54 protein-coding genes (1 of these 54 running past the window's edge) are annotated in these 55268 nt (G+C 68.5%); 26 read left to right on the forward strand and 28 right to left on the reverse strand.

Annotated elements, in window-relative coordinates; genetic code table 11:
- Positions 1-162 precede the first annotated feature (162 nt).
- The 9 genes from fliR to F3J10_RS03215 form a co-directional block, all read right to left on the reverse strand.
- Complete coding sequence (gene fliR / locus F3J10_RS03175) at positions 163-942, reverse strand: flagellar biosynthetic protein FliR (protein ID WP_013696109.1); 780 nt, start codon at positions 940-942, stop codon at positions 163-165.
- Between the two features lie 40 nt (positions 943-982).
- Positions 983-1255, reverse strand: coding sequence for a flagellar biosynthesis protein FliQ (fliQ, locus tag F3J10_RS03180; protein WP_013696110.1), 273 nt, complete (start codon positions 1253-1255; stop codon positions 983-985).
- 10 nt (positions 1256-1265) lie between these two features.
- Positions 1266-2105: a flagellar type III secretion system pore protein FliP gene (gene fliP, locus F3J10_RS03185; protein WP_152554299.1), complete on the reverse strand. Its 840-nt coding sequence runs from the start codon at positions 2103-2105 to the stop codon at positions 1266-1268.
- Between the two features lie 2 nt (positions 2106-2107).
- Positions 2108-2719 (reverse strand): flagellar biosynthetic protein FliO, encoded by a 612-nt coding sequence (gene fliO, locus F3J10_RS03190; RefSeq protein WP_167241013.1) that lies wholly within the window; start codon positions 2717-2719, stop codon positions 2108-2110.
- Positions 2716-3153, reverse strand: a complete 438-nt coding sequence (gene fliN / locus F3J10_RS03195) for a flagellar motor switch protein FliN (protein ID WP_025097291.1) — start codon at positions 3151-3153, stop codon at positions 2716-2718. Before fliN ends, fliO begins: the two co-directional genes overlap by 4 nt.
- A complete protein-coding gene (gene fliM / locus F3J10_RS03200; protein ID WP_025097292.1) occupies positions 3146-4144 on the reverse strand; it encodes a flagellar motor switch protein FliM in 999 nt (332 codons plus the stop codon). The genes fliN and fliM overlap by 8 nt, the downstream gene beginning before the upstream one ends.
- Positions 4145-4161: 17 nt before the next feature.
- Positions 4162-4659 carry a flagellar basal body-associated protein FliL gene (fliL, locus tag F3J10_RS03205; protein ID WP_167241015.1) on the reverse strand — a complete coding sequence of 166 codons (498 nt, stop codon included), beginning with the start codon at positions 4657-4659 and terminating at the stop codon, positions 4162-4164.
- A 324-nt stretch (positions 4660-4983) separates the two neighbouring features.
- On the reverse strand, positions 4984-5703 hold the full coding sequence (locus tag F3J10_RS03210) for an LrgB family protein (RefSeq protein ID WP_105827238.1): 720 nt from the start codon (positions 5701-5703) through the stop codon (positions 4984-4986).
- A 10-nt stretch (positions 5704-5713) separates the two neighbouring features.
- The gene (locus F3J10_RS03215) at positions 5714-6229 is read right to left on the reverse strand and encodes a CidA/LrgA family protein (protein WP_345791186.1); all 516 of its coding nucleotides are present in this window, start codon (positions 6227-6229) and stop codon (positions 5714-5716) included.
- A gap of 140 nt (positions 6230-6369) precedes the next feature.
- On the opposite strand from F3J10_RS03215, the gene F3J10_RS03220 reads away from it, so the two are divergent.
- Entirely contained in the window at positions 6370-7314 is a 945-nt protein-coding gene (locus F3J10_RS03220; RefSeq protein WP_025097296.1) for a LysR family transcriptional regulator, read from the forward strand.
- A 168-nt stretch (positions 7315-7482) separates the two neighbouring features.
- Here the strand turns inward: F3J10_RS03220 and F3J10_RS03225 are convergent, their stop codons facing one another.
- On the reverse strand, positions 7483-7944 hold the full coding sequence (locus F3J10_RS03225; protein ID WP_013696119.1) for a MarR family transcriptional regulator: 462 nt from the start codon (positions 7942-7944) through the stop codon (positions 7483-7485).
- 160 nt (positions 7945-8104) lie between these two features.
- Here F3J10_RS03225 and F3J10_RS03230 point away from each other — a divergent pair, with 160 nt between their 5' ends.
- The gene (locus F3J10_RS03230; protein WP_167241018.1) at positions 8105-8356 is read left to right on the forward strand and encodes a multidrug ABC transporter ATPase; all 252 of its coding nucleotides are present in this window, start codon (positions 8105-8107) and stop codon (positions 8354-8356) included.
- Positions 8357-8618: 262 nt separating this feature from the next.
- On the forward strand, positions 8619-10154 hold the full coding sequence (locus F3J10_RS03235) for an efflux transporter outer membrane subunit (RefSeq protein WP_167241020.1): 1536 nt from the start codon (positions 8619-8621) through the stop codon (positions 10152-10154).
- Positions 10155-10243: 89 nt separating this feature from the next.
- On the opposite strand, the gene gspN is transcribed toward F3J10_RS03235, so the two are convergent.
- The 8 genes from gspN to gspG are packed head-to-tail and all read right to left on the reverse strand — an operon-like array spanning position 10244 to position 16233.
- On the reverse strand, positions 10244-11014 hold the full coding sequence (gene gspN / locus F3J10_RS03240; RefSeq protein ID WP_167241022.1) for a type II secretion system protein N: 771 nt from the start codon (positions 11012-11014) through the stop codon (positions 10244-10246).
- A 46-nt stretch (positions 11015-11060) separates the two neighbouring features.
- On the reverse strand, positions 11061-11570 hold the full coding sequence (locus tag F3J10_RS03245) for a type II secretion system protein M (RefSeq protein WP_043278000.1): 510 nt from the start codon (positions 11568-11570) through the stop codon (positions 11061-11063).
- Complete coding sequence (gene gspL / locus F3J10_RS03250) at positions 11567-12958, reverse strand: type II secretion system protein GspL (RefSeq protein WP_167241024.1); 1392 nt, start codon at positions 12956-12958, stop codon at positions 11567-11569. The genes F3J10_RS03245 and gspL overlap by 4 nt, the downstream gene beginning before the upstream one ends.
- Before the next feature lie 24 nt (positions 12959-12982).
- Positions 12983-14137 carry a type II secretion system minor pseudopilin GspK gene (gene gspK, locus F3J10_RS03255; RefSeq protein ID WP_167241027.1) on the reverse strand — a complete coding sequence of 385 codons (1155 nt, stop codon included), beginning with the start codon at positions 14135-14137 and terminating at the stop codon, positions 12983-12985.
- Positions 14134-14829 (reverse strand): prepilin-type N-terminal cleavage/methylation domain-containing protein, encoded by a 696-nt coding sequence (locus F3J10_RS03260; protein ID WP_025097302.1) that lies wholly within the window; start codon positions 14827-14829, stop codon positions 14134-14136. Before F3J10_RS03260 ends, gspK begins: the two co-directional genes overlap by 4 nt.
- Positions 14807-15229: a type II secretion system minor pseudopilin GspI gene (gspI, locus tag F3J10_RS03265; protein WP_025097303.1), complete on the reverse strand. Its 423-nt coding sequence runs from the start codon at positions 15227-15229 to the stop codon at positions 14807-14809. Before gspI ends, F3J10_RS03260 begins: the two co-directional genes overlap by 23 nt.
- A gap of 2 nt (positions 15230-15231) precedes the next feature.
- Positions 15232-15723, reverse strand: coding sequence for a GspH/FimT family pseudopilin (locus tag F3J10_RS03270; RefSeq protein WP_025097304.1), 492 nt, complete (start codon positions 15721-15723; stop codon positions 15232-15234).
- Positions 15724-15780: 57 nt separating this feature from the next.
- Entirely contained in the window at positions 15781-16233 is a 453-nt protein-coding gene (gspG, locus tag F3J10_RS03275; RefSeq protein ID WP_025097305.1) for a type II secretion system major pseudopilin GspG, read from the reverse strand.
- A gap of 149 nt (positions 16234-16382) precedes the next feature.
- Here gspG and F3J10_RS03280 point away from each other — a divergent pair, with 149 nt between their 5' ends.
- Positions 16383-16793, forward strand: a complete 411-nt coding sequence (locus F3J10_RS03280; RefSeq protein WP_013696131.1) for a general secretion pathway protein GspC — start codon at positions 16383-16385, stop codon at positions 16791-16793.
- Between the two features lie 81 nt (positions 16794-16874).
- Here F3J10_RS03280 and gspF read toward each other — a convergent pair whose 3' ends face one another.
- From gspF to gspD, 3 genes are read right to left on the reverse strand one after another with little or no spacing between them, the layout of a single operon-like run.
- Positions 16875-18092, reverse strand: coding sequence for a type II secretion system inner membrane protein GspF (gene gspF, locus F3J10_RS03285; RefSeq protein ID WP_013696132.1), 1218 nt, complete (start codon positions 18090-18092; stop codon positions 16875-16877).
- Positions 18093-18096: 4 nt separating this feature from the next.
- Positions 18097-19578: a type II secretion system ATPase GspE gene (gene gspE / locus F3J10_RS03290; protein ID WP_345791187.1), complete on the reverse strand. Its 1482-nt coding sequence runs from the start codon at positions 19576-19578 to the stop codon at positions 18097-18099.
- A complete protein-coding gene (gene gspD, locus F3J10_RS03295) occupies positions 19575-21956 on the reverse strand; it encodes a type II secretion system secretin GspD (protein ID WP_240154659.1) in 2382 nt (793 codons plus the stop codon). The genes gspE and gspD overlap by 4 nt, the downstream gene beginning before the upstream one ends.
- A gap of 369 nt (positions 21957-22325) precedes the next feature.
- Here gspD and F3J10_RS03300 point away from each other — a divergent pair, with 369 nt between their 5' ends.
- Both F3J10_RS03300 and F3J10_RS03305 read left to right on the forward strand, forming a co-directional pair.
- Positions 22326-22781, forward strand: coding sequence for a lytic transglycosylase domain-containing protein (locus F3J10_RS03300; protein ID WP_013696135.1), 456 nt, complete (start codon positions 22326-22328; stop codon positions 22779-22781).
- Between the two features lie 310 nt (positions 22782-23091).
- Positions 23092-24384 carry a GTP-binding protein gene (locus F3J10_RS03305; protein ID WP_167241029.1) on the forward strand — a complete coding sequence of 431 codons (1293 nt, stop codon included), beginning with the start codon at positions 23092-23094 and terminating at the stop codon, positions 24382-24384.
- Between the two features lie 157 nt (positions 24385-24541).
- Here F3J10_RS03305 and F3J10_RS03310 read toward each other — a convergent pair whose 3' ends face one another.
- Positions 24542-24820, reverse strand: coding sequence for an HU family DNA-binding protein (locus tag F3J10_RS03310; protein ID WP_006401505.1), 279 nt, complete (start codon positions 24818-24820; stop codon positions 24542-24544).
- 415 nt (positions 24821-25235) lie between these two features.
- Between F3J10_RS03310 and mnmC the strand changes: the two genes are divergently transcribed.
- The 7 genes from mnmC (at position 25236) to F3J10_RS03345 (ending at position 34504) form a co-directional block, all read left to right on the forward strand.
- Positions 25236-27212, forward strand: a complete 1977-nt coding sequence (mnmC, locus tag F3J10_RS03315) for a bifunctional tRNA (5-methylaminomethyl-2-thiouridine)(34)-methyltransferase MnmD/FAD-dependent 5-carboxymethylaminomethyl-2-thiouridine(34) oxidoreductase MnmC (protein ID WP_167229919.1) — start codon at positions 25236-25238, stop codon at positions 27210-27212.
- Between the two features lie 773 nt (positions 27213-27985).
- A complete protein-coding gene (locus F3J10_RS03320) occupies positions 27986-29200 on the forward strand; it encodes a cation:proton antiporter (protein WP_167241031.1) in 1215 nt (404 codons plus the stop codon).
- Positions 29201-29267: 67 nt separating this feature from the next.
- Positions 29268-30383, forward strand: a complete 1116-nt coding sequence (locus F3J10_RS03325; RefSeq protein ID WP_017917940.1) for a YbdK family carboxylate-amine ligase — start codon at positions 29268-29270, stop codon at positions 30381-30383.
- 511 nt (positions 30384-30894) lie between these two features.
- A complete protein-coding gene (locus F3J10_RS03330; RefSeq protein ID WP_025097696.1) occupies positions 30895-31536 on the forward strand; it encodes a MarR family transcriptional regulator in 642 nt (213 codons plus the stop codon).
- A gap of 40 nt (positions 31537-31576) precedes the next feature.
- Positions 31577-32287, forward strand: coding sequence for a glutamine amidotransferase (locus F3J10_RS03335; RefSeq protein ID WP_166912779.1), 711 nt, complete (start codon positions 31577-31579; stop codon positions 32285-32287).
- 222 nt (positions 32288-32509) lie between these two features.
- The gene (locus F3J10_RS03340) at positions 32510-33622 is read left to right on the forward strand and encodes an NADH:flavin oxidoreductase/NADH oxidase (protein WP_025097698.1); all 1113 of its coding nucleotides are present in this window, start codon (positions 32510-32512) and stop codon (positions 33620-33622) included.
- 306 nt (positions 33623-33928) lie between these two features.
- Positions 33929-34504 carry an SET domain-containing protein-lysine N-methyltransferase gene (locus tag F3J10_RS03345; RefSeq protein WP_025097699.1) on the forward strand — a complete coding sequence of 192 codons (576 nt, stop codon included), beginning with the start codon at positions 33929-33931 and terminating at the stop codon, positions 34502-34504.
- Positions 34505-34567: 63 nt separating this feature from the next.
- Here the strand turns inward: F3J10_RS03345 and F3J10_RS03350 are convergent, their stop codons facing one another.
- Together F3J10_RS03350 and F3J10_RS03355 are read right to left on the reverse strand one after the other, a co-directional pair.
- Positions 34568-36124 (reverse strand): sensor histidine kinase, encoded by a 1557-nt coding sequence (locus F3J10_RS03350; RefSeq protein ID WP_167241033.1) that lies wholly within the window; start codon positions 36122-36124, stop codon positions 34568-34570.
- Positions 36125-36282: 158 nt separating this feature from the next.
- Positions 36283-36975 carry a response regulator transcription factor gene (locus tag F3J10_RS03355; protein ID WP_025097701.1) on the reverse strand — a complete coding sequence of 231 codons (693 nt, stop codon included), beginning with the start codon at positions 36973-36975 and terminating at the stop codon, positions 36283-36285.
- Positions 36976-37085: 110 nt separating this feature from the next.
- Between F3J10_RS03355 and F3J10_RS03360 the strand changes: the two genes are divergently transcribed.
- Complete coding sequence (locus F3J10_RS03360) at positions 37086-37316, forward strand: DUF3717 domain-containing protein (protein ID WP_013696146.1); 231 nt, start codon at positions 37086-37088, stop codon at positions 37314-37316.
- A 368-nt stretch (positions 37317-37684) separates the two neighbouring features.
- Here F3J10_RS03360 and F3J10_RS03365 read toward each other — a convergent pair whose 3' ends face one another.
- Complete coding sequence (locus F3J10_RS03365; protein WP_013696147.1) at positions 37685-37990, reverse strand: 4a-hydroxytetrahydrobiopterin dehydratase; 306 nt, start codon at positions 37988-37990, stop codon at positions 37685-37687.
- Between the two features lie 110 nt (positions 37991-38100).
- Entirely contained in the window at positions 38101-39000 is a 900-nt protein-coding gene (phhA, locus tag F3J10_RS03370) for a phenylalanine 4-monooxygenase (RefSeq protein ID WP_167241035.1), read from the reverse strand.
- Positions 39001-39138: 138 nt separating this feature from the next.
- Here phhA and F3J10_RS03375 point away from each other — a divergent pair, with 138 nt between their 5' ends.
- Entirely contained in the window at positions 39139-39630 is a 492-nt protein-coding gene (locus tag F3J10_RS03375) for an Lrp/AsnC family transcriptional regulator (protein ID WP_013696149.1), read from the forward strand.
- Positions 39631-39716: 86 nt separating this feature from the next.
- Here the strand turns inward: F3J10_RS03375 and F3J10_RS03380 are convergent, their stop codons facing one another.
- A complete protein-coding gene (locus tag F3J10_RS03380) occupies positions 39717-40247 on the reverse strand; it encodes a class IV adenylate cyclase (protein ID WP_013696150.1) in 531 nt (176 codons plus the stop codon).
- 224 nt (positions 40248-40471) lie between these two features.
- Positions 40472-41368 carry a LysR family transcriptional regulator gene (locus F3J10_RS03385; RefSeq protein WP_025097703.1) on the reverse strand — a complete coding sequence of 299 codons (897 nt, stop codon included), beginning with the start codon at positions 41366-41368 and terminating at the stop codon, positions 40472-40474.
- 135 nt (positions 41369-41503) lie between these two features.
- Here F3J10_RS03385 and F3J10_RS03390 point away from each other — a divergent pair, with 135 nt between their 5' ends.
- The 11 genes from F3J10_RS03390 to F3J10_RS03440 form a co-directional block, all read left to right on the forward strand.
- Positions 41504-43201 carry a GMC family oxidoreductase N-terminal domain-containing protein gene (locus tag F3J10_RS03390; protein WP_167241037.1) on the forward strand — a complete coding sequence of 566 codons (1698 nt, stop codon included), beginning with the start codon at positions 41504-41506 and terminating at the stop codon, positions 43199-43201.
- Positions 43202-43686: 485 nt separating this feature from the next.
- On the forward strand, positions 43687-44466 hold the full coding sequence (locus tag F3J10_RS03395; protein ID WP_013696153.1) for an ABC transporter ATP-binding protein: 780 nt from the start codon (positions 43687-43689) through the stop codon (positions 44464-44466).
- Positions 44463-45257: an ABC transporter ATP-binding protein gene (locus tag F3J10_RS03400; RefSeq protein WP_240154498.1), complete on the forward strand. Its 795-nt coding sequence runs from the start codon at positions 44463-44465 to the stop codon at positions 45255-45257. Before F3J10_RS03395 ends, F3J10_RS03400 begins: the two co-directional genes overlap by 4 nt.
- A gap of 125 nt (positions 45258-45382) precedes the next feature.
- Positions 45383-46588, forward strand: a complete 1206-nt coding sequence (locus tag F3J10_RS03405; protein WP_025097706.1) for an ABC transporter substrate-binding protein — start codon at positions 45383-45385, stop codon at positions 46586-46588.
- A 90-nt stretch (positions 46589-46678) separates the two neighbouring features.
- Entirely contained in the window at positions 46679-47563 is an 885-nt protein-coding gene (locus F3J10_RS03410; protein ID WP_013696156.1) for a branched-chain amino acid ABC transporter permease, read from the forward strand.
- Positions 47563-48537, forward strand: coding sequence for a branched-chain amino acid ABC transporter permease (locus F3J10_RS03415; RefSeq protein ID WP_025097707.1), 975 nt, complete (start codon positions 47563-47565; stop codon positions 48535-48537). The genes F3J10_RS03410 and F3J10_RS03415 overlap by 1 nt, the downstream gene beginning before the upstream one ends.
- A 547-nt stretch (positions 48538-49084) precedes the next feature.
- Positions 49085-50257: an ABC transporter substrate-binding protein gene (locus tag F3J10_RS03420; protein ID WP_167241039.1), complete on the forward strand. Its 1173-nt coding sequence runs from the start codon at positions 49085-49087 to the stop codon at positions 50255-50257.
- A 186-nt stretch (positions 50258-50443) separates the two neighbouring features.
- Positions 50444-51601, forward strand: a complete 1158-nt coding sequence (locus F3J10_RS03425; protein ID WP_025097709.1) for an ABC transporter substrate-binding protein — start codon at positions 50444-50446, stop codon at positions 51599-51601.
- 191 nt (positions 51602-51792) lie between these two features.
- A complete protein-coding gene (locus tag F3J10_RS03430; protein WP_025097710.1) occupies positions 51793-52848 on the forward strand; it encodes a branched-chain amino acid ABC transporter permease in 1056 nt (351 codons plus the stop codon).
- Between the two features lie 4 nt (positions 52849-52852).
- Positions 52853-54637 carry a branched-chain amino acid ABC transporter ATP-binding protein/permease gene (locus tag F3J10_RS03435; protein WP_167241041.1) on the forward strand — a complete coding sequence of 595 codons (1785 nt, stop codon included), beginning with the start codon at positions 52853-52855 and terminating at the stop codon, positions 54635-54637.
- Positions 54637-55268: the 5' portion of an ABC transporter ATP-binding protein gene (locus tag F3J10_RS03440; protein ID WP_166912784.1), read on the forward strand. 145 nt of this gene lie beyond the right edge of the window; only the first 632 of its 777 coding nucleotides appear in the window; its start codon is at positions 54637-54639; its stop codon lies off the right edge, out of view. Before F3J10_RS03435 ends, F3J10_RS03440 begins: the two co-directional genes overlap by 1 nt.

Here is a 55268-nt window from a genome sequence, read left to right on the forward strand (position 1 = left end):
TGGACGATTGTTCGGGGGCGCGAGGCCGGGACGGCGGCCGCCTCGCCTCACCGGCGCCGCGCCGGGCCCGGCGCGCCGCGGGCTAACCGGGGGGCGGGAACTGGCGAGACGGGCAACGGGACGGCCGGCAGGGATGCCGGTTCGCGCAACGCGAGCCGAATTTTAACGGAAGCCCGCCGCGACGCGGCCCATCATCTCGTAACCGTCGTCGAACAGGTGCGAGAAGAACGGCATCAGGTTGGGGATCATCAGCTGCACCAGCAGCAGCCCGACCAGCATCAGCACCGGGAAGCCGACCTGGAAGATGCCGATCTGCGGCGCGGCGCGATTCAGGATGCCGAGCGCGAGGTTCGAGATCAGCAGCGCGGCCACCACCGGCAGCGCCAGCAAGAGGCCCATCGAGAACACATTGATGCCGGCGCCGGCCACGATGCGCCAGCCGGCTGCGCGCAGCAGGTTCGAGGAGATCGGCACGATATCGAAGGACTGCACCAGGGCGGCGATCAGCTGCAGGTGGCCGTCGAAGGCGATGAAGGCCAGCATCGCGAAGGCGTTGAGCACGCGGCCCAGCATCGGCGTGTTGCCGCTGTGCGGGTCGAAGAAGCTGGCGAAGCCGAGCCCCATCTGCAGGCCGATGTAGTCGCCGGCGGCCTCCACCACCGCGAACACGATCTGCATGGTGAAGCCGAGCGCGGCGCCGATCAGGAACTGGTTGACCAGGATCCAGATGCCCTCGGCCGAGAACACCGTGGCCTGCGGCAGCGGCCCGAGCGCGGGCGCCACCGCGATCGACACCAGGGCCGACACGCCGATCTTCACGCGCGCCGGCACCGAGGCATGGCCGATCAGCGGCGCGGTGGCCACCAGCGCGAGGATCCGCACGAAGGGCCAGAGGAACGCGGTCAGCCAGACGTTCAGCTGCGCGTAGGTGACGGTGAACATCGGCGCGTGAAAGGAGCGGAAGGGAGGGCAGCGAACGCGCTCAGCTGGTGCCGAGCGTGGCCACGTGCATCAGGATGTCGCGCATGTAGTCGAGCATGGTCGACAGCATCCAGGGGCCGGCGATCACCATCGTCACCACGATCGCGAGCAGCTTGGGGATGAACGACAGGGTCGACTCGTTGATCTGCGTGGCGGCCTGGAACAGGCTCACCACCAGGCCCACCACCAGCGCCACCAGCAGCAGCGGCGCGGCCAGCAGCAGGCCGATCATCATCGCCTGGTGGCCCAGCGTCATGACGGATTCGGGCGTCATCGCATCGTCCTCAGGTAAAGCTCTGCGCCAGCGAGCCGATCAGCAGCTGCCAGCCGTCCACCAGCACGAACAGCATCAGCTTGAAGGGCAGCGAGATGGTGGTCGGCGAGACCATCATCATCCCCATCGACATCAGCACGCTGGCCACCACCAGGTCGATGATCAGGAACGGGATGAAGATCGTGAAGCCGATCTGGAAGCCGGTCTTCAGCTCGCTGGTCAGGAAGGCCGGTACCAGCAGCGGCAGCGGCACGTCCTCGGGGCCCTGCATCGGCGGCGCCTTGGAGATGCGCGCGAACAGCGCGAGATCGCTCTCGCGCGTCTGCTTGAGCATGAAGGTCTTGAAGGGCGCGAGGCCCCGCTGCACCGCCTGGTCCATCGGCAGGGTGCCGGCCGAGAACGGCTGGTAGCCGTCGGTATAGGCGCGGTCCAGCACCGGCGACATCACGAACAGGGTGAGGAACAGCGCGAGGCCCACCAGCACCTGGTTGGGCGGGGTGGTGGTGGTGCCCAGCGCCTGGCGCAGCAGCGACAGCACGATGATGATGCGCGTGAAGCTGGTCATCATCAGCACGATGGCCGGCAGGAACGACAGCATCGTGAGCAGCAGCATGGTCTGCACGCTCAGCGAATAGGTCGTGCCGCCGTTCGGGCCGGGGCTGGTATTGAAGGCGGGCAGGCCTTGCGCCTGCGCATGGGCCAGCGAGGGCAGCGCGAGAGCGGCCAGCGGCAGCAGCGCGGCCAGCCAGGGCAGCACGCGGCGCAAGCCCGCCAGGGACGGGCGCGCGGCCGAGAAAAGGCAAAAGAAGGGACGAAGCACGGCGCGCGCGCTCGATCGATACGACATCATCTTCAGGAATCCTTGCGGGAGCGGCCACCCAGCCGCCTGGCGACTTCGCCGCCCAGCGCGCTGCGAAAGCGCTCGCCGAACGTGCCGGACAAGGCGGCGTCCTGCTCGGGCGCGGTCGTCGCCGTTGCCGTCGTCGCCGCCGGGCCGCCGGCCACCACGCCGGGCGTGCCGGCCGGCAGCGTGTGCAGCAGCCGTACATTGCCGGGCGCGACGCCCAGCACCAGCCAGGTGTCGCCGACCTCGACCACCGTCGCGCTTTCCTTGCCGCCCACCGCGACGCTGGCCACCACCTTCAGGGCGCCGCCGCGCCGGGCGGGCTGGAAGCCGAGCCGCCGCGCCAGCCACGCGCAGGCGAACACCAGGCCGATCACCACCGCGAGGCCGAGGATGGTCTGCAGCACCGCGCCGGCGCCCAGCGAGGGCACGGCCGAGCCGACCACGCTGCCCGAGGCATAGGAGGCGGGATGGTTGACGGCGTTCATGTCGGCCGCGCGCGCCAGGGCCGGCGCCAGCAGCGCCGCAGCGGCGAGCGTGGCGGCGGCTCCCGCCAGGCGCGCGGCGACGGGCGAGCCGGCCCGCCGCTCGGGCAGGGCGCGCACGGCGGAACGCTTCATCGATTCAGCTTCCGGATCCGCTCGGAGGGCGTGATGATGTCGGTCAGGCGGATCCCGAACTTGTCGTTCACCACCACCACTTCGCCCTGCGCGATCAGGCAGCCGTTGACCAGCACGTCCATCGGCTCGCCGGCCAGGCCGTCGAGCTCGACCACCGAACCCTGCGCGAGCTGCAGCAGGTTGCGGATCGCGATCTTGGTGCGGCCCAGTTCGACGGTCATCTTGACGGGGATGTCGAGAATCATGTCGATGTCGTTGTGCGTCGAGTTCGAGGCCGCCTTCGACAGCGGCTGGAACACGCCGGCACCGGTCGCGCCGGAGGCGATCGGCTGCTCGTTCTGCTCGGCGAGCGCGGCAGCCCAGTCGTCCATGGCTTCGTCCGCCGCGTCGGCGCCCGCTTGCTTGCCGTCGGGCGTCGGGTTCAGCTCAGTCATATCCACCTTCCTTCGTCGTATCGCTCGCGCCGATCATGCGGTTCACGCGCAGCGCGTATTGCCCATTGAAAATCCCGTAGCCGCATTCCATCACCGGCACGCCGTCCACCTTGGCGGTCACCGCGTCGCCGATGTCGAGCGGCAGCACGTCGCCCACCCGCAGGTTGAGGATCCGCTCGAAGGTGGTCGGCACCTCGGCCAGGTCGGCCGTCAGCTCGACCTCGGCGGCCTGCACCTGCTGCGACAGCACGCGCACCCAGCGGCGGTCGACCTCGAGCGCCTCGCCCTGGATCGGCGAGCTCAGCACGTCGCGGATCGGCTCGATCATCGAGTAGGGCATGCAGATGTGCAGGGTGCCGCCGGTCGGGCCGAACTCGATCGAGAACTGCGTGACGATCACGATCTCGTTGGGCGTGGCGACATTGGCGAACTGGGTGTGCATCTCCGAGCGCACGTGTTCGAACTGCAGCGGCCGCACGCTCTTCCAGGCCACCGTGTAATGCTCGAACACCATGTGCAGCAGCTTGCTGATGATGCGCATCTCGGTCTGCGTGAAATCGCGGCCCTCGACGCGGGTATGGAAGCGCCCGTCGCCGCCGAACAGGTTGTCGACCACGAAGAACACCAGGTTCGGGTCGAACACGAACAGCGAGGTGCCGCGCAGCGGCTTGACGTGCACCAGGTTCAGGTTGGTCGGGATCGGCAGGTTGCGGGTGAACTCGCTGTACTTCTGCACCTTCACCTGGCTGACCGAGATCTCGGCGGTGCGGCGCATGAAGTTGAAGATGCCGACGCGCAGCAGGCGCGCGAAGCGATCGTTGATGATCTCCAGGCCGGGCATCCGGCCGCGGACGATCCGTTCCTGCGTCGCGAGGTTGTAGGGGCGGACACCCGAGGTATCGACCGGTTCGTCGGTCGAATCGATCTCGCCGGTGACGCCCTTGAGGAGGGCATCGACCTCCTCCTGCGACATGAATTCTTCGTGGCCCATGGCGCTCCCTTGGCGGCTTACTGGACGACGAAATCGGTGAACAGCACCGCGTCGACGCGGGCGCTGCGATTGCCCGGCTGCGTCGGCTGCTCGATCAGGGTGCGCAGCTCGTCGGCCAGCTCGCGCTTGCCGTCGAGCGTGGCGAGATCCTCCGGATGCTTGTTCGACAGCGCCAGCAGGATCCGGCTGCGGATCTCGGGCATGTGCTGGGTCAGGTAGTCCTGGGCGGTCGGATCGGTGAGCTTCAGGGTCAGGCCGATGCGCAGGTAGTGCAGGCCGTCGTCGGACTGCAGGTTCACCGTCATCGATTCGAGCGGGAAGAACACCGGCGTGGCCAGCGACTGCGGCGCGGCATGCGGGGCGGCCACCGGCCCTTCGTGCTTGAGCAGGAAGTACCAGGCGGCGGCACCGCCCGCGGCGGCGATGACCAGGCCGATCAGCGCGAACAGCACGATGCGCTTGAATTTGCCGGTGGGCGGGCGTTCGGGTGAAGCGGAGGCGGTCGTGGTGGCCATGAGCTTGCTTACGTGATGACTCGTAGCCTGATTGTCAGCGGACCGACTGTTGCGCGATGGGAAGAACAGAGGGGGGATTTGCGTCCATCTCGCTGGTTTGTCGAATCGGGGAACGCACGCGGCGCGCGGCAAAGGCGGCGGCAGCGGGGAGGCCGGAAGCGTGCCCCAGGCAGGCCCGGCGGGGCTCGCGGCGGTGGCGAGGGCCGCCGCCGGGCGCACGCGATTACGCAGTCGCGGCGCCGAAGTGATGATTGTCTCCCGCCGATGTGGAATCGGCGTGACAGGTGCCAGCCCGTCGACCGGCGCCGAAGAGGCGATCGCTCCCTACACGGGCAGGTGCGCCAGCAAGGGCGCGAGCAGCACCATCGCCACGCCGGCGATCATCATCGTCAGGCTCGACACCACGCCTTCCTCGCCGCCGATCTCGCGCGCCTTGGCGGTGCCGACCGCATGCGCGGCCGCGCCGAACAGCGCGCCGCGCGCCAGCCGCGAGCGCAGCGGCAGCACCGCCAGCAACAGCTCGCCGAGCAGCATGCCGCACAGGCCGGTGGCGATCACGAACAGCGCGGTGAGATCGCGCGGCGCATGCAGGCGGTCCGAGACGGCCAGCGCGAAGGGCGTCGAGATCGAGCGCACCGCGAGGCTGCGCTGCAGCTCGGGCGACAGGTGCAGCAGCCTGGCCAGCAGCAGCGAGCCGCCCACGGCGGCCACGATGCCGACCGTCACGCCCACCGACAGCGACAGCCAGTGGCGGCGAATCAGGTGCCGATATTCGTGGATCGGCACCGCGAAGGCGATGGTGGCCGGGCCCAGCAGCCACATCAGCCAGCGCGTGTCGTGGAAGTAGACGGCATAGGGGATGCCGCTCAGCGCGATGGCCGCCACCAGCAGCGCCGGCACCATCACCAGCGGCGAGAACAGCAAGCTGGGGCGCTTCGCGTAGAGGCGTTTCGCCGCCAGGTAAAGGGCGATGGTGGCGGCCAGGCAGAGCGCGGACAGCGCGCCGCTGGCCGCGGGCGAAAGCTGGGCGAGGTCGAGGTTCATGGCGCTGTCCTCAGGCCTGGCCGCGGATCGGGATGATCGGCTGGCGCTCTCGCGAGCTGCCGCGCATGGCACGCGCCAGCGCCAGGCGCCGCTCGAAGCGGGCCGCCCGCTCGACCGCCAGCGCCACCGCGCCCATCACCAGCATCGTGCCTAGCACCACCACCAGGGCCAGCCGCCAGCCCTCGGCGCGAAACAGCCCGCCGTACTGGACCGCGGCGACCGTGGCCGGAATGAAGAACAGCAGCATGTCGGTGAGCAGCCAGTTCGCGCCGTCCCTCACCGCGGCCGGGCGGACCCGGCCCGTCATCAGCAGGACCAGCAGCACGGCGAGCCCGACGATGCCGGCCGGCACCGGCAGCCGGCAGATGCGCACCAGTTGATCGGCGAGCGCCCACAAGGCCGCCAGCGCGGCCGCCTGCAATACCACGCGCACGGCACGCGCCAGCGCTGGCGGCAGGCCCGGCGCCACGGGCTGCGCGGTTTCGGGGGAGGGGGTGGAAAGCGGGGCCATCGGGAGCTTGGACATGATGCGCGGCACGACTTGATCGACAGGACGAGCCGAGTATAGGATCGGCCTTGTCATAAATAAAATGACTTGTTCCCATCGAAATCATTCCCGATCGGAATTCTTCATCCCGGGAATCCCTGGCTCATATCGGAGGCTGCATGGAGCTGCGCGCGCTGCGTTATTTCGTCGAGGTGGTCCGCCAGCAGAGCTTCACGGCGGCCGCCGAACAGATGTTCGTGACCCAGCCGACCATCAGCAAGATGGTCAAGGCGTTGGAGGACGAGATCGGCACGCCGCTGCTGCTGCGCGACAGCCGCCAGATGGTGCTGACCGACGCGGGCCGGATCGTGTTCCAGCGCGGCCAGGACGTGCTGGCCGCGCAGGCCCAGTTGCAGGCCGAGCTCGACGACCTGGCCGAGCTCGGGCGCGGCGAGCTCACGATCGGCATCCCGCCGCTGGGCGGCGCCGCCTTCACGCCGGCCATCGCCGCGTTCCGGCAGCGTTATCCGAACATCGAGCTGAAGCTGTTCGAGCAGGGCGCGCGGATGATCGAGGCTGCGCTCGCCTCGGGCGAGCTGGAGCTGGGCGGGGTGCTGGAGCCGGTCGATCCAGCCGTGTTCGAGGTGCTGCGGATGGTGCGCGCGCCGCTCTGGCTGGTGGCGCGGCGCGGCTCGCGCTGGGACCAGGAGGACACGGTGCCGCTCGCCGACCTGGCCGAGGAACCCTTCGTGTTCTACGCCGAGGCGCTGGCGCTGCACCAGGCCGTGCTCGACGCCTGCGCGCAGGCCGGCTTCACGCCCTCGATCGTGAGCCGCAGCGGCCACTGGGACTTCATGGCCGCGCTGGTCCATGCCGGGGTGGGCATCGCGCTGCTGCCGGCGCCGTATTGCCGCCGGCTCGATCCGGCGCGTTTCAGTTGCCGGCCGATCGTCGAGCCCGAGATCGACTGGTCGATCGCCGCGGCCTGGAAGCGGCGCGGCTACCTCTCGCATGCGGCGCGGGCCTGGCTGGAGGTGGCGCGCGAAGTGGGCCCGGTCGATACCGACGACGACCTGGCCTTCGACAGCCTGCGCGCCTGGCCGAGCGTGGGCGGGCCGCGCTGAGGGGTGATACCGATCGGTATCGCGTCGATGCCGGGTCGATTGCTGCCGCGACAGGCATATCGAGGGTTTGCGCGAATCCGATCGCCCGGGCGGCGCAACGGAAATGCCCCTTTTTTAGAGGGCGTGGAAAAGCGTGAAGTGCCGGGCGATGCTCGCGGCGTTCGCCTCTCAGGTGCCGGCGGGCAGCGGCGCGTTGGCGATGAAGCGCTGCAGCAGCGCCGTCATGGTCTGCAGCTCGTCGGCCGAGAAACCGGCCAACTGCGCATTGAGCTCGCCCGCCATCAACCCCGGCAGCGCGTCGGCCGCCGCGCGGCCCGGCCCGGTCAGCCCGAGCTCGATCACGCGCCGGTCCGAGGCGCTGCGGCGCCGCTCCAGCAGGCCTTTCTTCTCCAGCCGGTCGAGCATGCGCGTCATCGATCCGCTGTCGTACGACAGCCGCCGCGACAGCTCCAGCGGCGTGCCGGCCTCGCCGCGCGCCAGCAGCAGCATCACGCCGATCTGCTGCGCGGTCAGCCCGAGCGGGGCCAGCGCCTGGTCCATGCGCTCGACGAAGGCCTGCCGCGCCCGCGACAGGTAGTGGCCGACGCTGGTCTCGAGCTCGATGTTGGCGGGGTCGTAGAGGGGAGCCATCGCGCGGAAGGGAAATCTGTTGTTTCCAGGGGAAAACCGCGCTCAGTATCTTGAAAATTGCTTGCTTGGTCAATATTATTTCAGGCAACCAATCCCGCTTCAGACATCCGCGAGCACCATGCCCACCCTTGCCTGATCCGCTACCCCGAGGAAGTTCGTCATGCCGTACCTGATCCAGATCGCCGGCGCCCTGCGCCGCTACGCCCGTCCCCTCTTGGCCCGCTCCCCGCGCGGCTGGAAGCTTGCGTTGATGGTGGCGATGCTGGTTCTGCCGGGCGGCTCGCTGGCGGCACTCGGTTTCGCCTGGATCGACCAGCGGCGCCAGCGCGCCAAGGATGGCGCCGCCACCTCCGACGAGCCGTCCTCGTGGCGGCTCGCGCTACGTCTGCACCCGCCGCATTGCACGCATTGAGGCTGCCGGCCCGCGACGGCGCCGAGCTCACCGTTCCCATTCCCTCCTCGCTCCTCGCCAGCTTTCGGCGCCGTAATCGCCGGTAACCAGCCACCCCGCGCCGGTAACACATCGGCTCGCCGCCACGTCTTAACCTTACGGCTGATCCGATCGTTTTTCCCGCGTTCGTCAGTTACCATTTCGGCCAGGCCGCGCGCAGCCGCGCCGTCGGCCGCATCGTTCGTCGCCCCGCATGCGGGCGCGCCCAGACAGGAATCCAGTCATGCAGCCAGTTCTTCCCTTGCGTGCGCATCACGCGCTGCGCGTCGCGGTGGCAACGGCCGTCGCGGTGCTCGTCGCCGGATGCGCGGTCGGTCCCGACTACCATCGTCCCGAGGTATCGGTGCCGGCCTCCTACAAGGAAGCGCCGGAAGGCTGGAAGGTCGCGCAGCCCGACGATCGCACCGATCGCGGCCCCTGGTGGGGCATCTACCAGGATCCGCAGCTCGACGACCTGATGAGCAAGCTGAACACGGCGAACCAGTCGGTCGCGCAGTTCGCGGCGGCCTATCGCCAGGCCCGCGCGCTGGTGGCCGAGGCGCGCGCCGCGTACTTCCCGACCGTCGGCGTGAGCGCCGGCGGCACGCGCTCGGGCAGCCCGGGCAGCACCGTCCAGGGCTTCAAGACCGGCCGCACCAACAGCACCTCCTACAACGCCGGGCTCGACGCCTCCTGGGAACTCGACCTGTGGGGCAAGGTGAGCCGCAACGTCAGCGCCCAGAAGGCCGGCGAGCAGGCCGCCGCCGCGGACCTCGCCAATGCGCGCCTGTCCGCCCAGGGCACCCTGGCGCAGACCTACTTCCAGCTGCGCGAGACCGACGCCGCGCAGAAGCTGCTCGACGACACGGTGGCCTCGTTCCAGCGCTCGCTGACGCTGACCCAGAACCAGTACGCGCAGGGCGTGGCCGCGCGCTCGGACGTGATCCAGGCGCAGACGCAGCTGCAATCGGCGCAGGCTTCGGCGATCAACAACGGCATCGCGCGCGCGCAGTTCGAGCACGCGATCGCCACCCTGATCGGCGTGCCGGCCTCGAGCTTCTCGCTGGCGCCGATGCCGCTCACCGCCGAGCCGCCGCGCACGCCGGCCGTGGTGCCCTCGGCGATCCTCGAGCGGCGCCCCGACGTGGCCGCCGCCGAGCGCCGCGCGGCCGCCGCCAACGAGCAGATCGGCGTGGCGATCGCCGCCTTCTTCCCGACCCTCACGCTGTCGGCCAGCGGCGGCGTGCAGAGCTCGGCCTGGTCGCAACTGTTCTCGCTGCCCTCGCGGGTCTGGACCGTCGGCCCGCAACTGGCGGCCACGCTGTTCGATGCCGGCCTGCGCTCGGCGCAGACCGAAGCGGCGCGCGCCAGCTACGACCAGAACGTGGCCGAGTACCGCGCGGCCGTGCTCAGCGCGTTCCAGGACGTGGAGGACAACCTCGCCTCGCTGCGCATCCTGGAGCGGGAAATCGTGGTGCAGCGCGCGGCCGTCGATTCGGCCCAGCGCGCGCTCGACATCGTCACCAACCAGTACAAGGCCGGCACCGTCGACTACGTGAGCGTGCTGACCGCGCAGACCACCGCCTTCAACGCCGAGCAGCAACTGGTGGTGCTGAGCGGCAATCGCATGGTGTCCTCGGTGAACCTGGTGAAGGCGCTCGGCGGCGGCTGGGACGCCTCGCAGATGGACCGCGAGACGGGCTCGGTGGAAGCGCCCGTCGCGGCCTCGTCGCCGTCGGCCGCCTCAGCCGCGGCTGGCACGCCGGTCGCGCAGCGCTGAGGCAAGGACAATCGGCAGCACCAAAAAAAGCGCCGACGGCATCACACCGTCGGCGCTTTTGCATTCGGGTCGATCCCGTCGATCGACGATCAGAAGGTCAGCGACACCGTGCCCGGGCCGACCGGATGACCGAGCAGGTTCAACAGGCCCGCCAGGTTCTCGCGCTGCGCGTCGTCGGCGCGCGCGGTGCCGGTGAACGAGGAGGCATGGCCGGCGAAGCTGCCGTGCCCTTCCAGGAACAACGGCCCCTTGAGCGTCGACAGGTCGAGCGTCGAATTCGCGCCCTGCGCCTGCCAGACCGCGCGATAGGAGCCGAGCGGCTTGACGATCGAGATCCGCGAGCTGACGTCGTTGATGGTCACGGTGAGCTGGCCGAACACGTCCTGGCCGAACAGCCGCCAGTCGCTCCAGCCGATCCGCACGTCGCCCTGCAGGTCTAGCGTGTTGAACGGCGTGCCGAGCCCCACCAGCAGCGAGGCCGGCACCGCCATCGCGCCCGCCGAGACGGTCGCGCCGCGCAGGCTGGCGTTGACGGTGATCGCGTCCGGCATGGCCTGGGTCTGGCGCATCTGCATCTGCACGCGGCCGGTGAACAGCGGCCAGAACGCGGTGCGCCATTCGATGCGGCCCGGCAGCAGGGTGGAGGCGCTGCGGTCGCTGCCCGGCGCCAGCAGCAGGGTGGCCGAGCCGTGCCAGAGCGAGCCATCGGGATCGACCAGGTTGACGTGGCCGCCGGTGGCGCGCGAGAACTGCGGCGTGACCCAGGCGGCCGGCAACTGCGCGACGATCACCACCAGGCTCGCCAGCGCGCCGATCACCAGCCACGGCAGCGCCGCGCGAATTCTCATCCAGACCGTCATCGGCGTGCGGCCTCCGCCGTGACGCCAGCCATCTTCATGCTGAAGCTCATTTGTTGTTCGCGCTCGACGGTTGCATGACCACGGTCAGGTCGACCTGGCCGTCTTCCTTCAGCGCGGTGGCATGCGCCTCGCCCACCTGCACCTTGAACTGCTTGCGCACGTCGTCCACCCACTGCGTCCAGGCCGGGAAGGCCGCGTTCTTGAGCTGGATCTGCACGCCGTTGCCGACCACCTGCACCTGCGCGGCCGCGAAGCCGTGATCGGACAGCGAGCTGGTCAGCGCGTCGCGCAGCGCGATGCCGGTGGGCGCCACGCCCTGCGCGGCGGCGGCCAGCGAGCGCGCCTCGTTGGCCTGCTCGGTCATCTGCGCGAGCTGCAGGCGCATGCCCGGCAGCGAGGTGGCGATCTTCTCGCTGTTCTCGGCCGCCGGCGACCACAGCAGCGAATACAGCACCACCAGCACCAGCAGGGCGCCGCCCCAGCCCAGCAGCAGCTTCTCGCGCGAATTGCGCTCGTCCCAGAACTGGGTGAGGGTTTCGGTCAGTTCCGCCTTCATGATCCGCTCCGGATGGTCCATTTGCCCGTGCTGCTGTCGATCTCGCCCGACAGGCCGTTACGCGCCAGGCGCGCGCCGAAGTCGGGATCGACCTTGATGGCGGGCTTGAAGCCGACGTCGAGCCGGCGGTCGTGATAGTCGAGCGAGGCGATGCCGTTGGCCGGCAGCGGCCCGAGCGAGCGCGCCACGCCGCTGGCCAGCGCGAGGAAGTCGTTGGGCGAGAGCTCGCCGGCGGCCACCCGCAGCTGGTCGATCTGGCGCGTCATCTGGGCGGGCGGATCGAGCACCGTGGTGGTCTTGGGAAAGGCCGTCAGCAGCGTCTCGGTGATCTGCGCCGAAATCGCGTCGCGCTCGCGCGCCAGGCGCCACCAGTGGATGTTGATGCCGACCACCGCCACCAGCAGGGTAATCACCGCCAGCGCGGCCGGCAGCTTCAGGCGCGTGAGCGTGGCGCGGTCGAAGCGCCAGGGCACGATCTCGAAATCGAACTGGCAGAGGTTGAAGCGCGTCTCGAGCGCGCGGCGGGCGAAGGTGTCGAAGGGCAGCGGCGTGGTGCCGGGAATCGCGTCGGGATCGGCCGGCGGCGTGATCGAGGCGAGTTGCGGCTCGGCACCGGGCGCGCCGAGCTGGTACAGCTCGAACGGCCCGCCCGCGGTCAGCACGGCCAGCGTCGAGCCGGCCGAGGCGGCCGGCGCGGTGAGGCCCTCGCCGAGCGCGCCGCGGGCGATCGCCAGTTCCACGCGCGGCGCGGTCGCGATCGACAGCGCCTCGTCCACCGGCATCGATTCGATGCGCGCCATGATGGCGGCGACGATCGGTGCGCGCGGCGCCTCGCCGTCGCTCACTTCCGGCGTGTCCTCGGGCGAGATCACGGCGGCCTCGCTGAGGCCCGCGCCGTCCTCGCCGGCCAGGGCCGCCTCGGCGGCGGGCGCGAGCGTGGCGCCGGCCGGCTGCGGCAGGCAGCGCATCGCCGGCACCGCGCGGATCGCGCGATGGCCGGCGGTGGTGAAGGCCTCGATGGCGAAGCGGAACCACTCGCGATCGATCACCGCCAGCACGCGCCGGCCGTCGGGCAGCACCACCGGGTCGACCGCGATATGGCAGGCCTGCGCGTCCTGGATCACGTAATCCTCGACGATGTTCGGCAGCGCCTGGCGCAGCTTCGGCCCCTTCACGGCGGGCACCGCGGCGGCCAGCAGCAGCAGGTCGCGCGCGGCCACCACCAGCACCGTGGAGGCGGCTTGCGGCAGGGTGGCCAGCGAGCTGCGTCCGGCGCGCTGGGTGTGGCCGCTCTTGTCGACGAGCGCGAACGACAGCTCGGGCCATTGCCACTCGGCCAGCGGCACGGCCGGTTCGCGCGGCGGCAAAACAACAATCAACGTGCTCAAGAGCTCCTCTCCCGGATGGCGTTGTTATAGCTGATCGGAAACCCGGACCACGCGCGTGGTGTGCGTGGTGGGGTCACGATACACGAGCGAGGTGCGGTCGATTTCCGCGCGCCCGTGCTCAATATGACCGTGAACGATGAAATAACTGGACGTCACGTCGATCTGGGTCGGGTCCAGCAGCGTGTTCGGCACGCCGGTGGCCTGCAGCGCGAGCTGCGCATCGCCGACGTTGCGGAAGAACACGTTCTCGCGGCGCGCCACCAGCGTCTGCGCGGAGGACACCGAGAGCCCCGGCAGCAGCGCGGCGATCACCTCGGCACGCGCGGTATTGAGGTTGACCGGCGTGGTGGACGGCAGCACCGTCACGAAGGGCCGCAGCTTCTCGACGATCTCGGGCGTCACGCCGTTGACGTCGAGCAGCGAGTCGACGCTGGTCGGGATCAGCGGCGAGGCGCCCGCGCCGGCGTCGGTGCTGTCGCCGTTGTCGAAGCCCGGGTCGGGATTGCCGGAGTTCAGCGTGCTGTCGCCCTGCGGCGCGACCACCGGCGCGTTGCCGGTGCCGGGCGGGTTGGCGTTCTGGAAGCGCGTCGCCGAAAAGCGCAGGCCGGCGCGGATCTGTTTGGCCACGCGCACCGCCAGCGTCGAGTCGATCGACAGCGACACCAGCAGGCGCTTGAAGACGGCCACCGAGGAGGCATTGATCTGCAGCACGCCCGGCGCCGGCGAGGACACCAGGTTGCGCAGGTTGAAGCGCGATTGGGCATCCTCGATATCGCCGGACAGGTAGGTGTCGTCGTCGCCCGAGACGTCGGTCACGCCGATCTTGCCGAGGAAGTCGGATAGCTTGGTCTTGGCGATCGGCACCGCCCAGATGCCGCCGAGATAGGTCACGCCGGGGGCCGTGTCGCCCTCGGAGCGCAGGATCATGCGGGTCCAGTCGAGCGCGCCGCGCGCCACCCACTGCGCCTGCATCAGCAGGCGCTGGTTCTCGATGCGGCGGATCTGCACCTGCTGGCGCCACAGCATGCCCGACACCAGGATCGCGGTGAGCGCCACCACCAGCAGCGCGCTGATGATCGCCACGCCGCGCGAACGGGCGCGCGAGGCCGGCGCGCGCGCGACGCGGCGCCGGCCGCGGAGGCGGGAAAGGGATATGGAACAGGGCGCGCGCATCGTCATTCTCCGACCAGGAACACGCGCTTGATCGGCACGTGCAGCGAGGTCGCGCCGATGCCGACCTCGAGCCCCGTGACCGAGCGCTCGGGCGGCCCGTTGCCGACGATCGGCTGCTTGAGCGCGTCGTTGTTCTTGGCGAGCGCGTCGTCGGCGGTCGGCATGTTGATGGTCCAGCCGACCTTGGGCACGTAGACGCGCGCCGTGATCGCGCCCACGCCGCGCATCAGCGGCACCGAGCTCCAGTCGTCCACGCCGCTGTCGGCCAGCATGCTGCGCAGCACGCGCGCGTCCGAGATCGGCGGCGAGGCGTAACGCACCACGCGCCCGGAGCTGATCAGGTAGCGCACGATCTGGATGCGCGGCGCACCGCCCGGCGTATCGAAGCGGCGCACGATCTGCAGCGTGTTGCCGACCACGCGCACCGGCGGCTGGCCGGCCTCGTCGTCACTGACGGCGCGGCGCGCGTCGATGCGCATCTGGTCGAACATCTGCGCGAAGGTGCGCTCGTCCTCCATCACCGCCTCGACATGATTGCGCCCGCGGATCACCTGGTCGAGCCCGCGCCAGGACAGCAGCGCGAGCACGGCCAGGATGGTGATCGCGATCAGCATCTCGATCAGCGTGAAGCCGCGCGAATCGCGTGACGCGCGCGGGCCGCCGGGGCGGCGGCGCTCAGAGCGAGCGATTGGTTTCATTGGCGACCACCGTGACCATCTGCGCGAGCACGCTGGCCTCGCCTGTCTTGCGTACCGAGATCTCGACGCGCCGGAACACCGGGTTCGGCGTGGTTCTCACCTTCTGCGTGCAGGTCAGCGCGAGGTTGCCCTGCGAGCAGTCGAACTCTTCCTCGCCGACCTCGGGCCAGGCGTGCGCGAGGCGCAGCTGGCCGAGCACGTTGTCGGCGCTCCAGCTCGCCAGCAGGCGATCGTTGAGCGCGCCGGAATTGCTGGCCAGCGTGCCGACCGCGCGGATCGAGGCGGCCAGCGCGACCGCGATGATCGCCAGCGCGACCAGCACCTCGATCATGGTGAAGCCGCGCGCGCGGCGCCGCGGCGAAGGCGGGGCCCCGCGCGAAGGACGGAACGGGGTGGACATGGTCAGCGCACCTCGTAGCGGCCGTTGCCGGTGCCGACGATCGTCGCGCTGCCGACCGCGGAATAGAGCGTGATGCGCACCGGGATGTCGACCGGCTCGGTGCCGAACACGATGCGATGCACCTCGGTGTCGGAGCCGGGATAGTCGATGGTCGCGCCGGTCACGCCGCCGTCCCAGTTGCGCGGCCGGAACAGGTCGTCGCGCAGCGGGCGCCAGCCGTCCTCGCTGCGCACGTCGAAGCGGAAGCCGTTGTCGGTGGGCTGCCAGGCGATCGGCCGCGCGCGCACCTGCGCCTCGTCGCCCGCGCTCTCGAGCAGCAGCGCCACGCGCTGGGCTTCCTCGCGCAGGTCGGTGCGCGGATTGCGGTGCATGGTCAGCGTGGCCGCCGACACGAGGATCCCCGCGATCACGAGCACGACGAGCATCTCGAGCAACGTGAAGCCACGCATCCGCCGGGGCGGGAAACGCAGCGAGGTCGTGCCGGTGGTTCGCATGTCAAACGAAACTGACCAAGAGGGAAGGGACGGGCGGTGCGATCCGATGCGCCGGGCTTACTGCCAGGAACCGATGTCGGCGTCGTTGTTCTCGCCGCCTTCCTTGGCGTCGGCGCCGTAGCTGAACACGTCGATCTCGCCGTGCACGCCCGGGTTCAGGTACTTGTACGGGTTGCCCCAGGGATCGTTCGGCAGGCGCTCGAGGTAGCCGCCGTCCTTCCAGTTGTTCGGCACCGGATCGGTGGTCGGCTTGGCGATCAGCGATTGCAGGCCCTGCTCCTGGGTCGGGTAGCGGCCGTTGTCGAGGCGGTAGAGCTTGAGCGCCTGCATCACGGTGCCGATGTCCTGCTTGGCGGCCACGCGGCGCGCTTCGTCCGGGCGGCTCATGATCTTCGGCACGATCAGCGCGGCCAGGATGCCGAGGATCGCGATCACGACCATGATTTCGATCAGCGTGAAGCCGCGTTGGCGACGGCCTGCCGGCGAGCGGCGATTGATCCACGTTTGCATGAGTGAAACCTCTCTTTCAAAAACAGTAGTCAACATTGAATGGCACCCGCGGGGCACGTCGCCCGCGCAGCGAAGCCGCATTGTAAGGCGGCCTGCGCTGCGGGCTTTCACTCAACGCAAATTTCATATTCATCCGTACAATAGCCCGCATGAACGCGCTCTCGATCCGGATCCTATCCCTCGCCCTCTTCGCGGCCTTGTGCGCGACGGCCACCTACTGGGCCATCACGCTCTCGGCGCATCAGGCCCCGCTACCCGCCGCCGCCGCGCGCGCTCCCTTGCGCACGGAGGACGCTGCCGCGCTGTTCGGCGGGCAGCTCACGCACAACCCCGTGGAGGACATCCACCTGTTCGGCATCCTCGCGCTGCGCCAGGGCGCCGCCGCGATCGTCGGCATCGGCGGCGATCCGGCCCGCACCATCACGCTGGGCGGCGACATCTCCCAGGGCACCAAGCTCGCCGAGGTCCGCGCCCGCTCGATCGTGATCGACCGCAACGGCGCGCATGCCGAGATCTTCCTGCCGGCCAACACGCCCGGCCCCGCCATCTACGTGCGCTGAGCCGTTCCTTCCCATAACGCCTGTCACTGACGTTCATTCCGGCAACGGGTCGCGATCGCGGCCCGTTTTGCTTTGCATCCCTTACTGCACCATGTTGTTCAGCTCGATGATCGGCAGCATCACGGCCAGCACGATCACCAGCACGATGCCGCCCATCGCCAGGATCAGGAGCGGCTCGAGCAGGCTGGTCATGAACATGGTGCGGCGCTCGAGTTCGCGCGCCTCACCCTCGGCGGCGCGGTCGAGCATGGTGGTGACGTCGCCGGTGGCCTCGCCCGAGCGGATCAGGTGCACCAGCACCGGCGGGAACGTCTTCACGTGGTTGAGCGCGCGCGACAGCGAGGTGCCCTCGCGCACGCGCACGATCGCGTCGTCGATATTGCCGCTCATGGCGCGGTTCGAGAGCGTCTCGCCGGCCGCCTGCAGCGCGCGCAGGATCGGCACGCCGGCCGCGGTCAGGATCGCCAGCGTGCTGGCGAAGCGCACCGTGTTGTAGCCGCGCACCAGCTTGCCGGCCAGCGGCGCGCCCAGCAGCCAGCGGTCGAAGGCCAGCCGCGGGCCGGCGCGCGAGAGCGTGGTCTTGACGATCCAGGCCAGCACCACCACGCCGATCAGCATCGCCCACCACCAGTGCCGCACGAAGTCCGACAGCGCCATCATCACGATGGTCAGGAAGGGCAACTGCTGCTTGGTGCTGGCGAACACGTTCACCACCTGCGGCACCACATAGCTGAGCAGGAAGGTGACGATGCCGAACGCGATCAGGGTGACGATGCCCGGATAGGTGAAGGCGAGCACGATCTTCTGCTTGAGCGCGTTGCGCTGCTCGATGTAGTCGGCCAGGCGCGACAGCACGATGCCGAGCTTGCCGGTGTGCTCGCCGGCCGATACCAGGGCGCGGTAGATCTCGGGGAAGTCGCGCGGATGCTCGGCCAGCGCGCTGGCCAGCGAATGGCCGCCCAGCACCTCGGCGCGGATCGCCGCCATCAGCTCGCGGATGTAGTCGCGCTCGGCCTGCTCGGTGAGCACCGCCAGCGATTCGCCGAGCGGCAGCCCGGCGGTCAAGAGGCTGGCGAGCTGGCGCGTGAGGATGGCCTGCTCGCGTTGCGAGAGCTTGCGGCCGATCGACAGGCGCTGCTTGCGCTGGCCGCGCGAGCGGCTCGCGGCCGGCTCGACCACCAGCGGCGTGAGACCCTGGCCGCGCAACTGGCCGCGCGCGGCGCGCGCGCTGTCGGCCTCGATCACGCCCTTCTGGGGGCGGCCGCCGGAATCGATCGCTTCGAAACGGAATGCCGGCATCGCGCTACGCGCCTCCCGTCACGCGCAGCACTTCCTCTAGCGAGGTGTTGCCCTGCGCGAGCCAGCGTTCGGCGTCGTCGCGCAGCGTGCGCATGCCGTTCGAGCGGCCCGAGGCGAGGATTTCCGAGTCGGGCGCGTTGCGGTGGACCAGCGAGCGGATCGCGTCGTCGATCACCAGCAGTTCATAGACGCCGCGCCGGCCCGTGTAGCCCGAATGGCCGCACTTCTCGCAGCCCACCGGGTGATAGATCACGCGGCCTTCCTCCTCGCGCGGTTCCTTGCAATGCGGGCAGAGCTGGCGCACCAGCCGCTGCGCCAGCACGCCGAGCAGCGAGGAAGCCAGCAGGTAGGGCTCGACGCCCATGTCGGTCAGGCGCGTGACGGCCGAGGCGGCGTCGTTGGTGTGCAGCGTGGCCAGCACCAGGTGACCCGTCAGCGAGGCCTGCACGGCGATCTGCGCGGTTTCGAGATCGCGGATTTCGCCGATCATGATCACGTCCGGATCCTGGCGCAGGATCGAGCGCAGCGCGCGCGCGAAGCTCATGCCGATGCGCTCGTTCACCTGCGTCTGGCCGATGCCGGACAGGTCGTATTCGATCGGATCCTCGACCGTCATGATGTTGGTGGTGGCCGTCTCCAGCCGCGACATCGCCGCGTACAGCGTGGTGGTCTTGCCCGAGCCGGTCGGGCCGGTGACCAGCACGATGCCGTGCGGGCGGCCGATCAGCTTGTCGAACTGCACCAGCGTGTCGCGGCCCATGCCGAGCGCCTCGAGGTTCAGGCGCGCCGCATCCTTTTCCAGCAGACGCAGCACCGCGCGCTCGCCGTGGCCGGTGGGCAGCGTCGAGACCCGCACGTCCACCGGGCGGCCGCCCACGCGCAGCGTGATGCGGCCATCCTGCGGCAGGCGTTTCTCGGCGATGTCGAGCTGCGCCATGATCTTGATCCGCGAGATCAGCGCGCCGTGCAGGGCCTTCTTGGGCCGCACCACGTCGCGCAGCGTGCCGTCGACGCGAAAGCGCACCACCGAGGCGTTCTCGAAGGGCTCGATGTGGATATCGGAAGCCTGCTCGCGCGCGGCCTGGGTGAGCAGGGCGTTGATCATGCGGATGATCGGCGCGTCGTCCTCCGATTCCAGCAGGTCCTCGACTTCCGGGATGTCCTGCATCAGCCGCGACAGGTCGACCTCGCCTTCCACCTCGCCGACCACCTGCGCCGCGCTGCCGTCCTGGCGCGCATAGGCGGTGTTGATGGCCTGCGCGAGCTCGTCGGCCGGCAGCCGGCGCGCGGTCAGCGCGCCGAAGTTGCGGGCCACCTCGGCCAGTGCGGCATCGGTGGTGCGATCGCTGATCCAGACCTCGATCGCCTCGCCGTCCTGCTGCGCGACCAGGATCTGGCCGGCCTTGGCGAAGCCGTAGGGCAGCAGGCGAGCGGCGATCGCCGATGGCCCCTCGCTGGTCGCTGCATCGCGCACGGCCTCGTTCACGGCTGCGCTCCCGGCTGGGTGGTCAGGCCCGGCGTCGGCACCGGCGCGGTGACGGCGGGGGCCGGCATCGGCGCGGGGTTCACCGTCGGCGCGGCTACCGCGGGAGCCGGCACGTTGGTCGGTGCGCTGCCGGGCGCGGCCGGATAACCGGGGGTGCGCGTCATGCGCGTCAGGTCGAACAGGTTCGCGGCCGGGGCCCCGCCCTGGCTCGGGCCGAGCGGCATCGGCGGCGCCACCGGATCGTCCTTGTCGCGGATCAGGTTGTTGTCGGACTTGTACGCGCCCTGCACACCCTGGATGTAGTCGTAGCGGTTCGCGGTGACGGCCTGGGTGGTGGCCTGGTCGCTGAGGATCACCGGGCGCAGGAACACCATCAGGTTGGTTTTCTGGCGTGTCTTGCCTTCCGAGCGGAACAGCTGGCCGATCCAGGGAATGTCGCCGAGCAGCGGCACCTTGTTGTTGCTGACCTGGTAGTTGTCCTGCATCAGGCCACCGAGCACGATGATCTCGCCGTTGTCGCACAGCACGGTCGACTGGATCGAGCGCTTGTTGAAGGTCGGCACACCGACCTGGCTCGAGCTGTTGCTGGTCGTCGCGCTCGCCACCACCGAGGAATCCTCGGTGTAGATCTGCATCTTCAGGATGCCGCCGTCGGTGATCTGCGGCTTGACGTGCAGGGTCAGGCCGACGTCCTGGCGATCGAAGGTATTGAAGGCGTTGCTGTTGCTGCCGCTGGTCAGGTTTGCGTAGGAACCGGTCGCGATCGGTACGTTCTGGCCGACCACGATCTTCGCTTCCTCGTTGTCGAGCGTGACCAGGTTAGGCGTGGACAGCACGTTCGCGTCGGTGGTGCCCGAGAAGGCCTGCAGCAGGGCGCCCAGGCCCGTGATGCCGAACATGTTCTTGAGCCAGCCGATGTTCAGGCCCGGCGTCAGCGCGCCGGCCGCCGCCGCCGCGGGGCTGATATTGGTCCCCGCGACCTGGGCCGCGGACGAGGTCAGGCCGGTGATGCTGTTGCCGAGGTTGGGCAGGCCGGTGTTGAGCGAACTGCCCGCGTACAGCGCGTTGTTCGCCACCTGCCACTGGATACCCAGGTTGGCCGAGGTGCTCGAGTTCAGCTCGACGATCAGCGCCTCGATATAGACCTGCGCGCGACGCTCGTCGAGCTGGTCGATCACGGCGCGCAGGTTGCGGTAGACCGGATCCGAGGCGGTGATGATCAGCGAGTTGGTGGCCGAATCGGCCTGGATCATGCCGCCGGGCTGGTTGTCGTCGCTGCTGTTCTTGTTGCTGGAGAAATCGTCGCTCTTGCCGCCGCTGCCGCTGCCGTAACCGCCGCTGCTCGAGCCCGAGCCCGACGAGGAGGACAGCGAGGACGAGCCGGAAGGCAGGGGCGCGGTGCCGGCGCTGCCGGTCGAGAAGTTGCTGCCACCGCCGGAGCCGCCGCCCTGGTTGAACGAGTTCGCGTCGTTCGAGGAAGCCGAGCCGCCGCTGTCGCCCTTGCCGAGCATGCCGCGCAGCGTCTTGGCCAGCTTCACCGCGTCGGCGTTGCGCAGCCGCACCACGTGCATGTTGCCGGGCACCGCGCTGGGCGCGTCGAGCTGCGCCAGCAGGCGCCGCGCCGAGGCCAGGCGCGAGCCGTTCGAGGCGCGCAGCAGGATCGAGTTGGTGCGCGGGTCGGCCGACACGTTCACCTTCAGCGTCGCGTCGGTATTGCCGATCGAACCCGGGTCGAGCAGCTTGCCGAGCTGGCTGGCGATGTCGATCGCGTTGGCGTTCTTGAGCGGCACCACCACCACCTGGGTGCCGGCCGCGTTGTCGACGCCGGCGATGATCTGCGCGATGCGACGCACGTTGTCGGCGTAGTCGGTGACCACCAGCGTGTTGTTGGCCGGGTAGGCGGTGACGGTGTTGTTCGGCGAGATCAGCGGACGCAGCACCGGCAGCAGGTTGTTGGCCGATTCGTTGTGCAGCTCGAACACCTGGGTGACGATCTGGTCGCCGTTGGCGCGCGGGGTGTTGCCGATGTAGGTCGGCACGCCCTGCAGCTTGGCGTCGGCCTCGGGCACCACCTTCAGGACGCCGTGGTCCTGCAGCAGCGAGAAACCCTGCATGCGCAGCGCCGATTGCAGGGTCTTGAGCGCCTGGTCCTCGGGCACCGACTTCTCGGATACCAGGTTGAGCTGGCCCTTCACGCGCGGATCGACAATGATGGTCTTGCCCGTCGCCGCACCGATGGCCTTCGCGACCTGGTCGATGTCGGCATTGACGAAATTGAGCGTCACCTGGGCCTGCGCGAGGCCGATCTGCGAGGCGACGATTCCGGCGACGACGAGCGCTTTTGCAGCGCGCCGCATAGCAAAACGAGTGGTTGTCATGAGGGTGGGTAATCGATGCCGGGTAAGGCCGTATCCGACGATAGAGCGTGATTGCACTTAGCAAAAAACGGACATTAGCAGCTTTTCGTGTCCGAAATATCACATCGGACCGAGAGCGTTCTCACTTTTTTCAACAAAGCCGCCAAGCCCGATCGCGGCGCCATTTCGTTCGCAAGATTTCGCAAGATTTCGGAATAAAAACCAAGGAAAACCGGGCGACCGAAGCGGGCAACCACGCGCATCGGACGGTGGCACAAGGCGGCGAGGCCCCGGTATGATACGGGCGGCGCGCAAGCGGCGCGCAATTTCCGTGTTGGGGGTTTTCCCACCCCGAACTCCCGTATTTGCTGCCATTCGGAAGGCTTCCTAATGCAAATTAGGTGTTTTCTTATCGTCGTGTCGCTTGCCGCCGCGGGTTTCAGTGCCCCCGCGCGGGCCGACTGCTATGACGAGGCGGCCAAGTACCAGAAGGTCAATCCGCTGATCCTGCGCGCCATCGCGTGGCAGGAATCCCACAACACACCCGATGCGATCAACCGCAATGCGAACGGTTCGACCGATTACGGGATCATGCAGATCAACTCGATCCATCTGTCGCGGCTGGCCCAGTACGGCATCACCAAGGACACCCTGATGCAGCCGTGCAAGAACGTCTATATCGCCGCCTGGCACCTGCGCCAGAAGATGAACAAGTACGGCAATACCTGGGCGGCGATCGGCGCTTACCACTCCGAAACACCGCCGCTGCGGGACAAGTACGCGCACCAGATCGCGGCGATCCTGTCCAAGTGGCGCCTGCTGCCGGCCGAGAACGAGCCGCGCTGAAACACGCCGAGGCGCGCTTGCGCCCGGCTCGCCGATCGGCGGTTTGCGCATCCCTGCCTGTTTAGCGGGCCCAGCCGCGGTTTTACCGAATCCCGTCTACTTCCTGCCGCCGCTTCCCGGCCAGGCTCCTGCCGCCTGCTATCCAGATATGGCGAGCCGACGTTTGGGGCCTCGCGGCCGGCGCCCCAGCCCGGCGCGGGCGGGCCCAGCCGGGTTTGATGCACAATGCGGCTTTCACGCCGCCGTGCGCGCGAGCCTCGTTTCGCCGCGCCGGCCGCCGCTTCCGCCACTTTCCAGGGTACGCACCGCCATGAACCAGCCCCTGCCCGTCACCGTGCTGTCCGGCTTTCTCGGCGCCGGCAAGACCACGCTGCTGAACCACGTCCTCGCCAATCGCGAGGGCCTGCGCGTGGCCGTGATCGTCAACGACCTGGCCGAGGTCAATATCGATGCCGCGCTGGTCGAGGATCGCGCCAGCCTCTCGCACGTCGAGGAGCGGCTGGTCGAGATGTCCAACGGCTGCATCTGTTGCACGCTGCGCGACGACCTGCTGGTCGAGATCCGCCGGCTCGCGGCCGAGCAGCGCTTCGACGCGATCCTGGTCGAATCGACCGGCGTGGCCGAGCCGATGCCGATCGCCGAAACCTTCGGCTTCGTCGACGACGAGGGCGAGACGCTCGGCGATATCGCGCGGCTCGACACCATGGTCACCGTGGTCGACGCCTTCAATTTCCTGCGCGACTACGGCTCCGACGAGGGCCTGGCCGACCGCGGCCTGGCCGAGGGCGACGACGATCGCCAATTGGTCGAGCTGCTGATCGAGCAGATCGAGTTCTGCGACGTGCTGGTGATCAACAAGGCCGACCTCGTCGCGGCGGACGAACTCGCGCGCCTGCAGACGATCCTGGCCAGCCTCAACCCGCGCGCGCGGCAACTGGTGAGCCGCTTCGGCGCGGTGCCGCTGCGCGAGGTGATCGACACCGGCCTGTTCGATTTCGAGGCCGCCGCCAATGCGCCGGGCTGGCTCGCCTCGCTCGAGCATCGGCACGATCACGAACACGGGGAAGATTGCGGCGAGGATTGCGGGCACACGCACGCGGCCGGCGAGTTCGGCATCGGCAACTTCGTCTATCGCGCGCGCCGACCGTTTCATCCGCAACGTTTCTGGACCCTGCTGCACGACGAATGGCAGGGCGTGCTGCGCAGCAAGGGCTTCTTCTGGCTGGCCACGCGCAACGATATCGGCGGCTCGCTCTCGCAGGCGGGCGGCGTCTGCCGGCACGGGCCGGCCGGGCTCTGGTGGGCCGCGCAGGACCGCGCCGAATGGCCCGACGACGATCCGGCGCTGCTCGAGGAGATCGCCGCCGACTGGCATGGCGCGCCCGACGACGACAGCATCGGCGACCGCCGCCAGGAACTGGTGCTGATCGGCATCGGCCTGGACGCCGCGCAATGGCGCGCGAAATTCGATGCCTGCCTGCTCGACGATGCCGAATACGCGGCCGGCGTCGAAGCCTGGCGCGCGCTGCCCGATCCGTTTCCGTCCTGGGACCTCGACGAACACGACGATCACGACGACGAGGAAATCGTCCATCGCCACTGAAACGGGCGCTTTCGAGGCCCGCCTCGGTCGATGGTCAAGCTTGGTCAAATCGGGGAAAAGCGTCGCGCAAACACGTCATTCCAGCGCCCGCGACGCTTCCTGGGGACGAAAAAAAAACCCGCCGCGAGGCGGGTTTTTCCGTTCACAAACGCTGGACTCAGCGCTTGTTCACTGCATCCTTGAATGCCTTGCCAGCCGTGAACTTGACGGTCTTGGCTGCCGGAATCTTGATGGTTTCGCCCGTCTTCGGGTTGCGGCCGGTACGTGCTGCACGCTTACCCGAGCCGAAGCTGCCGAAGCCGATCAACTGAACCGCGTCGCCTTTCGACACGGCCTTCTTGATCACCTCGAGGAGCGTGTCCAGCGTTTCGCCGGTTTGAGCCTTGCTGGCGCCCGTCTGTGCGGCGACGGCGTCGATCAGTTCCTGTTTGTTCATTAAGGTTCCTTTCTCAGGTTAAGTTGACACGAACAGCGCGGACGCGCCGATTATACGTGCGCAGGCCGTAGCATCGCAGTTCGCGGCGACGACCAGGCGCATCCGGACCGCGCCGCGCCTGGTACCCGCGGGTGAGCCCTGAGGCGCTTCCGCAGTACGGCGCTTGCTATGATAGCGCAGCGCAAACCCAATAACGACAAGGGTTTCAAAGATTTTCATCCGGATTTTGCCGGATCTTCAGGCCGTTGCCCGCATTTTTGCCGCGTGGCGACCAGCGTTGTCAAGCGCCGCAAGCGAGCCTTCGGAGCCGACGTTGGTTTTTGCCAACGCCAGGCTGGGCGCGGCTTTGGCGGCTCCGGCCAGGTGTTGCAGCGCATTTGCCCGGGCCCTTCGCCGGCCCTTTCGATTGTTTCGCATGACCGACCGACTCGCTCCCGCCACGCTCGTCTTCCGCGAAGACGGCACGCTCGTTTCCCCCGCCTACGGCGATATCTACCATAGCGCGGCCGGCGCGCTCGCCCAGGCCGAGCACGTGTTCCTGCGCGGCAACCGCCTGCCCGAACGCTGGCGCGGGCGTCGCCACTTCACCATCGTCGAGACCGGCTTCGGCACCGGCTGCAACTTCCTCGCGACCTGGGCCGCCTGGCGCGCGGATCCTTCGCGCAGCGAGCGGCTGCATTTCGTCTCGGTCGAGAAACATCCGTTCGCGCGCGAGGACCTGCGCAAGGCCGCTCGCCATATCGTTGCGGGCACAACCATCGGGGCGAGCCTCGTCGACGAACTCGCCGATGCCTGGCCGATGCTCACGCCGGGGCTGCATCGCGTCGAACTCGATGCGGGGCGCGTGGTACTGACGCTCGCCTTCGGCGATGCGCGCGAGATGCTGCCCTCGCTGGTGCTGCGTGCCGATGCGTTTTACCTCGATGGTTTCGCGCCCTCGCGCAACGCCGAACTCTGGTCCGTCGAGGTATTCCGCGCGCTCGCGAAACTGGCCGACGAACACGCCAGCTTCGCCACCTACACGAGCGCCGGCGATGTGAAACGAGCCCTGGAAAACGCGGGCTTTTCGTATCGCAAGGTGGCGGGATTCGCGGGCAAGCGCGCGATGCTGGTCGGCGAATTCGCGCCGCGCTGGAAGCTGCGTCGACACGAACCGCCGCGCGCCTTCGACGCCGATACGCGCGACGCGATCGTGATCGGCGCGGGCCTGGCAGGTTGCGCGCTGGTCGAGCGTCTCGCCGCGCGCGGCTGGCGAGTCACGCTGATCGATCGACATGCCGAACTCGCAGGCGAAGCCTCGGGCAATCGCGCCGGCGTGTTCCATCCGCTGGTCGCGATCGACGACAACTTCGGCGCGCGGCTCTCGCGTGCCGGTTATCAATACGCGCTGTCGCGATGGCGCGCGTTCGAAGCGGCCGGACATGCGTTCTCGCGTAGTCGCGAAGGCCTGCTGCAACTCGCCTGCGACGAGCCGGAATTCGCGCGCATGCAGGCCGCCGCCGATGCGCTGGGCATGCCCGATGAACTGGCCTCGCTGCGCTCGCGCGAGCAGGCCGGCGAGCAACTGGGTAGCGAAACCGCGCAAGGTGGATGGTTCTTCCCGCAAGGCGGCTCGCTCGATCCGGCGAAACTGGCCGCGGCCGCCTGCGCGACGGCGGGCGAACGGCTCACGCGGCTGGCGAACGTGGAAGTCGCGCGCCTGGTGCCGCGCGAGGGCGGCGGCTGGCTCGCGCTCGACGCGAACGGCGCGACACTGGCCTCGGCCGCGGTGGCGATCGTCGCGAACGCGGCCGACGCGCCGCGCCTGGCCGGCTTGCGACATGCGCCGGTACAACAGGTGCGCGGCCAACTGAGCATGCTGCCGACAGGCAGCGCACCCAAGGTCGCGCTGCCCGTGATCGGCGACGGCTACCTGATCCCGTTCGCCGACGGCAGCGCGCTGACCGGCGCGACCTACGAGCCCGACGACCTCGATCCGATCCCGCGCGAAGCCGGCCATCGAGAGAACCTCGTCCGGCTCGCCGCGCTGCTGCCCCGCGCCCAGGTTGATTCCAGCATGCTCGCCGATCCTGCCTCGCTGGCCGGCCGAGTCGCGTTCCGCTGCGTGGCCAGCGATCGCCTGCCGCTGGCGGGCGCGCTGGGCGACGAAGCCGCCGCGACCGCCCATGCTCGTGCCTTGTCGGGCGCCCAGCCACGCGACCTGCCGCGCGCGGCCGGTCTCTACGGCGCCTTCGGCTTTGGTTCGCGCGGCTTCGTCTGGGCCTGGCTGGCCGCCGAGCTGATCGCCTCGCAACTGGAGGGCGAACCCTGGCCGATCGAGCGCGAGCTGGCCGAGGCGATCGATCCCGCGCGCTTCCTGCTGCGCGCGCTACGCCAGGGCCGCGCCGGCTGAGCCAACCGGGCGGCGTTCGTCCGCCCGTCATTTCCATTGCATCCAATGCTTTTCCGAGCGGCGCCGGCCGAGGCAGGCCCGCGCCCGCTCGCCGCGAGCCACAGTATTTTTTGCACGGCAACACAGCGGCGAGGGCAGGTTATCCACCCGAATCTGTGGATAAGCGCGCGAATTGCCTGCGAGTTGTCTGTGCAAGCACAGTGGACGTAAACGGGGTAACTTGGCTTCGCCGCACAGCACAGCAAAAGTTGCTCTGTGAATCCCTGTGCGCACGCACAGCCTGTGCGAGTGCTTATGATTTTCCCAAGCCCATGAATCTGTGAGGTTTACCGGAGTTATCCACAGAAAAGGCATGCCTTTGTTAACTTCTACTACGTATACATACAGGTAAACCTTTGGATATAACCCCGAGCCATCAGCCGGGCGGCCAGGCACCGGACAAATCCGATCCGGATCGAAATAGATGTGGCACAATCGGACACCTTCGCGCCGCACCGGCATGCCACCGGCGCGGCACCCACGGAACAGTTATTGCGAATCGGAATCTGAGGATGAGAGATCGCGCTGTTTCCTTCACACCCCAGGCCGACGATCAGATCGGCCATCGCCCGAGCGGCAAGTCCACCCGCCGCGAATCGGGCAGCCCCGTGTCCTGACGCCCAGACCAGCGAACACACCGATCACGGGGCGATCAGCCGCCAGCGCGCCCACTCGTTCGACATGCTCGACCCCGCGTCGCTGCCGGTTGCCTTCGAATAGGAGAAGTCACCACGATGAAGTCGGCGTTCTCGTTTCTACCGAATTGGCCGCTTGTTCCCGACGCCGTGTTCTGGGCCGGGATTGCGCTGTTTGCCGCCGGCCTGTGCGGCGAGCTCTGCTACCGGGCCTGGCGCCTGCCGCGCGTGAGCGGTTACGCGGTGATCGGCCTGATTGCCGGCTCGGCCGGCTTCGGCGCGATCGACGCGAGCAACAGCGATACCGCGCGGCTGTTGATCAACGTCGCGCTCGGCCTGCTGCTGTTCGAGCTCGGCAACCGGCTCGACCTGCGCTGGATCCGCCGCAACCCCTGGCTGATCGCCACCAGCGTGGCCGAGGCGACGCTGACCTTCGCCCTGGTGCTGACCGTGCTGCTGGTGCTCGGCGTGCCGGCGATGGTGTCGATCGTGCTGGCCGCCATCGCGGTGGCCACCTCGCCCGCGATGGCGATCCAGCTCAAGACCGAACTGCGCGCGGAAGGGCAGGTCTCGCAGCGGCTGCTCACGCTGACGGCGCTCAACAGCGTCTATTCGGTGGTGCTCACCAAGCTCTTGACCAGCTGGCTGCACCAGGAGGAATACGGCAACGTGTTCGCCACCATCCTCCAGCCGATCTACCTGATCGCCGGTTCGCTGATCCTGGCCTACCTGCTGGCGCGCGCCTGCCGCTACCTGTTCCGCCACATCGCGCCGGCGATGCGCGACGAGCATTCCTTCGTCGCCCTGTTCGGCCTGGTGGTGCTGGCCATCGCGATCGCCCAGGCGCTCAAGCTCTCGACCGTGCTGACCCTGCTGCTGGCCGGCATCATCGTGAAGAACCTCGAGGTGCGCCCGCAGCTCTGGCCCGAGCATTTCGGCACCGCCGGCTGGCTGCTGACCGTGATCCTGTTCGTGCTGACGCTGACCTCGTTCACCTGGCACGACCTCGCCGCCGGCGGGCTGGTGGCGGTGGTGCTGATCCTCACGCGGCTGGTCGCCAAGCTGGTGGGGGTGGTCGCCTTCGCGAAGAAGAGCGGCATCAACGTCAAGCAGGGCGTCGCGCTCGGCTTGTCGCTGGCGCCGATGTCGGCGCTTGCCTACCTGCTGGTCGACGACACCTACCAGGCCTACCCGAATTTCGACCCGCACCTGCGCGCGGTCGTGATGTGCTCGATCGTCCTGCTGCAGCTGGTCGGTCCGCTGTTCGTCTACCGCAGCCTGTCGGCCGTCGGCGAACGACGCGACGAAAGCTGACCGGCGCGGCCGCCGCCCTGCGTCGAGACGGCGGCGGCCGTGCCCAACCCGTTATCCGGAATTCGCCATGGCACTCGAAACCTTCAACAATTCCGAGCCGTTCACCTTCGGCGTCGAACTCGAAATCCAGATCGTCAACACCCACAACTACGATCTGACCAAAGCGGCTTCCGACCTGATGCGCCTGGTCGAGAACGAGCCGCACCCGGGCAACATCACGCCCGAAATCACCGAGAGCATGATCGAGCTGTCGACCGGCATCTGCCATTCGCACGAGCAGGCCCTGAGCGAGCTGCATGCGATCCGCGACGTGCTGGTCAAGGCGGCCGACCATCTCAACGTCGGGCTGTGCGGCGGCGGCACCCACACCTTCCAGCAATGGAGCGAGCGGCAGATCTACGACGCGCCGCGCTTCCAGTACCTGTCCGAGCTGTACGGCTACCTGGCCAAGCAGTTCACGGTGTTCGGCCAGCACGTGCATATCGGCTGCCCCGACGCGGACAGCGCGCTGTTCCTGCTGCATTCGATGTCGCGCTACATCCCGCACTTCATCGCGCTGTCGGCGTCCTCGCCCTATGTCCAGAATGTGGACACCGGCTTTCATTCGGCCCGCCTCAATTCGGTGTTCGCCTTCCCGATGTCGGGCCGCGCGCCCTATACGCTGACCTGGGACGGCTTCGAGGAGTACTTCTCGAAGATGGTCAACACGGGCGTGGTCAACAGCATGAAGGACTTCTACTGGGACATCCGTCCCAAGCCCGGCTTCGGCACGATCGAGGTGCGCGTGATGGATACGCCGCTGTCGGTCGACCGCGCGGCGGCGATCGCCTGCTACATCCAGACGCTGGCGCGCTACCTGCTGCTCGACAAGCCGCTCACGCTGTCCGAGGACGATTACCTGGTCTATACCTTCAATCGCTTCGAGGCCTGCCGCTTCGGCCTGGACGGCACCTGCGTGAACCCGCAGACGGGCGAGCGGCGCACCATCGCCGAGGACATCCTCGACACGCTCGACAAGCTCGCCCCGCACGCGGCCGCGCTCGGCTCGCGCGCCGCGCTCGACGAGGTGGGCGCGCTGGCCAAGGCGCGCGTGAACGACGCTTCCTGGCTGCGCACCGTTTTCAAGCAGGAAAAATCGCTCAACGAGACGGTGCGACAACAGTGCTTGCGCTGGCGCGAATGAAAAAGACTATTTCCGCGATCGGCTGTACTGGCGCAAAGCGATACCGACTGTCCGTCCTGCCCGAACAAAGGTAGTAGTCGCAAACAATTCGCCTGGCGCGCTTGTGGATAACCGGGACTTTCCCAGCAAAGTCAAGGCTCTGCGAGCGCCGCCGGGCGCCCCGCGCAAGGCCCGCGGCGGCGCGTTGTTTGTCGAATGAAAGCGTCGCGGCGATTTCATATGAGATTGATTCACGAAATCACAGCGCGCTGATTCACTTATCCTCGCTTTATCCACAGACTTATTTGGATAACTTAGCTGTGCGATTTTCCGCTCTCGCTTAGAATGTCGGCTTTGCGATCGACGGCACCGGATAGTGCCGCGTTCGCGCGCCGGTTCGTGGCGAATCCAGCCACGGTGAACGGGCATCGGTTGCGCCGTTCCGGGCACTGCAGCTCGATCGCAGGACCGGACACGGATCTCCCCACAAAGGCCGTCGGATGGAACCGAGGCCGGCAACAGCGAAAAGACTATGAGCGAAGGCGTTTACGGGAACGAGGCAGCGGGTCGTGTGACCCACAGCCTGTTGCGATTGAGTACGGCCATGCGGAGCGAGGCATGGGATTGGGCGGAAGGCGCTGGCCTCACGCCGACGCAGGGCGAAATCCTGGTGCTGCTGCTGCAGCGCAAGGGCCCGATGCGGCTCGGTGAGATCGCCCGTGAAACCCAGCTGACCGCGGCGACCACCAGCGACGCGGTCAGCACGCTCGAAGGCAAGGGTCTCGTCGAAAAGCGCCGCGCGCTCGACGACGGTCGCGCGCTGGCGGTGCGCCTGAGCGCGCGCGGCCGCACCGCGGCCAAGAAGGCGCTGCAATGGCCGGAGTTCCTGTCGAAGGCGGTCGGCGTGCTGGCCAACGACGAGCAGGGCGCCCTGTACCGCTCGCTGCTGAAGGTGCTGCGCGAACTGCAGGTGGCGGGCCAGGCGCCCCAGCACCGCATGTGCGTCACCTGCAAGCACTTCCAGCCCGGCAAGGCCGCCAAGAAGCCGTCGTATCGCTGCTCGCTGCTCGACCTGACGATGGCCGACAGCGATCTGCGCCTCGACTGCTCGGTGCACGAGGAAGCCGATGCGCTGACGCAGAAGAAGACCTGGAAGGTGTTCGCGCAGTTGTGATGACGCGCCGCGCGTGGCGTGCCAGACGGAGTTCGGTTGAATGAATGCAGAAGTCGTAGCAATCCGCCACGTGCACTTCGAGGACCTCGGCAGCTTCGAGCGCGTGCTCGGCCAGCGGGGCAGGCGGGTGCGGTATGTCGATGTCGGCACCTCGCGCGTCGAGGTGCTCGATGCCTGCGGCCCATCCCTGCTGGTGGTGCTGGGCGGCCCGATCAGCGCCTATGACGATGATCTCTATCCGACCACGGCGCCGCTGGTCGAGCTGATCCGCAAGCGCATCGAAGCGGGCCTGCCGACGCTCGGGATCTGCCTGGGCGCCCAGCTGATCGCTCGCGCGCTCGGTGCGCGCGTCTATCCGGGCAAGGTCAAGGAAATCGGCTGGACGCCGCTGACGCTGACCGACGCGGGCCTCGCGTCGCCGCTGCGGCACCTGGCCGGGAGCGAGACCTCGATGCTGCACTGGCATGGCGATACCTTCGACCTGCCGCCCGGCGCGATCCATCTCGCCTCCACGCCCGATTGCGCGCACCAGGCGTTCTCGTGGGGCCAGCACGTGCTGGGCCTGCAATGCCACCCGGAAGTCGCCACCGAGAGCTTCGAGGCCTGGCTGATCGGCCATGCCAACGAGATCGGCTCGGCGCCCGGCGTGGATGCCCGGCAATTGCGCGCGGCCACCGCCCAGCACGGGCCGGCACTGGAACCGGCCGCGGCGCGCATGTTCGGCGAATGGCTCGCCTCGGTGGGGCTCTGAGCGGCACGGGCAACCGGAACCGGCAACCGATCTCGAAACGGCACGCATGGCGTGCCGTTTTGCTTGGCGGTCCCGATACTGGTATCCGCATCTTCATCCGGCGCCTTCGTGCACCCTGGCGGTGCCGCCGGACGCGGCCCGGGCCCGGGCCCGCGCCAGCAGCCGCGCGGCACGCGTGCTAACCTCGTCCGCTCCCGTCCCCCCTGTAGCGAGTCACACCCGATGAGCGCCCTGTTTTCCCCCCTCCAGCTGCGTGACATCACGCTGCCGAACCGTATCGTCGTGTCGCCGATGTGCCAATACTCGGCCGAACGCGGCGAGCCGACCGCCTGGCACACCATCCATCTCGGCCAGCTTGCCTTGTCGGGCGCCGCGCTGCTCTGCACCGAGGTGGTTGCCGTCGAGCCCGACGGCCGCATCACGCCGGGCGATCTCGGCTTGTGGGACGACGCCACCGAAGCCGCCTACGTGCCGCTGCTGGCGGCGATCCGCAAGCATTCGCCGATCCGCGTGGCGATGCAGATCGGTCACGCGGGACGCAAGGCCTCGAGCCGCGCGCCCTGGGAAGGCGGCTCGCTGATCGAAGTAGCCGACGGCGGCTGGCTGCCGCACGCGCCCTCGGCGGTGCCGCACAAGGAAGGCGAGACGGCGCCGCTGGCGCTCGACACAGCCGGCCTGAACCGCCTGCGTCGCGCCTTCGAGGCTACCGCCAGGCGCGCCGCGCGGCTCGGCATCGATGCGCTGGAAGTGCATGCCGCGCACGGCTACCTGCTGCACCAGTTCCTCTCGCCGCTGGCCAACCAGCGCGGCGACGAATACGGCGGCTCGCTCGAGAACCGCATGCGCTTCCCGCTCGAGATCTTCGAGATCGTGCGCGCCGCGTTCCCCGCGGACCGGCCGGTGGGCGTGCGCGTCTCGGCCACCGACTGGGTCGAGGGCGGCTGGACGCTGGACGAGACGATCGCCTTCGCGAAGGCGCTCAAGGCGCGCGGCTGCGACTGGATCGACGTGTCCTCGGGCGGCGTCTCGCCTTTGCAGAAGATCCCGCTCTCGGCCGGCTACCAGGTGCCGTTCGCGCGCGCGGTGCGGCACGCGGTGGAGCTGACCACCTTCGCGGTCGGCCTGATCACCGAGCCGGCGCAGGCCGAGAAGATCGTCGCCGAGGGCGATGCCGACGCGGTCGCGCTGGCTCGCGCGATGCTCTATGATCCGCGCTGGCCGTGGCATGCGGCCGCCGAGCTCGGCGCGACGGTGACGGCGCCGCCGCAATACTGGCGCTCGCAGCCGCGCGACCAGAAGAACCTGTTCGGCGACATCTCGTTCGGCCAGCGCTGAGCGCGGCCGCGGCGGCCCGGGCGGTGCCGGCGTGCGAGGGAAGCGATTCCGCGCGCCGGCACCGCCATGTTTTTGATGCTGCATCATGATCGACACGACGCGCTCGCGTCGTTGCCAACCCACGTCGCTTCGCCCGATTGGTTGAACGAAGCAAGGCCGAGCGTGTAGCATTCGGTTGGCTCGTTCACGGCGGCCTCGTCGCCGAGGCATGCCGCTGCGCGCGAGCGCGTTCGCGCGCAGCGGGCGGACGGCGCCACGCCGGCGGCCGGTATCGCGCCATTCCATCGTCTTCACAAGGATTCATCGATGAGTTCACGCAGGATCGTGGTGCGCCGTTCCGGCGTTCACGGCAAGGGCGTATTCGCGGTCGCGCCGATCAGCGCGGGCGAGCGCGTGGTCGAGTACAAGGGCGAGCGGATCTCCTGGAAGGAGGCGCTGCGTCGTCATCCGCACGATCCGAACGAGCCCAACCACACCTTCTATTTCGCGCTCGAAGAGGGCGGCGTGATCGACGGCAAGGTCGACGGCAACAGCGCGCGCTGGATCAACCATTCCTGCGAGCCGAACTGCGAGGCCGAGGAAACCGCCGGGCGCGTGCATATCCAGGCGCTGCGCGACATCGCGGCCGGCGAGGAGCTGTTCTACGACTACGGCCTGGTGATCGACGCCAAGCTGACCAAGGAGCTCAAGCGCGAATACGCCTGCCATTGCGGCACCGCGAGCTGCCGCGGCACGCTGCTGGCCGTCAACGACGAGGACAAGAAGAAAAAGAAGAAGGCGAAGAAGGACGCCAAGTCGGAGAAGGGCGAGAAGGCGGGCAAGGCCGACAAGGCCTCGCGCAAGGAAAAGGGCGCCGAAAAAGGCACCAAAAAGAAGAAGTGAGGCCGGCGCATGACGGCGCCCGGGTGGCACCGTCATGCAGGCTCGGCCCGGGCGCCGACACGCTCAGGCGTGTTGCGTCGCCGATTCGGCGGCCTTCGGCACCGCCTCGGCCGGCTTCGCGGCCAGCGGGATCCGCACGATGAAGCGCGAACCGCCCTCGGGCGCATCGGCATAGGACACCGCGCCGTCGTGCATCGCGATGATGTCGTGCACGATTGCCAAACCCAGCCCCGCGCCGGTCTCCACCCCATTGCCGCTCTGCGCGTCGCCGCGGAAGAAGCGCTTGAACAGGTCGGCCTGCTGCCCGGCCGGCACCCCCGAACCATTGTCCTCGACCACGATCTCGGCGGCGGCGCGGCCGTTGCCGAGCGTCACCTGCGAGACGTTCAGCGTGATGCGCGCGCCTTCGGGACGCGCCAGCGGCACGTATTTCAGCGCGTTGTCGAGCAGGTTCGCGATCACCTCGCGCAGCAGCACCGGGTTGCCGCGCACCACCAGCGGCGGCACGCTGGCCAGGTCGAACTCGTCGGGCGGCAGCTCCTCGCTGTCGTCGTCGCCGACCGAGGCGGCGCGGCCGCTACCGGCATGTTCGTCGTCGGTCTGGAAGCCCAGGTCGACATGGCAGGCCAGCGCGCGCGGCACCCATTCCGCGCCGGTCTCGAAGGCCAGCGCTGCCAGGTCGACCTCCACGAAGCGGGCCGCCTGCTCGCCCGGCTCGGCGCGCGCCAGCGACAGCAACTGGTTCGAGAGCCGCACCGCGCGATCGGCGGCGGCGCGCAGCTCGTGCACGGCGCTCAGGGTCTGCTGGGGGTCGCGCGCCACGGCGGCCTGCTCGGCATGCAGCTTCACCGCGGTCAGCGGCGTGCGCAGTTGGTGCGCGGCATCGGCGATGAACTTGCGCTGCGCGTCGAGCGCGGTCTTCAGGCGCCCGAGCAGCGCGTTCATGGCGCTGGTGAGCGGCCGGATCTCGAGCGGCACCTCGGTCTCGTCGACCGGCTCCAGCGAGGTGTGAGTCTGCCGGTTCAGCGAATCGGCCAGGTGCGTGAGCGGCCCGAGCTGCTGGTTCACCACGCGCCAGACGATGCCCCAGCCGGCCAGCAGCAACAGCAGCAGCGGCATCATGATCGCCACCAGGAATTCGGCGGCGATCTGGTAGCGGTGCCGCACCGGCTGGGCCACCTCGACGATCATCGGATTGCCGCTGTCGGCCTGCTCCACGCGCACCTGCGCGACGCGCACGGCCTGGCCCTCGTAGTCGGACTCGAATACATAGGCGTAATGCATGCGGCGCACGCTGGTGCCCTGCAGCGGCAGCCGCGGGTCGCCGGCCAGCTCGTGTTCGCCGTCGCTGATGCGGTAGATCAGTTGCTCGGCGGGATCGGAGAACATCGCCTGCGCCAGCGGCGGCACCGTGAACGGCGCGTCGGGCCCGGCGATCTGGATCTGCTTGGAGATCGCGGTGGCGAGATCGGCCAGCGAACGGTCGATCACGTGCTGCGTGTACTGCCAGGCCAGCCAGTAGGCGATCAGGCCGCTCATCAGCGCGAGCATCGACAGCGGGGCGGCGAGGCGGCGCAGCAGCGAGCGGCGCAGGCTGGAAGCGGCCGGTTCAGTGGACATCGCGTCAACCATCCAAAAAGCAGCGCCCGGCATGAACCGGGCGCGGCGGGGATACGAAAACGCGGCACGGCGCGAGGCCGGCCGCGTTGGCGTCGGGGCGGCGGCGCCGCGTCATTACCGGCCCGCGAGGGGCCGACGAGGACGTGGCGCGCGCGGCCTCAGACGCTGGCCGGCTGGCGGATTTCCTGCAGCAGGTAGCCGAAGCCGCGCACCGTGACGATCTCGACACGGCATTGCTCGAGCTTCTTGCGCACGCGGTGCACATAGACTTCGATCGCGGTATCGCCGAGATCGCCGCCGAAGTGGGTCAGGTGATCCTGCAGCTGGGCCTTGCTGACCACGCGGCCGTGGCGCAGCAGCAGCATCTCGAGCACCGCGAATTCGCGCGGCGACAGTTCGAGCGGCTTGTCGTCGTTGAAGATGCGGCGATCGACGCCCGACAGGCGCACGCCGCCGAGCGAGACTTCCGGACGCGGCATGTCGCTGTGCGGGCCGCTGCGGCGCATCACGGCGCGGATCCGCGCTTCCAGCTCGGCCGGTTCGAAGGGCTTGAGCATGTAGTCGTCGGCGCCGGAATTGAGGCCCTGGACGCGGTCGTTCAGCTCGTCGCGCGCGGTCAGTATGATCACCGGCGTGTGGCGGTTGGTCTGGCGGAAGCGCGACAGCAGGGTCATGCCGTCGATGCCCGGCAGGCCCAGGTCGAGGATCACCAGCTCATGGCGATTCTGCGCGAGCGCCTGCTCGGCGAAAATGCCGTCATGAACCATGTCGACGGTGAAGCCGGCTTGTTCGAGGCTGCTCTGGATGCCGCGTGCGATGGGGCGGTCGTCTTCGATGAGGAGGAGTCGCATGAGATTCGCTCAAGTACAATGGGTTGGCTGGGACAGCACGACGCCGTTTCCAACAGCATGTCGCGTGGCCGACGACAGGCAAGGCGGCTAGCGAACGAAATTCCAACTATATGTCCGACATCTCGATCCACGAACTCGAAGCCGCGATCAATTTCTGGCGCGCCCGTTCGCCGTCCAGCGGCGACGAACTCAGACTGTGCGAAGAAGCGAGCGCGCTTTCCAAGCCGTATGCGTTGCTGATTGTACAGCGGCAAAGCGCACTGAAACTGGAAGGTTTGGACCCCATTGCGCGTCGCGCCTGGGAGTCTTACGTGCGCCTTATGAACGGCTTGGAAAGCTGAAGGCTCGCACCTTTTCACAGCTTTCCGTTCTCAAAGGAACGCGCGTTGACGGTGAACCGTTGACGCGCGTTTTGTTTTGCGCGGTGCTTTTGTGGCGAAGCCATGAAGAATCGGCGGCAGCGGCGTGGCGCGCGCTGACAGCCGTGATTCGCGCGGCCTGCGGGGATGGCGGTTTCGTCAGGCGAGCGTTGGTCCTGCGTCGGCGCTTCGTCGGCGGTTTGTCGGTTTCGCCGTATCGACCCCATCCGCGCGTCGGTAATGGTTCGAAATAGGGAAGGGCGCGAGATGTGCTGCGATCGCAGCGGTGGTTCGGGAAGGAGGTGGGGAAGGGCACCGCGCGGGAAGGTGATGCGCGGCGCCCGGGGGGATCAGCCGAGCTGCGCCTCGCGGCCCGCTTCGTCGATGAAGCGCGCCAGCGCGATGTCGCGTTCGGTCAGGCCGTTCGCGTCATGCGTCGAGAGGGTGATGTCGACACGGTTGTAGACATTGAACCACTCGGGATGGTGGTTCATTTCCTGCGCCTTGATGGCGACGCGCGTCATGAAGCCGAACGCGGCGTTGAAGTCGGCGAAACGCAGGCTGCGCTCGATCGCATCGCGGCCGGGCACGGCCGACCAGTGCGGCAGCGTCTCGAGCTGCGTCTTGCGTTCTTCCGATGTGAGCTTGTGGATCATCTTGATTGCCTCGTCTCCGAATGAGGCGCGCCGGTCTCGTGGAGGCGCGCCGATCCGGACATTCTTTCATACTTGCGCGCCCTGCCGCTTGATCGGGGCACGATCGCTGCTCAGTGCGTGGCGTCCTGGTCCTGCGCCCAGCCCTCGCCGGTGCCGCGATGGATCACCCGATCGCCGTCGAGCACGGCGCCGGCCGGGTACTCGCCCATGCCGGCCAGGCGCCTGGCCAGCGCCCTCGCATCGACCTTCAGCAGGGCGAACAATTGCTCGAAGTCGTCGATCACGAAATAGGTCTTCTGGAAGGTGTCGATGCGATAGGCGGTGCGCATCACGCGGTCGAGCTCGAAGCCGATCCGGTTGGGCGCCTCGCTCTCCAGGCTGTAGACCGACTCGCCGCGGCTCGACACGATGCCCGCGCCGTAGATCTGCAGCGTGTCGCGATCGTGCCGGCTGCGGATCAGCCCGAACTCGACCGTGTACCAGTAGAGCCTGCCCAGCAGCGAGAGCGCGAAGGGATCGTCGGCAACCGCCAGCGCGGCCCGGCCATAGGCGTGCATGTAGTCGGCGAACACCGGGTCGATCAGCAGCGGCACGTGGCCGAACAGGTCGTGGAAGCAGTCGGGTTCCTGCAGGTAGTCGAGCTGGTCCGGGCGGCGCATCCACCAGGTCACCGGGAAGCGCCGCTCGGCCAGGTGGGCGAAGAACACGTCGCCGGGCACCAGGCCCGGCACCGCGACGATCTTCCAGCCGGTGGCGGGCTCGAGCTGCCGGTTCACCTCCTCAAACAAGGGCACGCGATCGGCCGGCAGCGTGAGCCGCTTCATGCCGGCCACGAAGGCGTCGGCGGCGCGCCCTTCCAGCAGCGCCGTCTGCCGCGCATAGAGCTGCGCCCACACCGCGTGATCGACCCGGCCGTAACGCTCGAGCGGCTGGTCGATGGTGAAATCGGCGCGGGTTTCGAGGCCCGCGTCGAACTGCTCCTGCAGCTTCGCGGTGACGACGGTGGACATGACTGGCTCGCTGGCGAGGGGTGGAACGAGATGCCAGTGTAGAGCGGCCGGTGCGCGGGAAGGGCGCAATCTCGACGTGAAATCGATCGATGATGCGATAATCGCGCATCAACAAGATATTCGACGCGGAGAATCTTCATGCTGGAACTCGATCACTTCGATTTGGCCCTGCTCGACGTGCTGCAGCGCTTCGGACGCGCCACGCATCAGCAGCTCGGCGAGCAGGTGCCGCTCTCGCCCTCGCAGATCGGCCGGCGCCTGCAGCGGCTCGAATCGGCCGGCGTGATCGACGGCTATCGCGTGGTGCTGCGGCCCGAGCGGCTCGGGCTGGGCGTGACCGCCTTCACGAGCCTGAAGCTCAAGCACCATGGCGATTCGATCATCGAGCAGTTCCAGCAGCAGATCGACGTGCTGGCCGAGGTGCTCGAATGCCATGCGGTGGTGGGCGATGCCGACTACCTGCTGCGCATCGTGGCGCCGGACCTCAACGCGCTGTCCACCTTCGTGATGAAGAAGCTGATGCGGGTGCCCGGCGTGGACAGCGTGCGCTCGAACATCGTGCTGACCACCTTCAAGCGCAACGGGCCGCTGCCGCTGTCGCACCTGGAGCCGGGCGCGGCGCCGGCCTGAGGCGGCGTCGCCGCTTCGTTGCGCGGCGCGCCGCTTCGTTTCGTTTCGTTCCGCGCGGGACGGCCAGGTCCCGCGCGCGGCGCCGTTCAGGCGGCGCTCGGTTCCTGCGCGGCGAGCAGGTCGACATAGGCGACCGCCACCAGGTCGTCGCTCGACACGCCGAGCTTGGCGAACACTTCATGCGCCTCGGTCTCGCCGCCGCTCTCGTCGTCGTCCTCGGCCAGCACCACTTCCAGCTCGACGAAGTCGCCCAGGCCGTCGACGCGGTCCAGGTGGATGCGCGTGCGGCCCGCCAGGTAGACGTGGCGTTCCTTGGTGACGATGCCGCGCGTGGTCAGCGCGGTGGCCAGCAGCGAGTGCATCGCCTCGGGATTGGTGACGGGGCTGCGCGTGTAGTACGAGGCCTTCGGGCCGTCGCGATCGTCGCGCTGGTAGAAGATCAGTTCGGCCGGCGTGTTGTCGTCGAAGCGGCGCAGCTTGAGCCGGCCGCGCGGCACGTCGTAGAAGAAGTCCTGCTGACGGTAGAACAGCGGTTCGTCGGTCGCGAGCGATGCTGCCTTTTCGCGCAGGCTGTCAAAGTCGCGGGCGCGAGCCTTGATCTCGATGTTGCGTGCCATGCAGTTCTCCTCGGTCTGGGCGATCGAATCGCCTTGGGTGGGGGATCAATCTAGCAAAAAGTCCGCGACCGTGGCGTGACGTAATGAGGCGCGTGCCGCTCACTGTCGATTTCGGCGGCAAGGTGAGCGGTAACGAAACGCCCGGCTCACCCTGGCGCGAACGCAAAACCGTGGATAAGTGCGGCCAACGTGGATAGGCGATGCGAGGTGAAGAGGGCCGCCCCTCAGCTCGCCCATTGCTGCTCGACCAGCCGCAAGGCCGCCGCGATGGCGGGCTCCTCGCGGCGCTCGGCCAGCGTGAGGAAGGTCAGTTCGGCGGGCACCGTCACCGCCTCGACGATCACCAGCGCGTGCGCATGCGCCTCGCGCAGGGCGATCGAGTCGCGCACCAGGGTGAGGCCGACGCCGGACTTCACCAGATCCAGCATCGAAGGCTCCTGGTCGACCTCGGCCACCTTCACCGGCTGCACGCCGGCTTCGCCGAACAGCCGCGAGAGCAGCCGATGATGGGCCGAGGAGGGCGGCGTCCAGATCCACGGCAGGGCGGCCAGCGCGCGCCAGTCGCGGGCGCGCTGCACGCGCTCCTTCCAGCCGGCCGGCGCCAGCACGCGGTAGTGGTAGCGCGTCAGCGTGAGGGTGTGGAACAGGGCGGCGTCGCCGGCATCGTCGTCGGGCCGGCCGATCGAATAGCCGACGTCGAGCTCGCGCGCCTGGACCGCGTCGCGGACCCAGCCCGACATGCCGTGACGCAGCTCGGTCTCGATCTGCGGATGGGTTTCGACCAGTTGGCGCAGGAAGCCGCCGAGCCGCAGGAATTCGGGATCGAGCACGGTGCCGATGCGCAGGCGCCCGCGCACTTCCTGGCGCAAGGCGCTGGCCGCGCGCTGCACCTCGGCGGCGGCCGCCAAGGCGCGCTCGGCATGCGGCAGCAGGGCCTGGCCGTCGCGCGTGAGCACCAGCCCGCGCGAGGTGCGCGAGAACAGCACCACGCCGAGCGTCTGCTGCAGATGCTTGATCTGCAGGCTGACGGCCGGCTGCGTCAGGCACAGGCGGGCGGCGGCGCGCGTCAGGTTGCCTTCGCGGGCCACCGTCGCGAATGCGCGGAGCAGGATCAGGTCCATCGAGCGATATTAGCGCGGCTTATGAAGCTGTTCAGCATAACTCATTGGATGCCGGGGGCGCCGCGCGAGTACGCTTCGATCCATCGCGGCGCGCCCGAGGCCAGCCGCTGCCGGAACAAACCAAGGAGACGCATCGTGACTTCCCAGCGCACGCTCGAGGGTGAATTCGACTATGTGATCGTCGGCGCCGGCACGGCCGGCTGCGTGCTCGCCAATCGCCTCAGCGAGGATCCGGATGTCTCGGTCCTGCTGCTCGAGGCCGGCGGCAAGGACGACTACCACTGGATCCACATCCCCGTCGGTTATCTCTACTGCATCGGCAACCCGCGCACCGACTGGCTCTACAAGACCGAGCCCGAGGCGGCGCTGAACGGCCGCGCGCTGTCCTATCCGCGCGGGCGCGTGCTGGGCGGCTGCTCGTCGATCAACGGCATGATCTACATGCGCGGCCAGCGCGAGGATTACGACGGCTGGGCGCAACTGACCGGCGACTCGGGCTGGGCCTGGGACGCGGTGCTGCCGGTGTTCAGGCGCAGCGAGGATCACCATGGCGGCGCCGACGAGGCGCATGGCGCGGGCGGCCCATGGCGGGTCGAGAAGCAGAGGCTGCATTGGGAAATCCTCGAGGCCTTCTCGCAGGCCGCGCAGCAGACCGGCATTCCCGCCACCGACGATTTCAATCGCGGCGACAACGACGGGGTCGGCTATTTCGACGTGAACCAGAAGCGCGGCGTGCGCTGGAACGCCTCGAAGGCCTTCCTGCGCCCGGCCATGTCGCGCCCGAACCTGAGCATCATCACCGGCGCGCAGGCCGAGCGGCTGGTGTTCGAGGGCGCGCGCTGCAGCGGCGTCGAGTATCGCGGCGGCGGCCAGGACTTCGTGGCCCGCGCGCGCGGCGAGGTGATCCTGGCCTCGGGCGCCGTCAATTCGCCCGCCCTGCTCGAACGCTCGGGCATCGGCGACGGCCGGCGGCTGGGCGTGCTCGGCATCGCGGTGCGGCGCGACCTGCCGGGCGTGGGCGAGAACCTGCAGGACCACCTGCAATTGCGCATGGCCTATCGCGTGGCCGGCGTGCGCACGCTCAACACCTTGTCGGCGCATTGGTGGGGCAAGCTGGCGATCGGCGCCGAATACCTGCTGCGGCAGAGCGGGCCGATGGCGATGGCGCCGTCGCAGCTCGGCGTGTTCACCCGCTCCGATCCCGCCGATGTCGCGATCACGCGGCCCGATCTCGAGTATCACGTGCAGCCGCTCTCGCTCGATCGCTTCGGCGAGCCGCTGCATCGCCACGATGCCTTCACCGCCTCGGTCTGCAACCTGCGTCCGAGCTCGCGCGGCAGCATCCATGTCGACTCGCCCGATCCGTTCGCGGCGCCGCGCATCGCGCCGAACTACCTGTCGACCGAAGCGGATCGGCGCGTGGCCGTGAACGCGCTGCGCCTGACGCGCCGCATCGCGGCGGCGCCGGCGCTGGCGCGCTATCGCCCCGAGGAGGTGCTGCCGGGCACACGCTACCAGAGCGAGGCCGAGCTGGTGGAGGCGGCCGGCGCGGTGGGCACCACCATCTTCCATCCGGTCGGCACCTGCCGCATGGGACGCGCCGACGATCCGGCCGCGGTGGTCGACAGCCGCCTGCGCGTGCGCGGCATCGAGGGGCTGCGCGTGGTGGATGCCTCGGTGATGCCGACCATCACCTCGGGCAATACCAACTCGCCGACGCTGATGATCGCCGAGCGCGCCAGCGAGATGATCCGCGCCGATCGTCGTGGCGCGCGCGAAGGCGGCGCGGTGGCGAATGAGGTGAAGTCGAGGGCCGATACCGCGGCGGCTTGAATCGAGGTGCCCAAGCCGGGCCGCCCGGGCCTGGCGAAGTAAGCCGAACCGGCAGCCGGCCGGCAAGCCGTTGCGGCTTGTCGTGGCTTATCGCGACGTGTCATGCACGCCCTCGCGCCGCGCGGCTGGTAGCCCGCCACAATCCGCGCCGCAATCGAGGTTTCCCTGCAGTCACGCGATTGCCACACGCGCCTCATTGCGCGTTTTCGCCGGCGCGTCGCCGCGCGCGTTGCCGCGACGCGCCATCGCGCGGGACCGGCGCTTGCGCGAGGCGGCGCCTCAGTGCAAATCCCGATGAATGCACTGCACCAACAAGGCGACAATGGCGCGCAGCAGGCATGCAGCACCGGCACGCGTTCGACCTCGGTCCTCGGCGTGGCGGCATGCCCGCATCGAGCCCGGGGGCTGGCCTCGCAGCACGAGGACGCAGCGGCCGCTCGCGCGAGATGTTGCGGTGTTTCGCGTCATATCGGACGGAAGCGGACATGATTCTCGGCGACACCATACTCGAGACGCGCGGGCTCACGAAGGAATTCCGCGGCTTCACCGCCGTCGGCGGCGTGAACCTGCGCGTGCGGCGCGGCTCGATCCATGCGCTGATCGGCCCGAACGGCGCCGGCAAGACCACCTGCTTCAACCTGCTCACCAAGTTCCTCAAGCCCAGCGCCGGTCAGATCGTCTACAACGGCATCGACATCACGCGCGAGCGCCCCTCGCAGGTGGCGCGGCGCGGCATCATCCGCTCGTTCCAGATCTCGGCGGTGTTCCCGCATCTCACCGCGCTGCAGAACGTGCGCGTGGGCCTGCAGCGGCAGCTCGGCACCGAGTTCCATTTCTGGCGCAGCGAACGCAGCTTGCGCCGCCTCGACGATCGCGCCATGGACCTGCTCACCGAGGTCGGCCTGACCGACTTCGCCCACGTGCCGACCGTCGAGCTCGCCTATGGCCGCAAGCGCGCGCTGGAGATCGCCACCACCCTGGCGATGGAGCCCGAGCTGATGCTGCTCGACGAGCCGACCCAGGGCATGGGCCACGAGGACGTCGATCGCGTCACGGCGCTGATCAAGAAGGTCTCCAGCGGCCGCACCATCCTGATGGTCGAGCACAACATGAACGTGATCGCCGGCATCTCCGACACCATCACCGTCCTGCAGCGCGGCGAGGTGCTGGCCGAAGGTACGTATGCCGAAGTATCGAAGAACCCGCTGGTGATCGAGGCCTACATGGGCAGCGCGGACACGAGCCTGACGGGAGCGCACGGATGAGCCAGGGCCCGCGCATGGAACCGGAACTGGGCGGCACGCTGCAGGGCGCGACGGCGGCCGCGCTCGATGCGGTGGCGCATGCCGAGGTACCCGCGCTGGAGATCCGCGATCTCGAGGCCTGGTACGGCGAATCGCACATCCTGCACGGCGTGGACCTGAGCGTGGCGCGCGGCGAGGTGGTCACCCTGCTCGGGCGCAACGGCGCGGGCCGCACCACCACGCTGCGCGCGATCATGGGCCTGACCGGGCGGCGGCGCGGCTCGATCCGCATCGCCGGCGCCGAGACCATCGAGCTGGCCACGCACCGCATCGCGCATCGCGGCGTGGGCTACTGCCCCGAGGAACGCGGCATCTTCGCCAGCCTGTCCTGCGAGGAGAACCTGCTGCTGCCGCCGGCGGTAGGCCCGCGCGAGCACGCCATGCCGCTCGACGAGATCTACGCGCTGTTCCCGAACCTCGCCACGCGCCGGCACAGCCAGGGCACGCGCCTGTCGGGCGGCGAGCAGCAGATGCTGGCGGTGGCGCGGATCCTGCGCACCGGCGCCAACCTGCTGCTGCTCGACGAGATTTCCGAGGGCCTCGCGCCGGTGATCGTGCAGACGCTGGCGCGCATGATCCTGGCGCTGAAGGCGCGCGGCTACACGATCGTGATGGTCGAGCAGAACTTCCGTTTCGCTGCGCCGCTGGCCGACCGTTTCTACGTGATGGAGCATGGGCGCATCGTCGAGCACTTCGACGCGGCGCAGCTGCAGGGCAAGATGAGCGTGCTGCACGAACTGCTCGGCGTCTGAGGCCGCGCCGCTCGCGCCGTCTGCCTGTCGTATGCGCCGCACGGGCCGGCGCCCGGCCTCGAGCCGCGCTCGCGGTGGCCGCGATTGCCCGACCTACAACCACAACGCATCACCAGGAGACGTCAATGAAACTGAAGACCCTCGCGCGCGCGTGCCTGTCCGCCACGCTGGCGGTGGCTGCCACCGCCGGCACCGCCCACGCCGCGGCCGATTCGGTGAAGATCGGCTTCATCACCGACCTGTCGGGCCTGTATGCCGACATCGACGGGCAGGGCGGGCTGGAGGCGATCCGCATGGCGATCGCCGACTTCGGCGGCAAGGTGAACGGCAAGCCGATCGAGCTCGTCTACGCGGACCACCAGAACAAGGCCGACATCGCCGCCTCGAAGGCGCGCGAGTGGATGGACCGCGAGGGGCTCGACCTGCTGGTGGGCGGCACCAACTCGGCCACCGCGCTGTCGATGAACCAGGTGGCGGGCGAGAAGAAGCGCGTCTACATCAACATCGGCGCCGGCGCCGACACGCTCACCAACGAGCAGTGCACGCCCTACACGGTCCACTACGCCTACGACACCATGGCGCTGGCCAAGGGCACCGGCTCGGCGGTCACCAAGCAGGGCGGCAAGACCTGGTTCTTCCTGACCGCCGACTACGCCTTCGGCAAGGCGCTCGAGAAGAACACCTCGGACGTGGTGAAGGCCAACGGCGGGCAGGTGCTGGGCGCGGTGCGCCATCCGCTGTCGGCCTCGGACTTCTCCTCCTTCCTGCTGCAGGCGCAGGCTTCCAAGGCCCAGATCCTGGGCCTGGCGAACGCCGGTGGCGATACGGTCAACTCGATCAAGGCGGCCAAGGAATTCGGCATCACCAAGAGCATGAAGCTGGCCGCGCTGCTGGTGTTCATCGACGACATCCACAGCCTGGGCCTGGAAACCACCCAGGGGCTGGTGCTGACCGACAGCTGGTACTGGAACCGCGACGCGGCCTCGCGCCAGTGGGCGCAGCGCTACTTCGCCAAGACCAAGAAGATGCCTTCCAGCCTGCAGGCGGCCGATTATTCCTCGGTGACCACCTACCTGAAGGCGGTGCAGGCGGTCGGCTCGACCGATGCCGACAAGGTGATGGCGCAGTTGAAGAAGCAGAAGATCGACGACTTCTACGCCAAGGGCTACGTGCGCGCGGACGGCAGCATGATCCACGACATGTACCTGATGGAGGTGAAGAAGCCCTCGGAATCGAAGGAACCTTGGGATTACTACAAGATCCTCGCGACCATTCCCGGCGAGCAGGCCTTCGGGACCAAGCAGGAGTCGCGCTGCGCGCTCTGGAAGTAAGGACTTCGTCTCAGGGCAGGGCGCGGCGCCGGGCCGGCGAACGAGCCGGGCGCCGCGGCCCGCCTGCCTCTCTTACGGACGGCAGTTTCGATGAACATCTTTGGCATTCCGTTGTCGGCGATGCTGAGCCAGTTGCTGCTCGGCCTCGTCAACGGCTCGTTCTACGCGATCCTGAGCCTCGGGCTCGCGGTGATCTTCGGGCTGCTCAACGTGATCAACTTCGCGCACGGCGCGCTGTTCATGCTCGGCGCGATGCTGGCGTGGATGGGCCTGAACTACTTCTCGCTGCCGTATTGGGCGATGCTGGTGCTCGCGCCGCTCGTCACCGGTCTGTTCGGGATCCTGATCGAGCGCAGCATGCTGCGCTGGCTCTACCGGCTCGACCATCTCTACGGGCTGCTGCTGACCTTCGGCATCACGCTGGTGATCGAGGGCGTGTTCCGCTCGATCTACGGCGCTTCGGGCCAGCCCTACGACGTGCCCGCGCTGCTGTCCGGCGCCACCGACCTCGGCTTCATGTACCTGCCGAACTATCGCGCCTGGGTGGTGGTGGCCTCGCTGACGGTGTGCCTGGCCACCTGGTTCGTGATCGAGAAGACGCGGCTGGGCGCCTACCTGCGCGCCGGCACCGAGAACCCGAAGCTGGTCGAGGCCTTCGGCGTGAACGTGCCGCTCATGATCACGCTCACCTACGGCTTCGGCGTGGCGCTGGCGGCCTTCGCCGGCGTGCTGGCCGCGCCGGTGATCCAGGTCTCGCCGCTGATGGGGCAGCCGATGATCATCACCGTGTTCGCGGTGGTGGTGATCGGCGGGATGGGCTCGATCCTCGGCTCGATCCTCACCGGCCTGCTGCTCGGCGTGATTGAGGGCTTCACGCGCGTGTTCTATCCCGAGGCCTCGGCCACCGTGGTGTTCGTGATCATGGCCCTGGTGCTGCTGGTGCGCCCGGCCGGCCTGTTCGGCAAGGAAAGATGATGCCCAGAAAAGTGCTCTACGGCCTGCTGCTGGCCGGCCTCGCGCTGGCGCCGCTGGCCGGCGCCTATCCGCTGTTCGTGATGAAGGTGATGTGCTTCGCGCTGTTCGCGGCCGCCTTCAACCTGCTGATCGGCTACACGGGCCTGCTGTCCTTCGGCCATGCGATGTTCCTCGCCACCGCCGGCTACCTGAGCGGCTACACGATCCAGACGCTCGGCGCCACGCCCGAGCTGGGCGTGCTGGCCGGCACCGCAGCGGCCACCTTGGTGGGGCTGGTGGTGGGCCTGTTCGCGATCCGCCGGCAGGGCATCTACTTCGCGATGATCACGCTGGCCTTCGCGCAGATGCTGTACTTCGTCTACCTGCAGGCGCCCTTCACGCACGGCGAGGACGGCTTGCAGGGCGTGCCGCGCGGCCGGCTGTTCGGCCTGCTCGACCTGTCCTCGGACCTCGCGCTCTACTACGTGATCCTGGTGGTGGTGGCGCTGGCCGCGATGCTGATCGTGCGCATCGTCCATTCGCCCTTCGGGCAGGTGCTGGTCGCGATCAAGGAGAACGAGCCGCGCGCGATCTCGCTGGGCTACGACACCGACCGCTTCAAGCTGCTGGCCTTCGTGCTGTCGGCGGCGCTGGCGGGCCTGGCCGGCTCGCTGAAGGTGGTGGTGCTCGGCTTCGAGACGCTGGGCGACGCCTACTGGACCATGTCGGGCCTGGTGATCCTGATGACCCTGGTGGGCGGCATGGGCACGCTGTTCGGCCCGCTGCTCGGCGCGGCGCTGATCGTGGCGCTGGAGGAGCGGCTCGGCGACATCGGCAGCGCGCTGGCCTCGCTGACCGGCGTCGAGTGGTTCCGCTCGCTCGGCGAGTCGACCTCGATCGTCACCGGCATCATCTTCATCGCCTGCGTGCTGGCGTTCCGGCGCGGCATCGTCGGCGAGATCGTGGCGCGCGTGAAACCCTTGCGGGCCTCGTGATGCGCAGCGGCAAAACGCGACATGGCGCGGGCGGCAAGCTGCGCGAAAAGCGCGCCAACGCCGCTCAAATCGCTGCCTCCTCACCGGGAATCGTGCCCAATTTCCGTGCGGCGATGCACCATAGGGGTAAATGCTAGGTTGCTCCATATTCTGGGCTTGTTTAATCTTCGTTCCAGTTCTGATGCACCGCGAAACGAATTTGCAGGTGGAGAACGAGGAGACAATCGAGGCACAAAGTGCCCGGCCCCAAAGCGCTGTTGGACGGAATCCAACAGCGCTTTTTCATTGCACCTTCGTGCAGCGGGTTCGCCCGATCATCCCTTCCGTTTGCGCTTCGCCCCGGCTTGCCGCCTGTTGTCTCGAGCGGATCCACTCGCGCCGCGAGCCACGCCTCTCATCCTGTCCCAGCTTGCACCTGGCCTACGGGCTAACCCGGTTTGTCGCGTGCGTGCGCCCTCGCTACACTCGGCTTTCCCCGACCGATCGGTCGGGAAAAGCGGCCCCGAGCGAAGCCGGCCCCGATCTCGTTCTCTTGGAGAATCACGGCATGAATGGAGTCAGGCGGCGGGTGGCGATCGGCGCGACCCTTGCCCTTATCCTCGTCGGAGCGCTGGCTCGGCAGGATGCGCGGGCCGACGTGCGGATCGGCGTGACGGTATCGGCCACGGGCCCGGCGGCCTCGCTCGGCATCCCCGAGAAGAACAGCATCGCGCTGCTGCCCAGGGAAGCCGGCGGCCAGAAGATCGACTACATCGTGCTCGACGACGCCACCGATCCGACCCAGGCCGTGAAGAACTTCCGCAAGCTGGCGAGCGAGGACAAGGTCGATGCCGTGATCGGCTCGAGCGTGGTGCCGAACTCGCTGGCGATGATCGACATCGCCGCGCAGACCGGCACACCGATGATCTCGCTGGCCGCGGCGGCCTCGATCGTCGAGCCGATGGACGCGAAGCGTGCCTGGGTGTTCAAGACCCCGCAGAACGACCAGCTGATGGCCGACGCGATCGCCGAGCACATGGCCCGGCGCGGGCTCAGGACGGTGGGCCTGATCGGTTTCGCCGACGCCTATGGCGAGAGCTGGTTCAAGACCTTCGGCCAGGCCGCCGCCGCGCGCAAGCTGCAGGTGGTGGCCAGCGAGCGCTACGCGCGCAGCGATACCTCGGTGACGGGGCAGGTGCTCAAGGTGATGGCCGCCAGGCCCGACGCGGTGCTGATCGCCGGCGCCGGCACGCCGGCCGCGCTGCCGCAGAGCACGCTGAAGTCGCGCGGTTATCGCGGCGCGATCTACCAGACGCACGGCGTCGCGAACAACGATTTCCTGCGTGTGTGCGGCGCCGATTGCGAGGGCACCTACCTGCCTGCCGGGCCGATCCTGGTGGCCGCGCAGCTGCCCGATACGAACCCCGTGAAGGCCTCCGCGCTGGCCTACCAGAGCGCCTACGAGCGCGCCTATGGCCCCGGCTCGGTGTCGACCTTCGGCGGCCATGCCTGGGATGCCGGCCTGCTGCTGCGCGAGGCGATTCCGCTCGCGCTGAAGGCCGGCCCGCCCGGCACGCCGGCTTTCCGCACCGCGTTGCGCGGCGCGCTCGAACAGGTACAAAAGCTGCCCGGCGCGCATGGCGTGTTCAACCTGACGGCGACCGATCACAACGGGCTCGATGCGCGGGCACGCGTGATGGTCGAGATCGTCGGCGGGCGCTGGAAGCTCGTGCAGAACTAGCCGGAGCGAGGCAAGGGCAAATCATCGAAACAGGGCGCGTGCTTCGGGACGCGCCCTTTTTTGTTGTCCGCGCAACCAGTTGGCGAGCGCGGATGGAGGGGCGCCGGCGGGGCAGGGTGGAGACAGGCCCGGCACGCCGTCGGCGACGACGACAACAAGGCGAAGCGGGTAGCGTGGAGGCAGGACATGAAGATCGGGACATGGACGCGGGCGGCGCTCGCGCTGGGGCTGGTTTGCGGCGCGACGGCCGCGCTCGCGCAGGTGAGGATCGGGGTGACGGTATCGGCCACCGGGCCGGGCGCCTCGCTCGGGATTCCGGAGAAGAACACGGTGGCGCTGCTGCCGAAGACCATCGGTGGGCAAGCGGTCAGCTACCTGGTGCTCGACGACGCCTCGGACAGCAGCCGCGCGGTGCAGAACGCGCGCAAGCTGATCGACGAGGAGCATGTCGATGCGATCGTCGGCTCGACCATCACGCCGAACTCGCTGGCGATGATCGACGTGGCCGCGCAAGGCCGCACGCCGATGATCTCGCTGGCGGCCAGCGCGCAGATCATCGCGCCGATGGACGCGAAGCGCGCCTGGGTGTTCAAGACGCCGCAGAACGATCGGCTGATGGCCGACGCGATCGCCGGCTACATGGCCGCGCACGGCGTGAAGACGGTGGGCTTCATCGGCTTCGCCGATGCCTACGGCGACGGCTGGTCGAACGTGTTCACGGCGGCGGCGGCCGCGAACGGCCTGAAGCTGGTGGCCAGCGAGCGCTACGCGCGCAACGACACCTCGGTGACGGGGCAGGTGCTCAAGCTGCTGGCCGCCCGGCCCGACGCGGTGCTGATCGCCGGCGCCGGCACGCCGGCCGCGCTGCCGGCGAAGACGCTCAAGGAGCGCGGTTACGCGGGCAAGGTCTACCAGACGCACGGCGTCGCCAACAACGACTTCCTGCGCGTCTGCGGCAAGGACTGCGACGGCGAACTGCTGCCGGCCGGCCCGATGCTGGTGGCCGAGCAGTTGCCCGATTCGAACCCGGTCAAGATCCCGGCGCTGGCCTACAAGGCGGCCTACGAGGGCGCTTACGGCGCCGGCTCGCTGTCGACCTTCGGCGGCCATATGTGGGACGCCGGACAGATGCTGCAGCGGGCGATTCCCGAAGCGCTGAAGACGGCCAAGCCGGGCACGCCGGCCTTCCGCGAAGCCCTGCGCGCGGCGCTCGAGAACCTGCGCAACGTGCCGGCCTCGCATGGCGTGTTCAACACCACGCCCGCCGATCACAACGGCTTCGATGCGCGCGCCCGCGTGATGGTGCAGATCGTCGACGGCAAGTGGAAGCTGCAGGCCGATTGAGGCCGCATCCGTGTGCCGCGCCGATGGAATAAGCGAGGGGGCCGCGCCGTTGAGTTTCACGTGGAAACACGCGAGGGGCGGGGTGGTTCTTGGCCCCGTCCTTGCTCCTGTTCCCGACTCGATAACGGCGGCGGCCTTGGCCATGCCGCCCATCTCGTTCCCGATTCTCGATCCAACCTGAAACCGACCGTATGGACCTTTCGATTGCGCTGATCCTCGCGCAGGACGGCATCACGACCGGCGCGATCTACGCGCTGCTCGCGCTGGCCCTGGTGCTGGTGTTCTCCGTCACGCGCGTGATCTTCATCCCGCAAGGCGAGTTCGTCGCCTATGGCGCGCTCACGCTCGCGGCCCTGCAGACGCAGAAGTTTCCGGCCACCTGCTGGCTGCTGGTGGTGCTCGGCATCGCCTGCTTCGTGCTCGAGGTCGCCGTGCTGATCCGGCATCGCGAGCGGCGTCACCAGCTCGGCCGCACGCTCTCCACGCTGGCGGGGCGCTGCGTGCTGCTGCCGCTGGCGCTGTTCGCGCTGGCGCATGCCGTCGCCGCGCTGGCCCTGCCGATGCTCGCGCAGATCGCCCTGACGCTGGCGATCGTGGTGCCGATGGGGCGCTTCATCTATCGCCTGGCCTACCAGCCGATCGCCGAGGCCAGCACCCTGGTGCTGCTGATCGTCTCGGTGGCCGTGCACTTCGCGATGGTCGGGCTCGGCCTGGTGATGTTCGGTGCAGAGGGTTCGCGCACCACGCCGTTTTCCGACGCGCAGCTCGCGATCGGCGCGCAGTCAGTGTCGGTGCAGAGCGTGGTGGTGGTGATCACGGCGCTGGTGATGATCGCGGCGCTCGCGCTGTATTTCGGTCGCACGATCGCCGGCAAGGCGCTGCGCGCGACCTCGGTGAACCGGCTCGGCGCGCAGTTGGTGGGCATCGGCACCAGCCAGGCGGGGCGCCTGGCCTTCACCTTGTCGGCCGCGCTCGGCGTGCTGTCGGGCGTGCTGGTGGGGCCGCTGACGACGATCTACTACGACTCGGGTTTCCTGATCGGCCTGAAGGGTTTCGTCGGCGCGATCCTGGGCGGGCTGGTGAGCTATCCGCTGGCGGCGGCCGGCGCCCTGCTGGTCGGCCTGCTCGAATCGTATTCCTCGTTCTGGGCCAGCTCCTACAAGGAGGTGATCGTCTTCACGCTGATCATCCCGGTGCTGCTCTGGCGCAGCCTGGCCAGCCCACGGCACGACGAAGAGGAGGCTTGAGGCGATGAGAGCCCTGTTCCACAACCGCCTGTTCTGGGCCTTCGCGATCGTGCTGTTCGCGCTGCCGGTGCTGCCCGGCGTGCTGCGCATCCCCGAATACTGGGTGACGCTGCTGAACTACATCGGCCTGTATTCGATCGTCGCGATCGGGCTGGTGCTGCTCACCGGCGTGGGCGGCATGACGAGCTTCGGCCAGGCCGCCTTCGTCGGCATCGGCGCCTACGCCACCGCGCTGCTGAGTACCGGCTACGGCTTGTCGCCCTGGCTCGGCCTGATCGCCGGCGTGATCGTCACGGCGGTGGTGGCGCTGGTGCTCGGCGCCGTGACCATGCGCCTGTCGGGCCACTTCCTGCCGCTCGGCACGATCGCCTGGGGGCTCGCGCTGTTCTACCTGTTCGGCAATCTCGATCTGCTCGGCAAGTACGACGGCATCAACGGCATCCCGGCGCTGCGCGTGTTCGGCATCACGCTCGATACCGGTCGCAGCCTCTATTACCTGATCTGGCTGGTGGTGATCGCGGCCATCGTCTCGGTGCGCAACCTGCTGAACAGCCGGCCCGGCCGCGCGATCCGCGCGCTGCGCGGCGGCGGCGTGATGGCCGAGGCGATGGGCGTCAATACGGCCTGGATGCGCGTGCTGATCTTCGTCTACGCGGCCGTGCTGGCTTCCGTTTCGGGCTTCCTCTACGCGCACCTGCAGCGCGCCGTGAATCCCACGCCGTTCGGGCTCAATCACGGCATCGAGTTCCTGTTCATGGCCGTGGTAGGCGGCGTGGCGCATGTCTGGGGTGCCGTGCTCGGCGCCGCGATCCTCACCGTGCTGCAGGACTGGCTGCAATCGCTGCTGCCGCGTCTGCTCGGGCAGGACGGCAACTTCGAAATCATCGTGTTCGGCGTGGTGATGGTGGTGCTGCTGCAGACCGCGCGCGACGGCGTCTGGCCGTTCCTCGCCAGGCGTTTTCCGCGCGGCCCGCGGCTGGCGGTGCCGGATCACACCGACCCGCTGCCGCGGCGCGAGCGGCCCGCGGCCGGCGAAGCGCTGTTGGTGGTGGAGCAGGTCCGCAAGACTTTCGGTGGATTGGTGGCCGTCAACGACGTCAGCTTCGAGGTCAAAGCGGGCCAGATCGTGGGCCTGATCGGCCCGAACGGCGCCGGCAAGTCGACCACCTTCAACCTGGTGACGGGCGTGCTGCGCGCGAATGGCGGCTCGATCCGTTTCCGCGGCGAGCGCATCGACGGGCTTGTTTCACGTGAAATCGTGCGGCGCGGGATCGGCCGGACTTTCCAGCATGTGAAGCTGCTGCCGGGCATGACAGTGCTCGAGAACGTCGCGCTGGGCGCGCATCTGCGAGGCTCGACCGGCATCTGGCGCAGCGTCGCGCGGCTCAATGGGCGAGAGGAAGGACGGCTGCTGGCCGAGGCGGCGGCACAGATTCGCAGGGTCGGGCTGGAGGCGCAAATGCATGAGGAAGCGGGCAGCCTGGCGCTGGGCCAGCAACGGATCGTCGAGATCGCGCGGGCCTTGTGCTGCGATCCGACGCTGCTGTTGCTGGACGAGCCGGCGGCCGGGCTGCGCTACCTGGAGAAGCAGCAACTGGCCGGGTTGCTGCGCAAGCTGCGCGACGAGGGTATCAGCGTGCTGCTGGTCGAACACGACATGGACTTCGTGATGAACCTGACCGATCGGCTGGTGGTGATGGAGTTCGGCACGCGCATCGCCGAGGGCTTGCCCGAGGAGGTGAGGCAGGATCCGGCGGTGCTCGAAGCCTATCTCGGCGGGGTGGAGTGATGATGGAAGCGATGCAAGCGAAAGTGCCGGCCGTGGCGCCGATTCTCGAAGTCGATGGCTTGTCGGTGCGTTACGGCAAGGTCGAGGCGCTGCACGGCGCGGCGATCCGCGTTGCGCCGGGGCAGATCGTCAGCGTGATCGGGCCGAATGGCGCCGGCAAGTCCACGCTGCTGAACGCGATCATGGGCGCGCTGCCGGTAACGGGGCGGGCGAGCGGGATGGTGCGTTATCGGGGCGAGGCGGTCGGCGCCTTGCCGGTCGAGTTGCGCGTGGCGCGCGGCATGTGCCTGGTGCCGGAGAAGCGTGAGCTATTCGGGACGATGTCGGTCGAGGACAACCTGGTGCTGGGCGCCTATCGTCGCAAGCAGGCTGGCGAGGTGGGCTATCTCGACCAGCTCGACCCAGTGTTCGCGCTGTTCCCGCGTTTGAAGGAGCGCCGCAAGCAGGCGGCCGGCACGCTGTCTGGCGGCGAGCGCCAGATGCTCGCGGTCGGTCGCGCGCTGATGGGCAAACCCGACCTGCTGATGCTCGATGAGCCCAGCCTTGGGCTCGCGCCCCTGATCGTCAAGGAGATCTTCCATATCATCAGCGCGCTGCGGGGAACCGGCGTGGCCACGCTGTTGATCGAGCA

Origin of the sequence: Burkholderia sp. Cy-637 (assembly GCF_011753175.1) — a bacterium.
GTDB lineage: Bacteria > Pseudomonadota > Gammaproteobacteria > Burkholderiales > Burkholderiaceae > Burkholderia > Burkholderia gladioli.

Excerpts from the sequence above, each read along its gene's own strand:
- F3J10_RS03330 (WP_025097696.1), top strand. The coding sequence starts at position 30,895 with ATGAGCGAAGGCGTTTACGGGAACGAGGCAGCGGGTCGTGTGACCCAC.
- F3J10_RS03345 (WP_025097699.1), top strand. The coding sequence starts at position 33,929 with ATGAGTTCACGCAGGATCGTGGTGCGCCGTTCCGGCGTTCACGGCAAG.
- F3J10_RS03270 (WP_025097304.1), bottom strand. The coding sequence starts at position 15,723 with ATGCGAACCACCGGCACGACCTCGCTGCGTTTCCCGCCCCGGCGGATG.
- F3J10_RS03385 (WP_025097703.1), bottom strand. The coding sequence starts at position 41,368 with ATGGACCTGATCCTGCTCCGCGCATTCGCGACGGTGGCCCGCGAAGGC.
- F3J10_RS03415 (WP_025097707.1), top strand. The coding sequence starts at position 47,563 with ATGCCCAGAAAAGTGCTCTACGGCCTGCTGCTGGCCGGCCTCGCGCTG.
- fliR (WP_013696109.1), bottom strand. The coding sequence starts at position 942 with ATGTTCACCGTCACCTACGCGCAGCTGAACGTCTGGCTGACCGCGTTC.
- F3J10_RS03405 (WP_025097706.1), top strand. The coding sequence starts at position 45,383 with ATGAAACTGAAGACCCTCGCGCGCGCGTGCCTGTCCGCCACGCTGGCG.
- gspI (WP_025097303.1), bottom strand. The coding sequence starts at position 15,229 with ATGTCCACCCCGTTCCGTCCTTCGCGCGGGGCCCCGCCTTCGCCGCGG.
- F3J10_RS03375 (WP_013696149.1), top strand. The coding sequence starts at position 39,139 with ATGCTGGAACTCGATCACTTCGATTTGGCCCTGCTCGACGTGCTGCAG.
- fliL (WP_167241015.1), bottom strand. The coding sequence starts at position 4,659 with ATGGCCACCACGACCGCCTCCGCTTCACCCGAACGCCCGCCCACCGGC.
- F3J10_RS03430 (WP_025097710.1), top strand. The coding sequence starts at position 51,793 with ATGGACCTTTCGATTGCGCTGATCCTCGCGCAGGACGGCATCACGACC.
- gspG (WP_025097305.1), bottom strand. The coding sequence starts at position 16,233 with ATGCAAACGTGGATCAATCGCCGCTCGCCGGCAGGCCGTCGCCAACGC.
- F3J10_RS03400 (WP_240154498.1), top strand. The coding sequence starts at position 44,463 with ATGAGCCAGGGCCCGCGCATGGAACCGGAACTGGGCGGCACGCTGCAG.
- F3J10_RS03210 (WP_105827238.1), bottom strand. The coding sequence starts at position 5,703 with ATGAACCTCGACCTCGCCCAGCTTTCGCCCGCGGCCAGCGGCGCGCTG.
- F3J10_RS03410 (WP_013696156.1), top strand. The coding sequence starts at position 46,679 with ATGAACATCTTTGGCATTCCGTTGTCGGCGATGCTGAGCCAGTTGCTG.
- F3J10_RS03395 (WP_013696153.1), top strand. The coding sequence starts at position 43,687 with ATGATTCTCGGCGACACCATACTCGAGACGCGCGGGCTCACGAAGGAA.
- F3J10_RS03365 (WP_013696147.1), bottom strand. The coding sequence starts at position 37,990 with ATGATCCACAAGCTCACATCGGAAGAACGCAAGACGCAGCTCGAGACG.
- phhA (WP_167241035.1), bottom strand. The coding sequence starts at position 39,000 with ATGTCCACCGTCGTCACCGCGAAGCTGCAGGAGCAGTTCGACGCGGGC.
- fliQ (WP_013696110.1), bottom strand. The coding sequence starts at position 1,255 with ATGACGCCCGAATCCGTCATGACGCTGGGCCACCAGGCGATGATGATC.
- F3J10_RS03235 (WP_167241020.1), top strand. The coding sequence starts at position 8,619 with ATGCAGCCAGTTCTTCCCTTGCGTGCGCATCACGCGCTGCGCGTCGCG.
- F3J10_RS03340 (WP_025097698.1), top strand. The coding sequence starts at position 32,510 with ATGAGCGCCCTGTTTTCCCCCCTCCAGCTGCGTGACATCACGCTGCCG.
- gspN (WP_167241022.1), bottom strand. The coding sequence starts at position 11,014 with ATGACGGTCTGGATGAGAATTCGCGCGGCGCTGCCGTGGCTGGTGATC.
- F3J10_RS03225 (WP_013696119.1), bottom strand. The coding sequence starts at position 7,944 with ATGGCTCCCCTCTACGACCCCGCCAACATCGAGCTCGAGACCAGCGTC.
- fliP (WP_152554299.1), bottom strand. The coding sequence starts at position 2,105 with ATGATGTCGTATCGATCGAGCGCGCGCGCCGTGCTTCGTCCCTTCTTT.
- fliO (WP_167241013.1), bottom strand. The coding sequence starts at position 2,719 with ATGAAGCGTTCCGCCGTGCGCGCCCTGCCCGAGCGGCGGGCCGGCTCG.
- mnmC (WP_167229919.1), top strand. The coding sequence starts at position 25,236 with ATGACCGACCGACTCGCTCCCGCCACGCTCGTCTTCCGCGAAGACGGC.
- F3J10_RS03305 (WP_167241029.1), top strand. The coding sequence starts at position 23,092 with ATGAACCAGCCCCTGCCCGTCACCGTGCTGTCCGGCTTTCTCGGCGCC.
- F3J10_RS03360 (WP_013696146.1), top strand. The coding sequence starts at position 37,086 with ATGTCCGACATCTCGATCCACGAACTCGAAGCCGCGATCAATTTCTGG.
- F3J10_RS03420 (WP_167241039.1), top strand. The coding sequence starts at position 49,085 with ATGAATGGAGTCAGGCGGCGGGTGGCGATCGGCGCGACCCTTGCCCTT.
- F3J10_RS03230 (WP_167241018.1), top strand. The coding sequence starts at position 8,105 with ATGCCGTACCTGATCCAGATCGCCGGCGCCCTGCGCCGCTACGCCCGT.
- gspD (WP_240154659.1), bottom strand. The coding sequence starts at position 21,956 with ATGACAACCACTCGTTTTGCTATGCGGCGCGCTGCAAAAGCGCTCGTC.
- F3J10_RS03350 (WP_167241033.1), bottom strand. The coding sequence starts at position 36,124 with ATGTCCACTGAACCGGCCGCTTCCAGCCTGCGCCGCTCGCTGCTGCGC.
- F3J10_RS03435 (WP_167241041.1), top strand. The coding sequence starts at position 52,853 with ATGAGAGCCCTGTTCCACAACCGCCTGTTCTGGGCCTTCGCGATCGTG.
- F3J10_RS03380 (WP_013696150.1), bottom strand. The coding sequence starts at position 40,247 with ATGGCACGCAACATCGAGATCAAGGCTCGCGCCCGCGACTTTGACAGC.
- gspK (WP_167241027.1), bottom strand. The coding sequence starts at position 14,137 with ATGACGATGCGCGCGCCCTGTTCCATATCCCTTTCCCGCCTCCGCGGC.
- F3J10_RS03215 (WP_345791186.1), bottom strand. The coding sequence starts at position 6,229 with ATGTCCAAGCTCCCGATGGCCCCGCTTTCCACCCCCTCCCCCGAAACC.
- gspF (WP_013696132.1), bottom strand. The coding sequence starts at position 18,092 with ATGCCGGCATTCCGTTTCGAAGCGATCGATTCCGGCGGCCGCCCCCAG.
- F3J10_RS03325 (WP_017917940.1), top strand. The coding sequence starts at position 29,268 with ATGGCACTCGAAACCTTCAACAATTCCGAGCCGTTCACCTTCGGCGTC.
- F3J10_RS03335 (WP_166912779.1), top strand. The coding sequence starts at position 31,577 with ATGAATGCAGAAGTCGTAGCAATCCGCCACGTGCACTTCGAGGACCTC.
- F3J10_RS03245 (WP_043278000.1), bottom strand. The coding sequence starts at position 11,570 with ATGAAGGCGGAACTGACCGAAACCCTCACCCAGTTCTGGGACGAGCGC.
- F3J10_RS03320 (WP_167241031.1), top strand. The coding sequence starts at position 27,986 with ATGAAGTCGGCGTTCTCGTTTCTACCGAATTGGCCGCTTGTTCCCGAC.
- F3J10_RS03425 (WP_025097709.1), top strand. The coding sequence starts at position 50,444 with ATGAAGATCGGGACATGGACGCGGGCGGCGCTCGCGCTGGGGCTGGTT.
- F3J10_RS03300 (WP_013696135.1), top strand. The coding sequence starts at position 22,326 with ATGCAAATTAGGTGTTTTCTTATCGTCGTGTCGCTTGCCGCCGCGGGT.
- fliM (WP_025097292.1), bottom strand. The coding sequence starts at position 4,144 with ATGGGCCACGAAGAATTCATGTCGCAGGAGGAGGTCGATGCCCTCCTC.
- fliN (WP_025097291.1), bottom strand. The coding sequence starts at position 3,153 with ATGACTGAGCTGAACCCGACGCCCGACGGCAAGCAAGCGGGCGCCGAC.
- F3J10_RS03260 (WP_025097302.1), bottom strand. The coding sequence starts at position 14,829 with ATGAAACCAATCGCTCGCTCTGAGCGCCGCCGCCCCGGCGGCCCGCGC.
- F3J10_RS03355 (WP_025097701.1), bottom strand. The coding sequence starts at position 36,975 with ATGCGACTCCTCCTCATCGAAGACGACCGCCCCATCGCACGCGGCATC.
- F3J10_RS03310 (WP_006401505.1), bottom strand. The coding sequence starts at position 24,820 with ATGAACAAACAGGAACTGATCGACGCCGTCGCCGCACAGACGGGCGCC.
- F3J10_RS03220 (WP_025097296.1), top strand. The coding sequence starts at position 6,370 with ATGGAGCTGCGCGCGCTGCGTTATTTCGTCGAGGTGGTCCGCCAGCAG.
- F3J10_RS03280 (WP_013696131.1), top strand. The coding sequence starts at position 16,383 with ATGAACGCGCTCTCGATCCGGATCCTATCCCTCGCCCTCTTCGCGGCC.